Below are 57,671 nucleotides of genomic sequence, written 5' to 3' on the forward strand. Positions count from 1 at the left end.
CTCCACAGGTAGGATTCGAACCTACGACCGATCGGTTAACAGCCGATAGCTCTACCACTGAGCTACTGTGGAATAATGTAATAACTTTATTAGCGACGTTAAATATAATATAACATTTAAAACAAATTGTCAATACATTTTAAAATATTTTTTTAATTTGTTTCAGAGGACATGTTGTCCTTAAAAACGAAGCTAATATAACTTACCACATTTTTTAATATAAAGTCAATAGAATTCCGCAAAAAATATCAAAATTCTATAACTGCACCAGTTTTCCGTGACATTTTCCGCACCGATATCGCTTCAGATCAACCCTTCTCTTTCTTTGATAACGATGCGAACAATCCACACATTTATATGAATATTTGTACTCTTTTTTCATTGAAGGCAGCGGATTACAGAATCTCGGAGAACCTGTTTTTTTAAGAAGCTCTCTAAATTCTTTGTCACGATGTTGGAATCCTTTCCCCTCAATATGCAAATGATAATGACATAACTCATGCTTTATTATACCAATAAACTCATCATGATCTGATTCTGTCACATACTTTGGATTTAGTTCAATCTTTCTTTTCGCAGGCAGATATCTTCCACCTGTTGTCCGAAGTCTTTTGTTAAAAGTGACTTCATCGCGAAATGGTTTATGGAAAAATTCTTTAGATATACTATTAACAAGAGTAAATAGTTCTTCTTGATTTGGCAGTACCAATTTATCACACCTTACTCACTTTTTCATACTATAAGTAATAAATATTATCATTAAGAGGATATTCAAAAAGTAACCAAAAGATAAGCAGCGAATCTAGCGGAGCTTCAACTAAGAACCGACACGTCGTGTGTCGAACGTTGAAGTCACCACATCCTGTGGAAGCTCATTCGTTTGCGAGTCCGCTCCTCACGTATTAAAACCATACGTTCCGATGCTCCTCTTTGCCGACTTTTTGAACACGCACATTAAATAATGGAGGTTTTATTATGCCCACATGGCTAAAACGACAGCTAACGGGTGCTTTTTTGCACAAAAACAAACAGCAAATAAGAATACTCAATCAATGTTGGTTCTTTTACTGTAATGAATTGGAAGATTAGTGGCTTTCCGATTAATTGATACTCGAAAAGCCACTATCCATTATTCTTTCACCATCGTTAAAGCAATTCTTTGTTTTTGCTGATCAACCTGATCTACCCAGACTGTTACCACATCACCAACAGAAGTGATATCCATCGGATGTTTTACATATTGATTAGACATTTTTGAAATATGAACAAGACCATCTTGTTTCACACCAATATCGACAAAAACACCAAAATCGACTACATTCCGTACCGTTCCCTGCAGTTCCATTCCTTCCTGCAAATCTTCCATCGATAAGACACTTTTCTTTAATAATGGTTGAGGAAAGTCATCCCTTGGGTCACGATTCGGGCTTATTAATGCTTTTATTATATCCTCTAATGTCGGAACACCTAAATCCAGTTTCTCTGCCATCTGTTTGATGTCGACATGTTGAAGGGCCGTTTTTAATTGCTCTGTCCCTAGATCAGCTGTTGTGAAGCCTAACTCTTTTAATAAGCTTTTCACTGCATTATAACTCTCAGGGTGAATTGGTGTGCTGTCCAGTGGTTCTTTCCCCTCAGTCACCCGTAAAAAGCCAATACTCTGCTCATATGTTTTATTTCCAAGACGCGGGATTTCTTTTAATGTTCTTCTGCTAGGCAATTTTCCGAACTCATCTCTATATTTTACAATGTTATTAGCAACCGTCTTATTCAGCCCTGAGACATACTGTAATAGGGAGGCAGAAGCTGTATTTACATTGACACCAACTTGGTTAACAGCAGTCTCGACAACGAATGTTAGAGATTCATTTAGTTGTTTCTGGCTCACATCATGCTGGTATTGCCCTACCCCGATTGATTTAGGATCAATTTTCACAAGTTCTGCTAACGGATCCTGAACTCTCCTCGCGATAGATACAGCACTCCGCTCTTCTACCTGCAGCTCTGGAAACTCTTCTCTTGCCAGCTTTGATGCAGAATAAACACTTGCTCCCGCTTCATTTACGATAATATAAGCCAGATTCAGCTTATTCTTCTCAATCGTATTGGCAATAAATTGTTCCGTTTCTCTGGATGCCGTCCCATTCCCTATTGCGATCAATTCAATTGGGTAGTCTTTTAAGAATTTTAACACTTTTTGTTCCGAACCTGCTATATCATTTTTGGGTGCTGTCGGGTACATAACATCCACTTGTTTCATTTTCCCAGTGTCATCGATCACTGCCAGTTTACAACCTGTCCTGAAGGCTGGATCCACTCCAAGAACATATCTCCCCTTTAATGGTGGCTGCAGTAACAGATTTTTCAAATTTTTCGAGAAAATATCGATTGCCTGAGCCTCTGCCTTCTCTGTTAAGCTCGAACGAACTTCTCTTTCAACAGATGGCTGAATAAGTCTTTTGAAGCTGTCCTCTGCTGTTACCTGCAGGAATTCTCGCAAGTCTCCTTTCACACGATCGCCGATGACTTGTTTATTCAAATAGGTCAAGATATCATCTGCAGGAGCTTCTATGGCAACCTTCAATACACCTTCCTTCTCCCCCCGATTTAGGGCAAGGGTTCGGTGCGCAACAATAGAACGTACCGCTTCACTGTATTCATAATACATTTCATATACTTTCTTCTCATCCAGTTCTCCTTTTTTCAGAGAGGACTGGATCATTCCTTTTCGATGAACCTGTGAACGGATGGCTTCGCGATATGACGGCTCGTCCGCTATCCATTCGGCGATTATATCTTGGACACCTGCTAACACATCTTCTACTGTATGTAATTCATGTTCTTCCGATAGATAATCCTTGGTATGTGACAGTACAGTATCCTCTGTCTGTTTATATACTTGTTCTGCTAATGGTTCTAATCCTTTTTCCTTCGCAATTGTTGCTCTTGTGCGTCGTTTTTGTTTATACGGACGGTAAAGGTCTTCAACTTTCTGCAATTGTGCAGCTTGCTCTATCTCCTGTTTTAATGCAGCTGTAAGCTTCCCTTGCTCTTCTATTAAGCGAATAACCTCCACTTTCCGGTCTGCAAGTGTATTCATGTAATTCCAGGTTTCCTGGATTTCTTTGATCTGGACTTCATCTAATGAACCTGTCTGCTCTTTACGATATCTTGCAATAAATGGAACTGTATTACTTTCTTCTAATAACTCAATAACACTTTTCACTGATGATAATTTGATTTTCGTTTTATCAGCAACAGATTGTATCAAAAATTGTTTATCTGGCACAATTAGTCCTCCCTTTTCTTATCATCATTATTTTATCACAGTGCTAACCGTCTGTAACACCCTCGCGGGCCAAAGTCTCTCTTTATCAAGGCGTTAAGCATCTGTAATCGTAAAAGAAACCCCCTGATTAATCTCAGGAGGTTTCTTTGCTATACTTCATCGCAATTAATGTTGTATCATCATCCAGTTTTTTCTCATATAAATAAGCAAATGTATCTGTTATCTGCTGTACTTCTTTACTAAGGAAAAAAGAATTAGAAATATCCTTTGATGAGACACCATCAGAAAACATAATAAATTTCATGTCTTCTTCTATGGAACCTTCCAGTACTTTGAAAGGACGGTCAAATCCACTAAGATAACCAGGTTGCGGTATATTTCTCTTCTTTATGGAGTCTGACGAAACTGTCATTAAACCGATATTGCCAATAGATGAGTAATAGTACTTTTCACGAACTAGATCCATTTGGAGAATCCCTAATACTGCACCTCGTTTACCTAACAACTTTTGATTACATTTATGCAAAATAGCCCTGATGGACATTTCACTGCTTTCTTTTATTGTATCGATCACTATTTGAGAGGATTCCTTTGCATATTCTCCACTGCCTAGTCCGTCTGCTAACGCACAGATGAAAGTACCGTCTTGTTCCAGATAGAAATAACTATCTCCACAATAGTAATTACCGTTTTTCGCTTTTTGAAAGACTGATACTTCTACTTGCTGACTATTGGGCATTAGCGCATGGCCTCCATATTTTCTGCTTGCAGTGCTTCACGTAACTTCTTTAATGCATGTCGCTGAATGCGTGACACATGCATTTGAGATATTCCAATCAGCTCACCAGTTTCTTTCTGGCTTTTGTTTTCAAAATAAGTGTATTGCAGAATTTGCTGTTCTCTCTCATTTAGCATTGGGATAATTTTCTCAAGCAATAATTGCCGGTCAATATCTTCATAGCCCTTGTCCTGATTTCCTATAAGGTCAAGAATAGATACTTCACTGCCATCAGAATCCGCCTCTAGTTTACGGTCAACAGACAATGCATTATAGCTTTGGCTCATTTCCATTGTCTCGAGCACCTCTTCTTCAGAAACTTCCAGGTATTCTGCAATATCCTTCACTGTTGGCGATTTTTGATTTTCCGTTGTTAACACATCAATTGAATTTTTAATCTTCGGACCCAATTCTTTTATTCTTCTAGGTACATGAACACTCCATGTTTTGTCACGTATAAATCGTTTTATTTCACCAATAATCGTAGGAATAGCAAATGATTCAAATGATTTACCCATATCTGGATCATACCTTCTGATCGCAGCTAACAAACCGAGCATGCCTACTTGTTCAAGATCTTCATAGATCATACTATTTTTCGCGTATTTCCTTGCTAATGACTTAACAAGTTTCTCGTAGGCCAAGACGATTTTTTCTTGTATATCTTTATCATCAGGGTTTAATTGAAAATCTCTAATCCATTGGTAAATCTCATCCTCCCGATTATGGTGCGGTTGAGATTTGGTCGTCATTAATATCCACCTCATTTTCATGGAGGTATTTCGTCATTAATACAATTACTCCATAGTCGTTCTTGATTTCTACTTTATCCATCAAAGCTTCAATGAGGAAAAGCCCAAATCCGCCTTCTCTTAAATTTTCGACAGATTGCGTATTTTTATATGGGCCAATTTCTGATTTAATCTGCTTCAAATCAAAACTTTCCCCGCGATCTGCAACCATTACTTCTAAGCGGTCTTCATAAAGACCAAAACCTATCGTAACCTCTCCGCCTTCTTTTGCTTCATAAGCATGTGTCGTTGCATTGGACATTGCCTCAGATATCGCCACTTTTAAGTCCTCAATCTCTTCGAAGCTAAAGCCCATTCTGTTTGCGATTCCTGATGTACTTAACCTTACTACTCCTACATATTCGGCTTTTGCCGGTACTTTCATTTCGATGAAGTCAAAGGATTCCATTTTATTTCCCACCTCGTACAGTTGAATCGATATTTATAATATTTTCTAACCCTGTAATTTCAAATAAACGATGGACACGATCTTGCAAGGATACTAACTTAAGTTCACTTTCGTATTCTTTCGCAGCCTTCAATGCACTGATAAAGACACCTAATCCTGTACTGTCCATATAATTCACATGTTCCAAATCTACAATCACGGTAACGTTTGCTTTTTTAACTAATGGTAATAATGCTTCTTTCAGTTTTGGTGCTGTATATGCGTCAATCTCTCCTGCTAACTTCACTGATTGGGTTAGCCCTTGATCATTTACTTCAATATTGAGATTCATTGTGCTATACCTCCTAATCTATTCATTAACTCATTTTCACAGAGTAATAAGTATATTCAACTGTCCTATAAATATATGCCACTTAACACAATATACCCTTTTTCCATGACAGTAAACTCACTTTTTTAAGAAAATCAATGTAAAGTCATCTCTAAGTTGAAAGTCTTGTAATTTCTCAAAGTGTCTGTATACACGCTCAACTGCTTCTTGTGCAGGCAAGTGCATGTATTCCCTTATTACCTTCAGGACCTCGTCTGATTCAATGAATTGATCCCCAACTCGGCATTCTGTTACCCCATCTGTTAATAAGATCACGATGTCTTCCTGATCCATCTCTATTTCATATTGTTCATACGTTGAATCACTTGTAACACCTAATACCATTCCTTTAGTAGTAATCTCAAAAAATTCATCTGACTTGGCACAATAATAAAAACCAGGTTCATGGCCAGCAGAAGCGTATTGAAGTTTACTCGATTCCGCATCAAATAACCCATAGAACATTGTAATGAACATACTGGTATCTACATTTCTTTCCACAACTCTATTAAGATTCTCTAAAATGATGCTCGGATTTCTTTGCGTTTTTGGAAAACTGTCTAAAGAATATTTGATCATAGACATCGCAAGTGCTGCCGGAATGCCTTTACCAATCACATCTGCAACGGCAATTCCTAAATTGTTATTTTGATCTGTAACGAAATGGTAATAGTCACCATTCATGATATTGGCAGGTACACTAACAGCGCCAATATCCAACCCTTCAATTTTCGGTTTGTATGTTGATAACAATGTCTGCTGCATATTTGCCGCAATCGATATTTCTGATTCTAACTCCCCTTGCTTTTGTCTTAATGTCTGGAACTGCTGATAGGCTAGTCCATAGGAAATCATTGTTTCCAGCAGAAAATTAAGGGAAGCATCAATTTCTTTTGGCAGCTCTGGATAAAGATCCTTTAATGCCTGAATATGAATATTAATAATCTCTTCCGGCAGTATATTATTCTGCATCGACAACTTGCTAAATTGTTCTGCTTGATACAGGGAAGACTCGTCCTCCGTATTAATATAACGTTCCAGTACTTTCCGGTAATTTTCTAAATTAAATTGAAAGGGTTCCACTATTGCTACCTCCCAGCTAAGTCTTGTTCTACATTGCTAATATTCATTACAGTTTAATAGGAAGCAAAACTAATATACTACTTACGAACCCATTTGATTGCAGTGATGGTTGTTCCATTATTTTCTTCTGAGTCAATATCAAAATCATCCATTAACCTCTTCACACCAGGCAGACCTGCGCCCAGCCCCCCTGACGTAGAAAAACCGTCTTCCATCATTTTGCTGATATCTGAAATACCTGGCCCATTATCGCTTGCAATTATTTTCAAACCAACTCTGTTCAGGTCGCTAACAACTTCATAATAAATCTTGCCAGTCTCTGCATAAAGATATATATTTCTTGCTAATTCTGAAATTGCTGTAGCAATCCTTGCTTGGTCAACCGTTCCGAAGCCTAACTCTTTCGCCTTCTCGCGTCCCATTTGTCTCGCTCCAACGATATCCCATTCTTTTTTTATATGCACACAGGTTTGAGTAGTTGACATGTTCACTCCTCCAATTCCTGGCGAAGTTTAATCAATCCTTGTTCTAAATCAAGTGCTGTTGATACTTGCTGCATATGGATACCTAATTCAATTAAGGTCATCGCAACTGCTGGTTGAATGCCTGTTAAAACTACTTTTGCCCCCATTAAATCTGACATTGAAACAACGTCACCAAGCACCTTCGCAATGAAAGAATCAATAATATCTACAGAAGTTAAATCAATAACTACGCCTGTTGAACCACTCTTATGTATTTTGTTTAACAAATCCTCCTGGAATTCAATTGCCGATTGATCATCAAGATCAATTTGTATTGATACCAATAGATAATTATGCAATTTCAATATTGGTATTCTCATTCAGAGCACCTCCTTATTTTATCGAATCTAAAATCGCAGTAATTTCTTTCTCTTTCTCATGAGAAAGTTCTACAACTTCTCTGTTTGTTATTTTTAGTGCTGTATTGAACCCTTTTCGTAAAGAACTTTTGGTTGGGAATTTGCTGAGATCAATTCCTAAGTTAACAATTGTCTGAGCAATTTCCGGACGAATCCCTACAAGAATACATGTTGCACCAATTAAGCGCACAGCTTCAGCTGCCTGAATAATATGATGGGCAACCATTGTATCCACTACTGGTACACCTGTAATATCAATTAATACTACCTCAGAATTATGTTTGATTACACCTTCTAAAAGATTCTCCATAATTAACTTCGCACGCTCTGTATCAATTGTACCAATTAAAGGCATGATTGTAATATTATCCATCACAGGGATTAACGGGGCAGATAATTCTTGTAAAGCAAGCCTTTGAAGAGATACAGTGTTTTCCCAGCTGCCCGTATACTCATTGACCAGCTGATTAATAATCGGGCCTACCCAATCATCCACTACATTTAAGATACTGGCAAGACTTTCCGAATCGACTGTTTCAGATTGACTTAAAATAAAATCTATTGTTACCCGGCGGAATGTTTGCAGACCATCTGTAATATAACTTAACGGCCAGCCTAGATTGATTAGTCTTTCCGAAAAATCATTTAATGCTGTAGTATTTCGCTGGCGATTGATACTTGAAAATATAACATTCACAAATTCTCTGTTAGTCGTTTGATATAACTCCTCAGAGATCGTATTCGTATAGTCATCTTCTTTTTTTCTGGATATTTGCTCAATCCATTTCTTTGATATCTCATCACTATTCTCTACCACAATTTTACGTAAAGATTCTGGCATTTTTCTTCCTCCCGATAGATCTTCTATTTTATTCGTTATAATAATTTTACATGATAACGTAACATTTTACGATTAATTGTGTTTAAATTAGGAATTTTAATTTAGGAGAAAATGAAATTATGTAACAATTCCTGTCGTTCGCTCAGATATTTCCCTGTTTTGTTATTGTAAAAAAAACACCCTTGTCAGTGCTGGACAAGGGTGATTTTATTTGCTCTCCATAAACAAGCGATCCACTATAGCATTCTATAGCAAAATAAAGCATTAGAACTCAGTTAATCCTAAACTAATTTCTAATCCTTTATCGATCTTCTCCATCATCGCACTGTCTAAATGTGTTATTTTATCAGTAAGCCTTTGTTTATCTATCGTACGAATCTGTTCTAATAAAATAACGGAATTTCGTTCAAAACCATATTTTTTGGCATCAATCTCTACATGAGTCGGTAATTTAGCTTTTTGTATCTGCGCAGTTATCGCCGCAACTATAACAGTTGGACTAAAACGATTACCAATATCATTTTGAAGAACTAATACTGGCCTTACACCGCCCTGTTCAGAACCAACAACAGGAGAAAGGTCGGCGAAATATACATCGCCTCTTTTCACAATCAAAACCTACACCCCGCCGCTCACTAGGCGCTCAAGAGTTATTTCTGCCTCCTCTTCAGCTTGAAAAGCTTCTGACGCTATGTGTAGATTAATTTTTGCCATTTCCATATAGCCTCTTTGCATCGACTCTTGAATATGGCGCTTTTTCTTTTCACGCAGGTACGTTTTCGTTGCTTGACAAATAAAATCACTTAAATTGCTATCCTCATTCTTCATCAAGCCGTCCACCTCATTCAGCAGGTTTTTAGGTAATCTTACAGCAATTTCTTGTAAGTCTTCAGACAACACCATACACCTCCACCAACATTGACAAGCCTAAAATATTAATCCCCTAATATCATACCATTCCACGATCACATTGCAAAGAGATTTCAACAAATTTATTAACTTTTTTACACTAGATTCATTTTGTCACATTTTATCTAAATTCGATGAAGTAACACAAATTAGTAACTCCCGCTATGCATCCTGATAAGTTTCGCTAAAGATGTGTTCATAGACCAACCCTCATCAAAGTCTCACTTTATCACAGCGCTAAGTGGCTGTATGTTCAGTGAAGTTTCACTTTATCTGGATAAACGCGTGGTACCCTTGAACTTATCATACAGGCAATTTCATAATTTATTGTCTCTAATTTATCTGCAAGTTCATCCATTTCAATTGTTTCTTCTCCTTGCGTCCCGATCAATGTTACTTTGTCACCAACAGATGCGTTCTCTGGCAGGCGAACCATAAACTGATCCATACATATGCGCCCAATTATTTCACAACGTTCTCCATTTACGAGAACCTCTGCACCCTGTAATCCTCTCCTTATACCATCAGCATACCCTAACGGCACCGTTCCTATCCATTCCTCTTGTTTCGATACATAAGTTGCACCATAGCTTATGGTAGTGCCTTTCTTAACCTTCTTCACATGTATTAACCTGCTGTGCAGCGAAAAAGCAGGCTTCAAGTCAATTGGCCGTTCATTTTTTGCAACAGTTGAAGGGTATAAACCATACATACTGATACCATAGCGAACATAATCAAACATTTTTTCGGGAAATCGCATACTTGCCGCACTGTTTCCTGTATGGAGAATGACTTCTTCCTGCCAATTTTCTTTAAATACTTGCAGCAATTGATCAAAACAAGCAAGCTGGCTTTCAAAGTGTAATGTAGACTCTTCATCAGCAGTTGCAAAGTGTGTAAAAATACCCTCTAAATTAAATATATCGTTTTTAAGCAATGGTATTACTTCTAATAATTCTTCTTTACTTCTTATCCCTATTCTCCCCATGCCTGTATCCCATTTTAAATGAACATTCACTTCCCTGGTCAGGTTAAGAGAAATAACTTCTTCCAGCCATTCTTTTTGATAACATGTAACGGTTATTTCATACTGTGCCGCTACTTCCGCGTATTCAGGTCTAATCCACCCCATCACTAAAACCGGGGCTTCTATCCCCTGATCTCTGAGCAGGACCGCTTCATCCAATGTCGCAACTGCGAGACGCTTTGCACCAGCACAGATTGCCGCACGAGCAACCTCTGCATCTCCATGCCCGTAAGCATTTGCTTTTACAACTGCATAAATTTCTGTCGTTGATTTTAATCTTTGTTTTAATTGTTTTATATTATATATAATATTCGCCAGATGAACTTCTACCCATGAATCTCGATAAAATTTTTCCATAAAAGTGTGGTTCCTCTCATTTTATTGCTAATAGTGCGTGTTCAAAAAGCCAGCTTTTTGAACATCGTCTAATATTTTATTATACATCAAAAAAAATAAACAGTGGAAGAAGAAATTCACATACAATTGAGAAAAACCACGCATTCGCTTCGTCTTTTAGCGAGTGACGAAGATCTTCCTCTATTTCCTAACGCGAAAAAAGCAGACCTGCTAAGAGTCTGCTTTTTCATTATTTAGCCGCCTGGGCATGTACCGATGTTGCTACATCAATAAGTTCCTGTTTCGTTAATTGATCACTTGCTAAATAATAGTTTATTCCGTTATACTGCCATTCTAATGATGCTTCGGACATCGCACCAACTGTAAAGCCTAAGTCAGCAGGCTCTCCATTTACTAATTCCGGTGACTGGGTACTTGCAGGATAGGATGTTACCAGTTCCTGAATAAGGGTAAAATCTCTTTCGCCCTCATATGACAACATCACTCGTTTCCCATTTTCTGTATCCATTTGATCTTCTTCCACTAATTCAGCACCAAGTGAATTTGCCGGATAATAGATCGTTAATTCCTGTGGCAGCTCTTCTTGCGCCATAACCGGAACCCCCAGCACACTGCTTGTCATATTTTTCTCCATACTAAATGTATCTTCAGGCAATTCCGGATCAATTTCAAATGAGGCATAATCAACTTCCACTAATGTGTTTTTATCATGATCCATAACTTCTACTCTGACTGGTGTGAAATTCTTTTTGTCAAAGTATATTTTCTGATATGGCAGATTGCTGTTGCTTTCATAACTTGTTTTGGTTTCAAATACATAATAATTTTCCGTTTGAGTAAATACCGCTTCCCCATCATCTACCACATCTTTAATCAAAGATTGGAACAAATATGGCTGGCTGTTGTTAGCTGGCCATTCGCTTTGAAACTTAAAGCTTTTATTCAATGCAGGTGTTAAAACAAACACTCCCTCTTCATTTCGCAAAATGATTTGGCTGTTCCCTTCATCCTGCTCGTTTTTCAACAACACTCTGTAAAAATCCTTTTTCTTATGCGCTACTTCGATATGGTAAACCTGCTGTTCTTTCCCTGTTGATAATGTCATCACTGCTTGTGCCTGGTATCCATTCATCTTTTCCGCCATATCCTCTAACTTACCCACAACATCTTCTTTTGACTTTTCCCCACATGCTGCCAACAAAATAACAAAACACAAACCAATAACTATGCTTATATATTTTTTCATCGCGATAACTCTCCTTTGTCTCAAGTAAGAGGACAAAGGGAACAATTACACGTCAGATAATGTACGAAAAACATTGGATAGACCATCAATTACATCGGAAGCAAGCAAGTCAATTTCTGTATTCTCCCCTGATTTCACTCTCATCTCAGCTGAAAGCCCATGAATATAGCAGGCGTTACCTAAAGCAGCCATTGTAGACTGGTTCTGCATGATCATCGCTAACAGGATGCCTGATAGCACATCACCTGTTCCTCCTTTAGCTAATCCTGCATTTCCGGTATCATTCACGATTTGATCACCGTAAGGAGAAGTGATAATGGTAAACTTCCCTTTCAAAACGACGTACAGCTGATATTGATCGGCAAACTCTTTTGCAATCGAAAATGGTTTCCGTTTCATCTCGTCTATCGTATATCCTGTGAGCATGGCCATTTCGCCAAAATGCGGCGTAATTATGATGGGATGATTTCTTTCGGAAACTGTATTCAGTATTGGTTTTAAATGATGCAATCCATCAGCATCGATCACCATCGGCATATCTAATGCTTGAATTAATTTTTGAGAGAAATTTGCTGTTACCTCATCTCGGCCCATTCCCATACCAATTGCTAATCCATCAAATGCTTTGAAAAGATCAGTATGATTTTTTGTGATGACTCCATCACGATCTTCTAACACTTGATACATAGCCTCTGTACACTTACTGGCAATAATAGGGATGTTGTCCTCTACTGTAGCGATTGTTAACAGACCTGCACCTGACTTTAGTGCAGCACTTGCTGTTAATGTCACCGAACCAGGCATTGTCCGCTGCCCGCCAATTACAGCACCCTTTCCATGTGATCCTTTATGAGAATAGGTATCACGTTTAGGGAAAGTGGAGACAAATGCTTGTTTCCCCCATCTTTTAAGTGACGAATGGTTAGAATAGGCCTGTTCTGGTATACCAATCGGCACAACTTCCCACTCTCCATAGTATGGTGCACCCCATTCTGTAAAAAGGCTCTGTTTTGGTGATTCGACTACATAAGTGAAATCTGCTTTGACCGCAATATCTTTATCGATCCCTTCATTTGCTGGTAAGCCGCTGGGAATATCAACAGAGATTACTTTTTTGTCAGATTTGTTTAGCAGGTCAATAAATGGTCTGATCGATGAACGAATCTCTCCTTTCACCCCAATACCCAGTATCGCATCAACGACGAAATGATAGTTTGGCAGATCGTCCTGCAGCATTTCTGCATCAACATTATCTTCTATGAGTCCTTGCTGGTTGATAAATAATTGTTTATGATAGAGTGCATCTCCTGTTATCTTCTGATTTGAGGCCAGCTGATATACTTTTACACGAAAACCAGATTGCAATAAATACCTCGCAATAACGAATCCATCCCCGCCATTATTGCCGCTGCCAACTATAACAGCTGCAGCTTGACTGCCTGCCTCCTGCTTTATCAACCGCTCTGCAATGGCTCGTCCTGCATTTTCCATAAGGATCCTGCCATCTATGCCCCCATGTTCTATCGCATATCGATCAATTTCGTACATTTCCTCCGCGGTTACGATGTACATCTTGTTCCCTCCTACCCGCACTAAAATATTATGAGACAACCTCTCTCATTATGCCGAATCTCCTTCAATTATTACTTGAGCTACCGCATAAGAATCACTATGTGAAATGGAAACAAAAACGCTGTTCCCTTCTACGACACGGGATTGAACAACTGGAGCACCTCTGTTATCTCGTAAAATTTCAATATCCTGAAAACTCAATTTGCCAATCCCTGTACCTAATGCTTTGGAAAAAGCTTCTTTCGCCGCAAACCTTCCGGCAAAAAATTCCACCTTCCTTTTTGCTGATTCTAATTGGTTATATAATTTTTTTTCGTTTTCTGTTAAGATTCTGTCCAAAATTCTCGGTTGTTTTGCTATTATTTTCTCTGCACGTTCCAGCTCAATAATATCAATTCCAATCCCTTTTATCATCGCTATACCCTCATTTATTATGTTTTATTCAATGTGTTTCTTGCCAGAAACGACAGACTTTATTATCACTATATATTATAAATGATATTATGTTAATATAGAGCTATCTAAACTCGAAGAAGGAAGTGTTCTATGTTTACTCGAACAGAGAGTTTCAAAGATTTTCTCCGGTTCTATCCGGTTACTTCTGTAATAGTTGGCTTACAAATCGGCATATGGCTTATCAGTATTCTATTTGAACCGATTGGAGATTATATTTACTATTACGGGACTGGTATGCATTACTTTATTTTACAAGGTGAGTATTGGCGTCTTCTCACATCTATCTTCTTACATGCAGGTGTTGGACATATTTTCTTCAACTCATTTTCCCTTATTCTGTTTGCACCAGCGCTTGAGCAGATGCTGGGAAAAGTGAAATTTATTTTTTCTTATTTATTCGCAGGGGTTTTGGCCAATGTTTTAACATTATTTGCGATTACTCAACTAACCTTTAACCATGCAGGTGGATCTGGTGCTATTTACGGACTGTTCGGTCTTTACTTATTTATGGTGTTGTTTGAGAAGAAACTAATCGATCAAGGCAGTGCGAAATTAATTACTATTATTATCATCATTGGCCTTGTGATGACGTTCATTAATGCCAATATTAATATTGCCGGTCATTTATTCGGTTTTATCTCCGGTTTTGCACTAGGACCTGTTGTCTTGCGCAATGTGAAACCTTTCTCACCATACCGAAATGTAAGAAAACCGAGAGCAGATGGGGAGATTGGCTTTGATCCAAACCGCTGGAACAAGAAAAGATATCGCTACAAAAAATTCATCGCACCAGTTATTACTGTCATTTTTATTATTTTAGTAATTTTGGGAATAGTTTCATCATTTTTTTAGGAGGTTATCATGTTATCTGTATGGGCTTTTACTATAGCAGCAATTATTGCAGGAATTGGTATTCTGATTAATTTCAAAAGTCTGATCAACAAATTGATCCGGAGAATTGAGCAGAATGACTTTCACTTTCACGGTGTTCAAAAGGATCAGTCGAAATATTTTATTATGGTAGCCGTAATTGAGGCAATCCCAATCTTTCTGTTTGTTTTAGCATTTATCTCAATGGAGGATAGCACCGTCTCATTATCGGCAAAAATCATTCCACTGCTTATTATTATCGGCATTATCGCTCTATGTATTGCACAAGTGCTGTCCGCAAATCATGATATACCGAAAGATAAATTATCACAGCAAGAGAAAGGCTTAATCAGGACGACTACTTTTGTCGGCTTAGGAACAATTCTCGCCATTCCTATCGCTTCTTTGATACTGCTCTTCATTGTCTAGCATTAGAGACATAACAAAATAGATGAAGCAGGGTCCGCGGTGAAAGCGAGTATTTTCCCCAGCGGTGTTAGCATTATCTATATTAGTACATAGTGTGGGACTACTATGAGAGATCCTTTCCTGTTTTCCGAATGCAAATAATCCGGACGAATTCAATTATGAAATCGTCCGGATTATTGTATGGACAAACTGCTTTTGCCCTGTCTTCTATTTAACGTCCTTGTTTATTATTGTTTGAGCGTTTGTTCTGGAACTTGCGGTTGCGTCCTCCGCCTTTACGTCCGTTGAATCCGCCGCGTTTGTTGTCACCTCTGAAGTTTTTCTTTCCACCCTTGTTCTTGTTTGCTTGTTTCACACTCACAGGTTGAACAGAGCTTAATGTAACAGGTGTCAGACGACGTTCTTTTGTTAACATTTTTAATGCTGCAGAGACAATTGTTACAGAATCATACTCCTCTAATAATTCTGTTGCCGTTTCGCGGTAATCCGCTAAGTCTTTCTTTTCAATTGTTTTGATTAATTTCTGTACAGTTAATTGTTGCTGGCCGCGTTTTGCTTCATCAAAGCTAGGCGGAGTCATTCTCTTCATTTTACTCTTTGTCACTTTTTCAATTAAGTGTAAATGTGGTGTCTCTCTTGGTGTAATGAATGAAATTGCTTCACCCATTTTACCAGCACGTCCAGTACGTCCGATTCGGTGAACATAGCTCTCCGGATCTTGTGGAATATCGAAATTATAAACATGTGTAACACCAGAAATATCTAAACCGCGGGCAGCTACATCTGTCGCTACAAGAATTTCGATACGGCCGAATTTAAATTTGTTTAATACAGAACTACGTTTCCCCTGTGTTAAGTCACCATGAATCCCTTCCGCTCTGAAACCTCGGGCCTGAAGACCTTCTGTTAACTCATCCACACGCTTTTTCGTACGGCCGAAGATGATAGCAAGCTCTGGTACATGTACATCCAACAGGTTTGTTAATGTATCGAACTTTTGTTTTTCGTGAACTTCAATGAAATACTGATCGATATTTGATACCGTCATTTCTTTTGACTTCACTTTCACTTCTTCCGGATCTTTCATTAATGTTGCTGCAATATTGCGGATTTCTTTCGGCATTGTCGCAGAGAAAAGTAATGTTTGTCGCTCATCAGGAATGGCCTTCAAAATATCACGGATATCATCAATGAATCCCATGTTTAACATTTCGTCTGCTTCATCTAATACTGCGATTTTCACATCATCTACACGAATTGTACGACGACGTAAATGATCCAGTAAACGACCAGGCGTTGCCACTACGATATGCGGGCGGTCTTTTAATGCTCTGATTTGGCGTTCCATATGCTGTCCGCCATAAACAGGCAATGTTTTAACACCTTTGACTTTTCCTAGCTTGTGTAACTCTTCAGAAACCTGAATGGCTAATTCTCTAGTTGGTGCAACAACTAACCCTTGAATTTTACGTTCGTTAGAGTCTACTTGTTCAAGCATCGGAATTCCGAATGCAGCTGTTTTCCCCGTACCAGTCTGTGCTTGTCCAATAACATCTTTCCCTTGGATACCTAAAGGGATTGTTTGAGCCTGAATTGGAGTTGCCTCTTCAAAACCCATCTTCTCTAATGCTTTCATAATCGATGCTGAAATACCTAATTCATTAAAATTTGTCACTATTTCGCTCTACTCCTTTTTTTCTAAAAATCTCATCTATTATCATTTTTCTTCGTTATCATTAGTTTACCCATTTATTCCTTGATCCTATCGGAAAATCCTAAGGTTTTTAAGGAAGAAAATAAATTATCAAAATCATCCTAATTTATCAGTAATTACACTATCATAAAATTTTAATGTAATGGAAGATAGTATAAGCAAAACTAAGACTTGCCGACAAGCCAAGTTTACTAACAGAAGTTCTCACTAAGTGGCAGATATTGTGAAAGTATTGTGTATGTAACACAACAATATATGGGATGTTCCAATGAAAAAAGCCTTCCTCCACATTCATTTGGAAGAGGCTTATAAATGACCAATCAATGGATTATTATATCATATCACACTCTTCTGTTTTATTCTATATAAATTTTTCCTCTAATTCAAATATTAAAGTTGCATTTTTATTATGTGTTCAAAAAGGAGGATAAAATGGATCGAGAAGTTCAAGGCAGCGGATACCAAGCCATTGAAGAAATACGATGTGTCAATTTTACCGGACTTTTTGATACCTTTACTAGTTAACTTTTTTTAATTTTCTCTAAATACTGTATACTGAAAAGAAAACAGATCATGTTTGGCAGGTGAAAAAGTGAAAAGTAAACGATTCTATCCATATCTAGCTATTATCATCGGAGTTATCTCAGTATCAACCTCTGCAATTTTTGTGAAAATAGCAGGAGATGCACCTGCTGCAATAATTGCTAACTATCGCTTACTTTTTGCAGCAGTAATCATCCTTCCATTTGTTTTGGTAAACAAGCAGGAATTAAGACAGCTTCAGGTGCGTGAATGGACGATGACAATACTGGCAGGCATCAGTCTTGCCATTCATTTTATTGTTTGGTTTGAATCATTAAATTATACATCTGTGGCCAGTTCCGTCGTGTTGGTAACATTGCAGCCAATCTTCGCATTTATCGGAACATACTTATTTTTTAAAGAGAGATTTTCATCAGGAACAATCATCAGTATGCTCATCACTATTTTCGGCAGTATTATCATTGCCTGGGGAGATTTTCAGCTTGCTGGCAAAGCTCTTTATGGTGACATACTGGCATTAATCGGAGCATTGTTTATAACGATTTACTTCCTTTTAGGGCAACGTACACGCAACAAGATATCGATGACAGCCTACACCTGTATTGCCTATTTCAGTGGCAGTATCGTGCTTGTCGTTTACAACGTTATCGCTGGTAATTCTTTTGTTGCATACAGTGGTGATCAATGGCTTATTTTTGTCCTAATCGCTATTATTCCAACAATACTCGGGCTTAACTTGTTAAATTGGGCTTTGAAATGGGTCAGTGCTTCTGTTATTTCGATGGGGATTGTGTTTGAACCTATTGGTGCCGCCATCCTTGCTTATTTTATCCTTGGCGAACAGGTCTCCTCGTCACAATGGCTTGGTGGAATGATTATTATCTTCGGACTCTTGCTGTTTATTGCAAGCACAAGAAGAAAACGAAGAATGAAAGTAACAATAAAATAGTGTGAGACTTGGATCTTACAGACGATTAAAGCCTTAGCCATTTTCGGCTAAGGCTGTTTCGTCAGGTGATTCGATTAGAAATTGATATACAGCTTTAATGACAACATCTTTATCCTCCCCTAAGCAGATCAGATGCTTCGAATCATGAAAATAGATAATTTGGGCATCTACTGGAATCTCTTTATCCAAATAGTGGACAGCCTTATAGGGAACCATACCGTCCTGTATCCCCTGAGCAATAAAAACGGGACAGGTGATCTCTTTTAAATATGGTTTGGTGAATTTCATACACTTTAAAAATTCCATTGTGGCACGGACAGGGACAGATCCGTACTTTGTCATATAATGCTGATACAGAGGATCTGATTTCAACTTTCTTTTCAGCGCTTTTTGACCAAAATTCAAAATATCCATTGTCATTCGAGGAATACTTATGTATCTGCGGGATGTAGACAGGAGAACCAATTTCGCACACCCATACTTTGCTGCCAGATAAGCTGAAATCATTCCACCCATTGAGAAACCAATAATATAAATGGTTTCATGTCGCTCCTGCAGGTCCTTGTACGCTTTTTCACACGCATCAATCCAATCCTGATACGTGACTGCCGTTAAATCCAAGTCGCGACCAGATCCCAGACCATGACCTGGGAGGCTTGGTGTGACAATCTCCCATTCTGTTGCACTCTCTAAATGTTCTGCTAACGGCAATACTTCATACGGACCGCCAGTAAAGCCATGAAGTACAAGACATCCAGACATTTCATCTCCTCCCTCTCTTATCATACTTTACCCTGTACCATTCGTATTTACGCCACAGAAATATCCTTGCCGGTTGAGACAAGGATCGATAGAGAATTATTAAGCTTTGAATGATTTTACAATATTGCTTACATTTTTAAACAGTGGAGAAACTTGCTGATAAGTAGCAGCTAATTGATTAACTGTCTGAAACACTTTATCAAAATCCATTTCACCATCTTTTGTCTGAAAATAACTTACAATAGAATTAGCTTGCTTGCCAAATGGCGGCAGTGTTTGCTGGTTTTGCTGATAATAAGGTGGTGGCAGATTTGGTTTCTGATAATACTGAAATGGTGTCATTGGAACTTGATTCGGGTATGGCTGCTGCATTTCATGATAGGAATAAGGCTGCCTTGATTGGGCGTTCGCGCGATGCACATCAATCCCCTCCATTTCTTTACACATGTTTAGCTATTATAAGGCTATGCAAAGAAAGGAAAGATTGTGCTTGTTATAAGCCTAAAACCTGGTTTATTTGTTTTGTTTGAAAACCCTGCACCCATTTCCCGCGAACATTCATCACAGGAGTCATATATATATTTTCTTTTTGCATTTCTTCTAGATATTCTTTATTTTTTGACGTATTTTTTGAGATATGTTTTACATTTTTCTCTTCAAGGAAATCAAGTAAATCATCACATTCTTTACAATCTTCACTAACATAAACATGTACTTCATGATGCTTCATAACGGTCCCTCCTAGCGGTAATTATACCTACTAAGATATACCCAAATTCACCGAGTAGTAAACATTAATTTCTGTCTGATAATTTACTCGCATACAAGCCTAGCTTTTTCAGTAAGTCTATTGCAGCTTCTTTTTCTTCCTGAGTTAATCCGGCAGTAATTGCTTCAATCTGTTTCCAATGATCAGGGAAGATATCATTTAAAAGCTCTTCTCCTTCTTTCGTGATGGAAGCAAATGTGATTCTCCGGTCTTTTTCATATGGTGTTCTTTTGACATACCCTTTTTTTTCTAATTTATCGACAACATATGTAATACTTCCGCTTGCTAATAGTATTTTATCGCCAATTTTTTGCAACGGTTGTTCCCCTTGGTGATATAATAATTCCAATACACCAAAATCTGTCGTGTTAAGTCCATAGCTTCTAATATCATCTGCTACTTGATCAGATACGGCCCGGTAAGCTTTCGATAAAACAACAAATAACTTAAGCGAAGGGTCTTGTTTTTTCTTTGTGTATAATTCTCGATCGTCCATCCCTTTCATCCTCTCCACACACTCTCTATTCCCGTATTATAGAAAAACTATAATACGGCGTCAATCAAAGTTTTTACAAATTTTTTCTTTTTACATGAAAAATTTTGTAAATGAATAAAAATACTACATATAATGATGCAAAAGGAGTGACAAAACTCGCCATAATCGCTAAATAACTTAAAGGACCAATCAGCCAGTTCCCGATTGGTGTAGTATACCATTTATGATTAATCTTATGAATCGAGATATCTAACTGATGATTTAAGAGAATATAGGCTGTCACGGAAAAATGAATAAACTGTAACAGTGTCATTAGTTGCAACCCTTGATGGATCCATAACACTGCGCCAAGAATAATGCCAAGTACAGTTAATACTGGATAGATCCAGTAAAGATATGCCCGCTTCATCACATCCATATTCCAGGGCAGACTGTGAATCAGTTTATCCTTCAGACCTTTATGAAAGTAACTTGCTGACATTTTGCTAAATGCAAATATGGCTAAAACTATGGATAACCCTTGAAGTATATCATTTTGAAAGCTTAAAACAACTAAACAGAGTATGATAGTGACGACTGTCTGAACAAAATGTTGCTTTTCCTCCATTAAATTCTTCCGCCACAATTTTCTAAAAATCATTTTATCACGATGATATGGAAATGGTTTTCTCTCCTTTTCAGAACGGAAAAGCTGTTGTAATAATGGCTTCCTGACAGGTTTTATCTCCATTTCGCTCATGCGGTTGACAAAGAACATATTCCATACCTTTGTGTCATTTACATCAATCACACGCATCCAGTCTACCTTTGATAAACGTTTCCCCCAAAGCCATATATTACAAACAAGTAAAATTAAAATTACACTAACTAAAAAGTACCATTGACTGGTAAACTGTGTGAACAAAAGGCGCAAAACAGTAATACTAGTTAACCCGGCAATAGATATGAGGATTTTTTTCTTCCCATTTACTTGATATAAGCACCACTGCGGTAAAATTAATAAAAGCACTGCAACCATAATAATACAAGCCCACTTAATAAGGAACAAGGTGGATATTGGTGTAAGAATTAGTAAAGTAAAAAATAGTAATAAAAAGGAAATAAGCGCCTTTGCTATCGCTTCAATAAATGTATGGAACCATACATGCTGCTTAAGATAAGGTAATGTAGTCATCTTATATTCAGCACTCGTAAATAAGATGCCAGGCGAATGAAACGACAGAATAATAGTACGGATAAATAATCCAAGAATAACAATTGGCATAAATGGTTCTGCTGCAGCTTGCATCTTTTCAAACAATGGTTGAAATTGGATCAGCTGATCATAAATCATAAAAAAGGCCATAACGAGAAAGAAACTAAGGTAGATTGCAATCGTCTTGTCCAGCGCTACACCGAATGCCAGTTTATAGAGTTTCTGCTTCTTTGTCCTTCGGCTTTTGCGAATAAACCGAATGAGCTCCCACGTTCGTTTCATTCTGTCGACCTCCTGGTCAACTCCGCAAAATCCTTCATTATTCCTTTTTCCGTAATGACTCCTTTATGCAGCATAATATAACTGTCCGCAAATTCCCCTACCCTGTCGAGCTGGTGGGAAGTGAGCAGGATACTCGTTCCATTCTTCGCTTTGTCTATGATTAATTGCTGGAGATCAGCAGCAGCATGAACATCCAGTCCCATAAACGGCTCATCAATCAACATTAAGGCAACATCAGGCAATAACGCACAAATAGTCTGAACTTTTTGCCTCATTCCTTTGGACAATGATTCAGGATATTCGTTTAGCTTATCTTCAATTTCGAATAATCTGGTTAAATGTTCCACCCTTTGGTTCAATTGCTGCTCTGACAGACCATAGCTTTGACCGTATAATTGAAAATGCTGCATTGCTGTCAGCTCTGATAATAGAAATGGCTCCTCCGGTATGTAAGCAATCTGTTTTTTATATGTTAAAAATGAATCATCTTGATTAATTCCATTAATAGAGATGTTTCCCTGCTTTTTCTCTTGCCATCCCATTATCGTCTTCATAATGGTTGATTTACCAGCACCATTATGTCCTATCAGTGCCACAATGTTCCCTTGTTCCAAAGAGAAATCTATATCTTGTAAAATCGTGTTTTTCCCTATTTCCACACGCACTCCCTCAAACTTCAATGTCTCCATCATTTCCCCTCCTTCTTTTTATACGGAATAACCCGGTAAAAAGTTCCCATTGATTTAATTCAATACCGCTGCAGGTAAACTTGGGACAAACAAATCATAAGGAAGACCAAGGCGAATTTGTCGATTAAACAGAGATTAATCCCCTGGAAAACCAATAAAAAAAACGAGTATAAAATCTTTGTGCGCGATTTTATACTCGTTCGAAATTAGCTTAATTCCTGCTTTAGGAATTCCAGTACGTCATCTGGCGTTTTGGTGTAGGCACTGTGGCGGTGGGCAGTTTTTTCACCATTTTGGAAAATTAACAGACTCGGGATACCCATTACATCATATTTCTGTGCCAGACCTTCCACTTCGTCACTATTTACTTCATACCAATCATAGTTGTTGTATTGCTCCATGATCTCGCCAATAAACATATCCATTCGTTTACAATCTGGACACCAGTCAGCATAGAACTTAATAATAACAGGCTGATCTGATTGAATAATCTGATTAAATTGATCTATTGTTTTGATTGCTTTGATTGCTTCCATTTGTCTACCCCTTTATATTATTATGATCAAAATCTAACACGCTTCTCTGGACTTAGCAATTTATTTGTTTTATTTGTATTCTACTTTACCAAGTAAGTATGCAAACAATAATCCACCGGCAAATGTAAGAATACTGACAACTGTCTCCATCACATCAACTGGCCAGCCAGGAAAAATAACAAAAACAGATCCAATTACCATGCCAATAACAAAGGCATAAGTAACGTATGGGAAATTTTCCAGAAAATAATGAATCAGCTTACTCATTATTAGAATACCTAGTAATATCCCGATGCCGACTACTAAAATAACAACAATATTTAAATTCTTAATAGAACTGATGATCGTTGTATAAGAGCCAATTACTAAAAGCAGAAAAGAGCCGCTGATCCCTGGTAAAATCATTGCCGCACTTGCTATGAATCCTGAACCGAATAACCATAAATAAGTAGCAGAGGTGAATTCCGTTACAGGTTCTGGTTCACCTGTTTGAAAAAAAACCATAGAACCAACAATTGCGATCCCAATCAAAATAAACACATAATGATTGACCTTGAAATTTTTCTTTGCATTCGATTGATTGAACAAGAATGGCAGCACACCGATAATTAATCCCAGAAATGCAAATTGAGTTGGTCTGGGATAATGCTCAAATAACCATTCAATCAAACCAGCCAGAATAAAAATGGCTGATAACACACCAATTCCTAATGGGATTAAAAACAGTAAATGCTTTTTAAAATCTTTGCTGAACAGTCCATTTATTGCCTCTATTAATCTGTCATATATACCTAGTACAACCGCTATTGTTCCGCCACTCACACCTGGTACAACGTCACTTGCTCCCATCAGTAAGCCGCGATAGATATTTTTCCATTCCATAAAGTAACATTCTCCTCTATTTTTTTATTATTTCTAACTCTGGTAACCATTGCTTCATGTGATTGTCTATTTCGATAAAGTGTTCGTCACTATCAGGTAATTGTTTGTCTGTCACTTCACTTAGCGGCATTATGGAAAAATTGGTCATTCTTCCATCTTCCAGATCATAATCAACAAAGGTTGGGAGAAAGGATGGGCTATGCACCTGAATGGTCTCCTTACCTTGATGAATCTCTTTTTCTACCGCAAATTGAAAGATCCCGCCAATTCTGCGATACAGCTTATCTTGTCCTGATAAGAAGTTTCCTAACGAATAGGCAACTAATGTGCGATCACCATTCTCCCCTTCCACCCATTCCATTGGCTGCAGGACATGTGGATGATGTCCAATCACAACATCAACACCCAGATCTGCAGCAAATTGCGCTAATTGTTTTTGTGTCTGATTTGGATATCTTTCATATTCCTCACCAAAATGATAACTTACTACCGTTACATCTGCTTTTTTCTGCGCTATTTCTATATCTTTCTTTATTTGGTTCCGATCAATTAGGTTGACTAAATAATCCTTGCCTTCAGGTACCGCAATTCCATTCGTTCCATAAGTATAACTTAAAAACGCAACAGAAATCTGTTCCTCTGTTTCAATCACACGTATTCTCTCTTGATCATTCTTATTTTTAAAACTGCCCGTATATTCCATCCCGATTTTTTCGTAATACTGGATGCTATTATTTATAGCAATTTCGCCACGATCCAATGTATGATTGTTCGCCATTGTAACAAGATCTACCCCTATTTCCTGGAGATTGGCTGCTAATTCGAAAGGGCTGTTAAATCTCGGATAACTTGATAAACCTATATCCGTTCCTCCTGTTATGGTTTCCTGATTCGCTATTGTTATGGCTGGCTCCTTTAAATATTTTTGCACATTTTCAAACATTGGCAGAAAATTATATCCAGCCTCGGTTTTTGCTGTGTTGTAGACTCGGTCATGAATCAGCAAGTCCCCTATCGCTGCAATCTGGATTGTCTTCGTCTCTGGCCTTAGTGACTTTGTAAATGTGTGATCTGTTTCTTTCTCTGCCAGCACAAACGACTTTTTATCATGTTCCATTCCCCTTAAATTCTCGCTAGAACAACCAATAATAAATATTAACAATAAGCAACTAATCAACTGTAGGAGACGCACCGTTGTCCTGCCCTTCTCTATTTAATTTGCAAAAACCTATTTTATTTTATCATAACTGCATTATTTTTTTTCAAAAAAGATGAAGTAGTTTTCTTATTTATATCGTCATTAGTAATAGAGAGAAATGATGAGGAGGAAGAAAATGATTGAAGTAAAAGGATTAAATCAGACTTTTATGCTTGGCAAAAAGCACAATCAGACAAAATTACAAGTACTAAAAGATGTCTCGTTCACTGTAGAGAAGGGAGATATCATGGCAATCACCGGACGAAGTGGTTCAGGAAAATCGACATTATTAAACTTAATTGGCGGGTTTATGAAGCCATCAGGCGGGCAGATTTTCATTAATAACCAGAATGTGAGTGAGTTCAATGAAGGGGAATTTTCTGATTTTCGCTTACAGCATATTGGCTTTATCTTTCAAAACTTTCAGCTGATCACCAGTATGACAGCATATGAGAATGTTGAACTTCCGCTTGTCCTCAAAGGGGTTCCCGAAACACAAAGAAATGAACTGGTAATAAACACGTTGGCAAAAGTAGGGTTAGCCGATTATCAAAACCATTATCCTAGTGAACTATCTGGCGGACAGCAGCAGAGGGTGAGTATTGCCCGCGCATTAATTATTGAACCACCCATTATTTTAGCTGATGAACCAACTGGAAGCTTAGACAGTGAAACAGAACAGGATGTCTTAGCATTTATTCAACAGCTTAATCGTGATTATGGGATTACATTTTTAATTATCACACATGATGAAGAAGTCGCTCAAATCGGAAATAAACAAATCCATTTACATGATGGGAAAATAGTGAAAGAGGAGCTTGCACGATGACATGGAAAGATAAATGGCGTTTTGTCCGGAAGAATATGAAAAAGAGTAAGTCAAGAATATTTATGACAGTGCTGGCAACTGCAATGGGCGTTACTTTTCTCATTGTATTAGCATCCGTTGGCTTTGGTCTGCATGATTCTATTATTAAAGAGCAGCTGCAGGACCGTGCAGTCACACAGATGGAAATTGCAGGATTAGAAACAGAGGGAGCCTTTCAGCTAATTACTGATAAACAAATAGAAGAACTGGAAAATATCGAAGGAATGAGAGCAGTAACCAGAAGAGTTGAATTACAGCAAACACCATCCTTTCAGATAGAAGACTACGAAGGAAGTGGATCAACCGTTGTGGCACATTTTCCTTCTGAAATAGAGGCAGGACTGGAACTATCAGAAGGGAAATTACCCGAAAATGATCATCAGGTAATTGTGGGACATCACTTTGCTCAGAATCTTCACCAAGCCAATGTGGAGCCAGATGAATTATATAATGAGAATGGCGAAATAAAGGATGAATACCAATATAGTGAATCAATTGTAGGAAAAGAAATCGAAATGATGATCACCCAAATGGTGGATGGAGAAGAACAGCAGCATTCTATTTCGTTAACTGTTTCCGGTGTGGCGGAAGCCCCGGCAAGAGACTGGATGATAGACACTACTGTCTTTATATCAGAAGCTGTATTAGCAGAAGTAGAAGAGTTTACCGGAACACCACGAGGAGCACGGAATGACCCGGATTATCCTCTTCCGGAAGAAGAGACTCTAGGCTATCATCAAGTAATTGGTTATGCTGATAGTTTAGAAGAAGTTGAGACAATCAGCGATATGCTAAAAGAAAAGAACTATTACGTCTATTCTGTTGCGGACGAACTTAGCCAGATTAATGTTATTTTCACGATTGCTAAAGCCGGCTTGATTTTTATTGGAACGATTGCGATCATTATTGCTTCGATCGGTATATATAATACGATGACAATGGCTGTTACAGAAAGAACTCAGGATATCGGTATCATGAAAGCAATAGGAGCACACCCGAAAAAGATAAAACAAATCTTCTTAATTGAAAGCAGTTATATCGGGGTGCTTGGGGCCATTATCGGGACAGCTGTTGCCTATGCGATCAGCATTTTAGTAAATGCGGGCATTCCACTGATTATCAGCGGCGCAATGGGCGAAGAGCTGCCTGAAGGCTTTCAGTTCTCTGCCATCCCATGGTCACTTGTTGCCATTTCCACTGCTATCTGTTTAATTGTTACGATTCTTTCTGGTTTAAAACCAGCGAGACGTGCTACACAAGTAGATGTATTAAAAGCAATGCGACGGGAAATCTAAACTGATTAAATAATTTTACAAGTATAGGAGAGACAGCCTTCCTATACTTGTTTTGCTATTTGCCGTACAATATGTTTCTCTAATGAATCAAGCGGGTGACCAATTTCTTTCTTTGATAGACGAGCTGCCTCCACCATTGATAACTGGGCAACAGAGATAATTGTATCGTTATCGCAGGTATCAAGATAATCCATAATTACTTGATTATAGGCATCTTTTCTACCACTCATAATTAATTCAAAGCTGTTCTCTATTACACTTACCTCTACATTTATTGTTTTTTTCTTCTTATCTGCGTATTGATGAAGCCGGGCCATTGTACCTGAAACAGTCGCAGGATTAGTGAATAAAAGCAGTTGCTCGTGATCGTGCTTACAAATCTGTTCAAAAAAAGGCTCATCTATTTTGATAACAGGTATGTTTGTTTGAAACGGAATTTCATCCAGCAGGGCGATATAATTAGTACATGTAATGAATATCGCATCAACCTGGCAAGACAAAATCCAGTTCAATTGTTCTTTTACTTTTATTGCTAGTTCGTATTTCGGCTTCCAATTGATGTGATAGATTAAGCCGGGATCAACAAAGTGAACCAGTTCTGCTTCAAGTGCTGTCAGTGTTTCTTCTATGTATTCAATATTGGAGTAATGTGCATGGAGACATCCGATTTTGATCATATCAAACCTTCTTTCTATGGACTCTGCCTTACAATTCTTTCGATAACCTTAACATATCCACACACTGAATCCCATTTTCGAAGATTTCTTCCTTATAATTTTTCAGGAAAAAGTCTCGATCAATTCCTGTAATGCGAAAACCCGCCTTTTGATAAAAAGCAAGCTGCATGATACTTGAATTTCCTGTTCCCACTTCGATCGTCTTATATCCTGCCTTTTCAGCACGCTCTATCGCATCACTAATTAGTTTTTTCCCGATGCCTTTTCCTTGCATTGCTTCCGAAACGGCAATGTTAACTAGTTCCACCGCTTGTGGTCTTGTTGGCAATAAGACATAGGCACCGACAACTTGGTCTGCCTCTTCTGTAATATAGCAATCTCCTCTTTGGAGATAATCCAATACATGTTCTCTTGATGGATCTGCCAGCAGCAGCAGTTCCAGTGGCTTAACTTCATTGGCTCCTAGTTTTCTGATGATCATGTTAATTGCTCCCTTACTTTTTCGTTCCTTGGTCCTCGTCTTCCGCTCTTATTTCCTGCTCTTCATGAAACTCAACTTCTGTTTGACCTGTAATGTCATCAAACGGGGTATAGAATGGAGTCACATTCTTTTTTTGGATAAATACTTTGTAAAACCCTGCCAGCACTAATATGATAATGGCTAGAGAAATTCCAAGCGTTAAATAAAGCATAAAACCCCTCCACTTATTTTACATCGATTTCATATTTCTGCCGAATAGAAGCTGGAGCCATTTTGACAATCTGCTGCAGGATAATGGTAGCGAGCATAATATCATCAAAAATACCGAAGAAAAGCAAGAAATCCGGGATCACATCAAAAGGAAAAGCAGCATATGCAACAATCAGCAAAATGGAGGCTAATTTTTTTGTTAATGCTACATCTTTCGATAAGAAGAACTCCTTAAAAAATGGGATCGATTTACGAAATTTAAAGATAAATTTAAAACGGCGCCAAAAACGCATGAATTATTCCTCATTTCTTCTTTCATTCTTGTACTTAATCATACCCTTTGAGATATTAGAAAAGCGCAAAGCGTCCGTTCTGCCCCGACAAGCTTAAGCGAAACTGCGACGTGGCGATCTCTGCCACATAGCAGGATCGCTTAAGACCTCGAGGGGCAGGCGCTTGGAGCTAGACATCTCCGTTTATACTTTCTTACATTATAAGAAAAAACCAGCGAAGGTTACTCTCTCCGCTGGTTTGTATGAAAGGCTATATTAGCTTGGTTTCTTTTTCGCTGCTTTTTCCCGTTCGTTTTTGTTCAGGATTTTCTTACGAAGACGAATTGCTTCTGGTGTTACTTCACAATATTCATCTTCATTTAAATATTGGATTGCTTCTTCTAATGACATTTTACGTGTCTTACGGATAGTAGATGTTTGATCTTTATTGGCAGATCGAACGTTTGTTAAATGTTTTTCTTTCGTAATATTCACTGTTAAGTCATTTTCACGATTGTGCTCACCAACAATCATCCCTGCATAAACATCTGTACCTGGATCAACAAAAATGATCCCACGGTCTTCCAGGTTCATAATTCCATAAGTGGAAGCTTTCCCGTTTTCCAATGAAACGAGGACACCTTCACGTCTGCCGCCGACCTGGCCTTTTACAAATGGGGCATACTCTTCAAATGTATGGTTAATAATTCCATACCCTCTTGTCTGTGTCATGAATTCTGTTGCATATCCGATTAATCCACGAGAAGGGACTTTGAATTCCATTCTAACTTGTCCATTTCCGTGATTCACCATGTCGATCATTTCACCTTTACGTGCACCAAGTGATTCCATAACAGGACCTGTATAATCTTCAGGAACATCGATTTGCACACGCTCAACAGGTTCACATTTCACGCCATCGATTTCCTTAATGATTACTTCGGGTTTGGATAATTGTATTTCATATCCTTCACGACGCATGTTTTCCACAAGGATAGAAAGGTGTAATTCCCCGCGCCCTGAAACGATCCAGGCATCAGGAGAACCAGTTGATTCCACACGCAAACTTACATCAGTTTCTAATTGGGATAACAGACGCTCTTCAATCTTACGGGAAGTGATATGCTTACCTTCTCGTCCGGCAAATGGGCTGTTGTTCACAACAAAAGTCATTTGAAGTGTTGGTTCATCAATTCTTAAAATCGGCAAGGCTTCCTGATGCTCTGTCGGACAAACCGTTTCTCCAACGTTAATGTCCTCCATACCCGCAACCGCGATAATATCACCAGCTTTTGCCTCTTGAATTTCCACACGTTTTAGACCGATAAAACCAAATAGTTTAGACACACGGAAGTTTTTCACAGAACCGTCTGTTTTCATTAAAGAAACTTGCTGACCTACTTTAATGGATCCACGGAAAACTCGTCCAATTCCGATACGTCCTAAATAGTCATTATAGTCTAATAATGTGATCTGGAATTGAAGCGGTTCTGCCGTATTGTCAACAGGCGCCGGAATATTATCGATAATTGTTTCGAAAATCGGTTCCATTGTTTCTTCCTGTGTATCCGGCTCATAGCTTGATGTTCCATTTAATGCAGAAGCATAAACAACAGGGAATTCTAACTGATCGTCATCTGCACCTAATTCAATAAATAAATCAAGCACCTCATCGATTACTTCTCCTGGTCGTGCATTCGGGCGGTCAATTTTGTTTAAAACAACGACAGGATTTAATTTCTGTTCTAATGCTTTTTTCAGTACAAATCGTGTCTGAGGCATACAGCCTTCATATGCATCAACAACTAAAAGCACCCCATCCACCATTTTCATAATACGTTCAACTTCTCCACCAAAGTCAGCGTGCCCTGGTGTATCAAGAATGTTGATATGTTTATCTTTATAATCAATCGCTGTATTCTTCGCTAAAATCGTAATACCGCGTTCTTTCTCAATATCATTTGAATCCATCGCTCGTTCATCAACCTGTTCATTGTCACGGAATGTTCCTGATTGATGAAGTAACTGGTCAACTAATGTCGTTTTACCATGGTCAACGTGGGCAATAATCGCAATATTGCGGATATCTTCTCTCAATTGCGTCATGTTTATATTCTCTCCTTAATTAAAGACGTTCATTTTAACAACTTATTAATTATATCACAAATGCACACTAATAATATAGCTATTTCTCATTTTTAACAAACTGTAAACAAAAAACCGCTCCGCCTTCCGGGTGATTCTCTGCCTTAATTGTCCCTCCAGAATGTTCCACAATGGCCCGGGCAATCGCCAGACCCAGTCCTGTCTCCCCGCTGTCACCTTTGACAAATCGATGAAAAAGCTTCTGTAATAGTTCTTCTTCTATTCCATTCCCGTTATCTCTAACTTCTATTCTAATTTGTTTATTCTTTTCATAGACAGAGATTTCCACTTTTGATCTGGTATGTCGAATGGCATTAGTGACAATATTCATTACAGCTTGAAGCATTTTCTCATAATCAAAAGTCAAGGTATGGTTTTCTAACGTTTTTAACTCCACTTCCACACCTTTCTCATTCGCAATCGGGATTGCTCTTGCCATCACTTGATCCATAAAATCTTGTAGTGCAATTTTCTCTTCATTATATATATTGGCCTGACTGTCTAACTTGGCTAATAAAATAATTTCATTAATGATCTTTTTCAATCGGTTGATTTCTTCCACCATTACACTCAGTCCGCGTTCTGCATCTTCCCCTTCAAAGATACCGTCACGAATTCCCTCGGCATATCCCTGGATTGTCATTAATGGTGTTTTCAACTCATGACTGGCATTTTGGAAAAAGTGACGCTGTGACTGAATGAAGCTGTTTAGTTCATTCGCCATTTCGATCACACTTTGTTCTACTTCTTTTATTTCTCCGGTTGCTTTAATCTCTTCCATTTCATCAAACTTCCGCCGCTCAATTTTCTTCAACTGGTGGCGCAGTTTCGTAAGTGGTGTAACCAGTTTTGTTGTCAGATAATGACTGATTAATACCGCCACAATGATCCCGATAAAGAAAATAAGCATCAATCTTCCAATAAGACTTTGCCTTACTTCATGCAAATCATCCAGTGGTGTCAGAAGCACGAGATACTGATGGGAAAATGTTGAATAAATAGGAAGAATGGATACTACAAACCTTTCATTACCTGCCTGCCACAATGGTTGACTTGTATCATTCAGATCATAGCGATCAACCCATGTTTCTAATGTATTCATACCAACAGATGTAAATATTATTTGATCAGAGCTTTCATCATATGCAAAAACTTGTAAATTATATTCATTTAGCATACTTAAAAGCCGTTGAGCATTGTGCGTACTGTTTAAATTTTCCGATAAAATAAAATTAACAATGAGTTCCCCTTTATCTTCTAACTGGCGTTGTTCATCTTTGATAAGCATCTGCAGCATTTGAGAATATATCGTAATACCCGCTATTGTCATGATGATAACAAGCAGTGTTGTAAAGGCGATCGTTAGCTGGTACTGAAGTTTCATGCTTCTGCCTCATCAATATGCAGCCTGTATCCATATCCCCAAACCGTTTCTACAGGGAGTCCGTCCAGTTTTTTCCTTAACCGTTTGACAAGGTCGTCAACCGCACGGTCACTGCCGAAATAATCATCGCCCCATACAATGTTAAGTAATTCCTCTCGCGAAAAAGCGCGGTTAGGCTGCTTCGCAAATATCTCAAGCATATCGAATTCTTTTGTCGTAACATCAATTTCTTCATTTTTCCAATAAACCTGCCTTGCCGCCTGATCCATCTTTAACATATCAATTTCCAATACTGTTTGATTTGGATTAGGCGAGGCCGGCTTTACTTCCGATCGCTTAAAAAGCCGTTTGACCCTGGCAACCAGTTCTCTTGGACTGAATGGTTTGGTTAAATAGTCATCACTGCCTAATTCCAATCCCAGAATTTTATCTACTTCCTCATCCTTTGCCGAAATGATAATAATCGGGACTTCACTTTCCTGTCTGATTTTCTTGCATAATTCATAACCATCCATCCCCGGCAGCATGATATCTAAAATCCACATATCGGGTTGTTCATTCTGTGCTTTTTCCCAGGCATCTTCTGCCCGTTCCGTCAGTGTTACTTGATACCCTTCCTTCTTTAAGTATGCTTGTACAATATTGCGAATGTTCGGATCATCTTCTACCAGGTATATATGCTGATTCATCTGCAAAAGTCCACCTTCCCTTGTTTCATTTATCTTCATTTTCGCACAACTCGCAAAAAAAATTAAGCAGAGTGTGAGAAGAATGCAATCTTACACAATTTTTCTACAATTATTTCATTATTATTCCATTTGAACTGTTTACAATAAGGGTATAGTAAAAATAAATACACACGAAAGGATGGACTTAAATATGAACGAAGAAAACGAAAGACAATCATATACGAATACGAATGAGCCAACTGACCATAAGAAGAAAGACCGAAATGTCGGAGGTATGCTGCTAAGCGGTATAGCCGGAGGTTTAACAGTTGCGCTGTTCAGTGGCGGAATCTTCTTATCTGTATTAAATGACGATGGTCAAACAGAAACAGCCAGTACAGAACCAGTTACTGAAGAAACACCCACAACAGAAACTCAATCAGATGATACAGTCACTGCAACCAATGTGGTTAACAATGGCGAAGAAGTAAATTCTCTCTCTGAGGCAATCAACAATGTATCAGATGCAGTTGTCGGGATATCTAACATGCAACAAGTAAACCTTTGGGAAGAATCAGAAGCATCCGGAACTGGATCTGGTGTCGTTTATAAAAAAGAAGGCGACTATGCTTATGTTGTAACAAATAATCATGTGGTAGAGGGAGCCCAAGAGTTAGAAGTTGTTTTAACAAATGGCGAGCATGTGCAGGCACAAGTGTTAGGGACAGATGCTTTAACAGACTTAGCTGTATTACGTATTGCAAGTGATAAAGTGACAACAGTTGCTGATTTAGGATCATCTGACAGTTTATCAGTTGGGGACACAGCCATCGCGATTGGGAACCCGTTAGGCACAGAATTTGCCGGTTCTGTGACAAGAGGAATTATCAGCGGTCTGGATCGTGCAGTGGATGTAGACTTAAATACTGATGGAATGCCTGATTGGACAACACAAGTTATTCAAACAGACGCAGCGATCAACCCAGGTAACAGTGGTGGTGCCTTAATCAATTCAAAAGGCGAAGTAATTGGGATTAATTAAATGAAAATTGCTTTAGAAGCTGTAGAAGGTATTGGATTTGCGATACCGATTGATGATGCAAAACCAATTATTGAACAACTGGAAGCAGGAGAAGAAGTACAACGACCATTTATTGGTATTAGTGCCGTAGATCTTGATACAGTGCCAGCAAGACATAAACAAGAAACACTAAGATTAGATGAAACCGTTCAGAAGGGTATTGTAATTGCAGATGTAGAAGCTGGTTCTCCAGCGGAAAGCGCAGGTCTTAAGCGTTATGATGTTGTGACAAAAATAAATGATCAAGAAATGACATCAATGCTTGACCTTAAAACGTATTTATACCGCGAAACGAATATTGGAGATGAAGTTGATGTGACTTTCTACCGTGATGGCGAGGAACAAACGACAACATTAACACTTAGTGAGCAGAGCGGTCAATAAAATCTCTATAGAGCTCTACTTGTCAATCTTATTTGATAAGCAGAGCTCTTTTTATTTTCATACCTGGGGTCATGTGAAGTGAGGTTGATGTTTAAAGTGCTTTTATTCTTTAGTGCCTCTCTCATTGCGGCTTAGTTTGATGTTTAAATCGCTTTTATTCTTCATTCACTCTCTTTTTGCGGCTGTGTTTGATGTTTATATCACTTTTATTCTTCAGTCCCGCTCTCATTTTGGCTGCTTTTGATGTTTAAACGCGCTTTACTTTAACTCCCACGAAAGATGATATTTATTCAACAAAAAATAAGGACGGTTCCATAAGTACAAGAGCTATGGAACCGTCCTTATTTATAATCAGCAGGGGGCTCATCAGTTACCCCCTGGTGGTTTGACTTGCATGATCTTTACAGTACCTTGTTGTTGGTATTGTCAGCAGTCGCTCTTCTTCAATTTCCCTGCCGCATACCACACACAAATGATAAGTTCCGTCATCAAGTGCTTCTAAAGCCCTGTTAATATCTTCTAATTCCTGTTCTTCGAAAGTTTCCAATGTGAAATCCCGTTCACGTTCATATAATTCTGTCCCTAAATCAGCGGGATGGTTATTAAAAGAAGTTAACTCTCCAGCTTCTTCAGTCAGAGCCTCTGTTGATTCTTCTGTATTTTGGACAATATCATCTCTTCTTGCTTCTAGCATATCTCTGCATCGTTCAATTGTTGTTTGGTCCATTTTGTCTTCCTCCTTTATCGTTTCTATTCCCATATAGACAAAATTAAAACAAAATGACACCCTGATATATTTTTGCTAAAGTAATAGAAAAAGGAGTGTTTGTCTTATGTCAAAAACAATTGGTTTTATCGGGACAGGTGTAATGGGACGAAGCATGGCACAAAATTTAATGAACCACGGACACGAAGTTCATGTTTACACAAGGTCAAAGGAAAAAGCGGCTGATGTTATCAAGAATGGCGCGATTTGGCAAGACACTGTTGCCGATCTGGCGGGCAAAGCTGAAATTATTATCACTATTGTTGGTTACCCAAGTGATGTCGAGCAGGTTTATTTCGGTCAGGAAGGAATTATCGAGAATGCTCAACCAAACAGTTATCTCATTGATATGACAACCTCCGACCCTTTACTTGCAGAGAAAATTCATCAACATGCAAAAGAGAAGCAACTCCATGCATTAGATGCCCCTGTTTCAGGTGGCGACATTGGTGCAAAAAACGGGAAACTCTCGATTATGGTTGGTGGAACGAAGGATGCCTATCAAGCAGTCCTTCCGATTTTAGAATGTATGGGTGAAAATATTGTTCATCAAGGTCCTGCCGGTGCGGGACAGCACACTAAAATGGCGAACCAAATAACGATCGCCTCTAATATGATCGGTGTTTCTGAAGCCATTATGTATGCCAGAAAAGCAGGTCTGGATCCTGCTCAGGTGCTTAAAAGCATCTCTTCTGGTGCGGCCGGAAGCTGGTCGCTCAGTAACTTAGCACCAAGAATGATGGAACAAGACTATGCACCCGGCTTTTATATCAAACATTTTATTAAGGATATGAAGATTGCGCTCCAATCCGCTAAAAATATGGGATTAAGCACACCCGGACTGGAAATTTCGTTAAAGTTATATGAAGAATTAGCGGAAAAAGGGGAAGAAGACAGCGGTACACAGGCACTGATCAAATGGTTTGAGCAAAATTAAGTGGTGAAGAGCATCCATCTTTGTGATAGATGCTCTTGTTAACTTTCTGCTGATAAGATATTGTCTAATGTTATGGTGATTCGTTCAGCGCCTTCGTTCTCTACCCTGATTGTCTGGCTATAGCGATCAATCCGGATAATAGATACATGATCTGTTTTATATTGACGTTGTTGATAATAAGTGATAGTCACCTTTTTACGCTGGGCATAAGCTTCTACAAGAATGCGCGCATTTTCCTCCAGCTGCTGATCATCAATTTCTTTCTTCTCTTCTATGTGATCTTCCTGCCACATTTCTCTTAATATCTTCACATGCTCTGGCAACATGAGTGATGCCCATTTAATGCTTCCTCTATCGTTATGCATAATGTCCACCTATCTTTCTACTTCTTTCCAGCGTAATTCCCTGGTCAGTATAACTGCTTGCCCTTAAGATTGCGGTCGATCCATATTTATCACGAATAGCATCCATTACATAACCAATATTGGTCTGGCGCTGGTCTTCAAATAAAGATAACTGGATACCGACATCTCTGCTTAAATTCGTCAACGAGACAGTTGCACGTCTTATTTCACTGTAACCATCATAAAACGTATCAAATAATTGCATACAAATCTGATGCATCGCCATTGTTATATTCGTCGGAGCATCAATCGACATTGAACGGCTGAATCCCCCTCCCACCTCTTGCGCATAACCAATGGAGAGGTGAATCGTCCGGCCATACATATGATCTTTTCGCGCCCGTCGGCATGCTTCTTCACATAATTCCAACAATACTGTTCGAATTTCTGATCCTTTATAGTTTCTTAACAATGTAATCCCATGGCCATAACCCTTCTGTTCTGCTTTGGTAAAATCCCCTTCTACCGGACTTAAGTCAATTCCCCACGCATGCCAGTATAACTGCTCTCCAATTACTCCAAACCGCTTTTTCAATTGTTCTAATGGATGGGTCGCGAGCTGCCCTAATGAGAATATCCCCATTCGGTTTAAATGTTTTCGCAAACGGCTGCCGATCCCCCAGATTTTCCCTATTTCAACAGGCCATAATAACCTTTCAATATCTTCATACCGGCATTCTGCAATTCCATTCGCCGCTTTTTTGGCATGAATATCCATTACAACCTTTGCTAAAAATTTGTTTTCGCCAATACCAATGGCACTGGGAATGCCAAACTGGTCTAAAATCCTTTGCTGGATCATTTCCGCAGCATCCGCCGCAGATCCATATAACTTTTCTGTACCATCAAGTGTTACCCATAATTCATCAACGGAATATACGTGAATCGCCTCTTTTGGCACAATTGTCTTCATCATTTTCGTGATTGCCAGGCTGACTTTTAAATACATCCCCATCCTTGCCGGAGCAATAATAATATTCGGGTCATTCGGTAATTCAAAAAATCTGCTGACATTGCTTACACGATACGTTTTTTTTAATGCTGGCGAGGCTGCTAAAACGATGCTCCCCGACCTGTTCGGATCTCCCACAACAGCAAGCATCGTCTTCATCGGATCCATCCCTCTATCTACACACTCGACACTTGCATAAAAAGACCGCATATCAATACAAAGGACATTGTGTCTAGGATACGTTGAATAATCCAATGTCACTCCTCCTCTAAATAAGAACACTTGTTCTAATTATACCACGGAACTCATGTTTGTATACGTGTAAAATTATCCCATATCTTCTATAGGAGGAAGAGCAGGCACACCGCGGCTGTTGGGTAAAATAAATGCCTTGAGGTTTTCCTTTTCTTCTTCTGAAGGCATTTAAAGCTGGTCTGAATACCTTCAACTCTCTTCCTCCTTCCTCTCATGGCATTTAGAGCACGTCTGAATACCTTCAACTCTCTTCCTCCTTCCACTCATGGCATTTAAAACTCGTCTGAATACCTTCAGCTCCCTTTCTCCTTCCACTCATGGCATTTAGAGCACGTCTAAATACCTTCAACTCTCTTCCTCCTTCCTCTCATGGCATTTAATACTCGTCTGAATACCTTCAGCTCCCTTCCTCCTTCCTCTCATGGCATTTAAACAAGTCCATTACCTTGAGCACGAGCTTCGTTTTCTAACCCGCCAAAGTAAAATGTCAACATATTGACACTTTCTTACAGGGTCCTCTTCAAAATAGATTGAGAACTGACAAGAAACGTGATAAAATATCTTCTTGCAAGAATATAAAAGAGGTTGTTCAAAAAGTCCGGTAAAAATGACACATCGTATTTCTTCGTTGGCTTGGTTCTCCGCTGCTCACGTATGAAAAGCATACGTCCGCTGCTCAAACCTGCGCCGCATTGAACTACTCGGTCCTTTTCATCCTCCTTTTTGAACACGCAGTAAAAGAATAAAACCAACCTAAAACATTTATATCTTGCAAATATGAATTGATAGGTGGTAGAAAAATGGAAAACCAAGAAAAGTATCAAGTATTGTTGTATTATAAGTTCGTGACAATTGAAGATCCGGAAACATTTGCTCAGGAGCACTTAGCATTCTGTAAAGACCTAGAGCTAAAAGGCCGTATTCTGATAGCAGAAGAAGGTATTAATGGTACTGTTTCTGGAACAGTGGAACAAACAAACAAGTATATGGAAGCAATGCACAATGATCCGAAATTCAGTGACATGGTATTCAAGATCGATGAAGCAGAAGGACATGCATTCAAGAAAATGCACTGCCGTCATCGCCCGGAACTGGTAACCCTTCGTTTAGGTGAGGAAGACGTAGATCCGCGCGAAAAGAACGCAGACTTCTTAACACCGAAAGAATTTTATGAAGCAATGAAAGAAGAAAATACCGTAATTTTAGATACGAGAAATGACTATGAATATGAATTAGGCCATTTTCGCGGGGCAATTAACCCTGATATTGAGACTTTCCGTGACCTTCCTGAGTGGATTGAAGATCACCGCGAAGAATTAGAAGGCAAAAAAGTATTAATGTATTGTACTGGCGGAATCCGCTGCGAGAAATTCGGCGGATGGATGAAAGAAAAGGGATTTGATGATGTCGGTCAGCTTCACGGCGGAATTGTCACATATGGGAAAGATCCTGAAGTACAGGGCGAATTATGGGACGGACAACTGTACGTGTTCGATGAGCGTATTACAGTACCTGTTAACCGAAAAGAGCATGTGATTGTTGGAAAAGATTATTTCGATGGACAGCCATGCGAACGTTATATAAATTGTGCTAACCCGGAATGTAACAGACAAATGTTAGCATCTGAAGAAAATGAACATAAATACATGCGCGGATGTTCACCTGAATGTCGTGTACACCCTCGCAGCTTATATATAAAAGAGCATGAGTTAACAGAAGAAGAAGTTCAAGCACGTCTTGACCGTATTGCAGAAGAAGACGGTGTGACTCACGCATAATTGGAAAGGCATGCCATTATGGCGTGCCTTTTTGTTATGAGCATAATACGATCAATTGCTGTAAGATTATGCTAACATCTTGATTAAAAGGAGGAATGACTATGTCAGTCTTTGATATCTCAGTTGAAACAGTAAACGGAAGCGAAAAAAAGGTAAATGACTATAAAGCGAAAGCTATCATTGTTGTTAATACTGCGAGCAAGTGCGGCTTTACCCCTCAATTCGACGGACTGCAGGAATTATATAATAAATATAAAGAGGATGGATTGGAGATTTTAGGTTTTCCAAGCAGCCAATTTATGAACCAGGAACCAGGTTCAAGTGAAGAGGCAGAGGAATTTTGCCGGCTAAACTACGGGGTAAGTTTCCCGATGTTTGCCAAAATCGATGTACGCGGAAAAAATGCCCATCCGCTCTTTAAGCATTTAACCAAAGCTGCCCCCGGCATTATCTCTGATCAAGTAAAATGGAACTTCACAAAATTCCTCATTGACGGGGAAGGCAATGTAATCAAACGTTACGCTCCAAAGACAGAACCAAAAGATATAGAAGATGATATAAAAGAACTAATTTATAAATAGCAACTAACTTGACGGAGTTTTTTATACTTCGTCATTTTTCATGCCATTGTCTCCCTCTCCTTCACAATCTAACCCTGTTAATCCATTCTCATTTGTTAACCAATGAAATATACTGTCAGATAATCTCCCAATAAACATGACGTTTTATCTACCTATATAGTAATATCGACTCACGTTATAATTCTATTTAGTAATAAATACAGCATAGACTTCATAATTCACTATTTCGAAGGGATGATCTTTATGGAAACGTTGCAATTGCACTTGGACTTTGTATGGTTAATACTTGCCTCCATATTAGTCTTTTTTATGCAGGCCGGTTTTACCGCCTTAGAAGCAGGCCTTGTCAGAGCAAAAAATTCGATCAATGTCGCAATTAAAAATGTCAGTGATTTATTAATTGCATCCGTAGTCTTTGCATTGTTTGGATTCGGCATTATGTTCGGAGATTCAGCATCTGGCTGGTTTGGAACAGATTTATATTTCTTTCAAGGATTAGATACAGACCCATGGAACTGGGCTTTTTTATTTTTTCAAATTGTATTTGCAGGTACTGCTGCTACCATTGTATCTGGTGCCATAGCAGAAGGCGTGAAGTTTGGTGTTTATTTAATCGGAACATTCTTTATTGTCCTCATCATTTACCCTGTATTCGGTCATTGGGCATGGGGAAGTTTGCTAAATCCTGACCAGGCTGGCTGGTTAGAGCAATTGGGCTTTGTCGATTTTGCAGGTTCCACTGTCGTTCATTCCATTGGCGGCTGGGTGGCATTAGCAGCAGCGATCGTTGTCGGTCCACGAGTAGGAAAGTATGTTGACGGAAAAGTCCATTCAATGAAACCATCTAATGTTGTCCTGGCGGCACTTGGTGTATTTATTTTATGGCTGGGATGGTTCGGTTTTAATGCCGGTTCTACTGCGACTGGTGATACATCCATTGCCCAGATTGCATTAAATACACATTTAGCTGCAGCTGCCGGGGGATTATTCGCCATGATTACTAGCTGGATACTGTTTCAACAACCAAAAGCAGAGGATATATTAAATGGAGTTCTGGCTGGATTAGTTTCTGTAACAGCAGGTGCTGCCGTATTAACACCATTAATGGCACTAGTAGTTGGAGCAATAGGCGGGATTATAGTTGTATTCTCTCTTATTTTTATCGACAAGGTATGGAAGATTGATGACGCAATTGGCGCTATTTCCGTTCACGGCGTGTGCGGGGCATGGGGTACTTTAGCTGTCGGATTATTTGGCACAATGGCTTTATTACCCAACGAAACAAGAATGGAACAGATTCTAGTGCAAGGACTTGGTGCAGCTGTGGCATTTGTATGGGGGTTTGTCCTTGGATGGATTGTTTATAAAACGCTTGGATTATTTATGACCATTCGCCCCAAAAAAGAAGAAGAGATTCAAGGTCTTAATGTCAGTGAACATGGAGCATCGATCGCTATGGTTGATACAATTCAGTCCATGCAGGATATCGCGAATGCAGCAGGTGACTTAACCAAAACAATGAAAGTAGAGCCAGGTGAAGATACTTATGAATTAAATCATGCTTTTAATAAATTATTAAGTCAACTGAACACATTGATAAATAAAGTAAAAAAAGCGTCCTATTATGTTGAATACTCTTCTGTAGATTTAATCAATGTAACAACAGATCTTAAAGAAAAAAGTAAAGAACAAGTAGAAACAATCGAAACGACCCATCAAGTGTTTTTGAAAACTGATAAGAAGCTGGAAGAAGAATTAGAGCGAGAAAATGAAGTGATCGCAAGCAACCATTCAGCAATTCTTTTCTTCTGTCGAGCATGTCGGCGAAAAGGTGGAAACATTAACAGAAGAAATGCAAAACATCCGAACAATTATGGATGAAATAACCCAAACCAATGGTGAAGTAAACAAAACGATTGATCATTATCAAAAACAAACAGCTCAAGTACAGCAGTTTTCGGATAGAAGTGATACAGTTATGCAAGCAATTCATGACATTGCAGAACAAATCAATCTGTTAGCATTAAATGCGGAAATTGAAGCAGCACATGCCGGAGAGTTTGGGAAGGGATTCGCTGTTGTTGCTGCAGAAGTACGGAAATTAGCAAAGCAGTCTAAACAATCTTCATTAGAGATTAAAGAAATCATGGAAGGTACTGTTCATACGATACAAAAAGAACAAACAGGATTTACGAGATTGTCATCCAAGTTACAAAAACTCTCCAATCAATTGCTCTTTATGCCAGATAAATTTCATCAGATGGATGATGAAGTGAATGACATTCATGCTATTATGAATGATTTTTCGGTGAATCTGCAATTAATGAGCAAGGATACATCTGAAATGCTTGAAAGCAAACATGAGCAAAAAATTAATTTCCAGCATATGAGTGAAAAAATAGAAAAGATATTTGAACAAATGAAAGAAAGTGATGTATCGATTGAAGATATGACTGAGAAAATCAGACATATGAAAGAGGAAAGCATGACACTATCACAAACAGTCAAAAAGTTTAAAACAACCTGATATTAGTAGAAAAACTTGCTTTGAGTATAAGAAAAGAGCTGTAAAAACGCCATACACGTTTCACAGCTCTTTTTCCTTTTAGCCAATTTCTTTTAACAGATTCGCCATTTCAATCGCAGAAACAGCCGCTTCTGCTCCTTTATTCCCTGCTTTCGTACCAGCTCGTTCAATTGCCTGCTCAATGGTATCTGTTGTTAAGACACCGAAAATCACCGGAATGCCTGCATCCATTGATACACTTGCCACACCTTTTGATACTTCATTGCTCACATAATCAAAGTGCGGAGTAGAACCTCTGATCACTGTCCCTAAAGTTACCACTGCATCATATTTTCCTGATGCCGCCATTTTCTTCGCAACCAGTGGGATTTCAAATGCTCCAGGTACCCAGGCAACATCTACATCATTTTCCACTACGCCATGGCGACGGAACGCATCTTCCGCACCGCTCAGTAATTTACCTGTAATAAACTCATTAAATCTCCCAACAACAATCCCTACTTTTAACCCTGTACCTACTAAATTCCCTTCGAATGTTTTACCCATGTTAAATTCCTCCTCCATTTTGGTTGTGTTTTACATGTAATAAATGATCTAGTTTTTCCACTTTTGTTTGTAAGTATTTTTAATTGTTTTTATTGGAGGGAATTTCGATTTCTTTTCTTCCAACCAATTCCAGTCCGTACTCTTTCATGCTGGATAATTTACGCGGATTATTTGTCAGCAAATCAATTTTGCCAACACCTAAATCTCTTAAGATCTGCACACTAATCGCATAATCTCTTAAGTCGTCAGGAAAACCGAGCTGATGGTTCGCTTCCACCGTATCATAGCCTTCTTCTTGCAGTTTATATGCTTTCATTTTATTAATAAGGCCAATTCCTCTGCCTTCCTGACGCATATAGACAAGAACACCTTTTCCTTCTTTTTCAATTTCGCGCAATGCTTTTTCGAGTTGCGGTCCGCAGTCACAACGCTCGGAACCAAACGCATCACCAGTCAGGCATTCCGAATGTACCCGTACAAGTGTAGGTTCTTCTGGCGTTATCTCCCCTTTATATAAGGCAACATGCTCTTGGCCTGTATATTTTTCCGTATAGGCAACCAGTTTAAAGTCACCATAAGCTGTTGGCAGATTAATTTCCGTTTCCTTGACGATCAGCTGGTCATATCGCTTCCGATATTGAACTAGTTCACTGATCGAGATCATCGGCATCTGATGGGTTTCCGCAATCTTCTCTAAATCAGGTCTGCGCGCCATTGATCCATCTTCCTTCATAATTTCACAAATGATCGAGACTGGTTTCGCACCAGCTAAACGAGCTAAGTCGACTGCTGCCTCTGTATGACCTGTTCTTTCCAAAACGCCAGCATCTCTTCCAACTAGAGGGAATATATGCCCTGGCCGTTTAAAATCAAAAGCAGTTGTTTCATCATCCACTAATTTCTCGATCGTTAATGATCTTTCCTGAGCGCTTATTCCTGTATGGGTTGTATGATAATCGATACTGACTGTAAAATTTGTGCCATGATCATCCGTATTTCTCGCAACCATTGCCCCAAGCTGAAAGCGATCGGCATACTTTTGTGACATTGGCACACATATAAGGCCTCGCCCTTCTTTTGCCATAAAATTAATAACCTCTGGAGTGACCTTGTCTGCTAATGCCAAAAAGTCTCCCTCATTTTCACGATCTTCATCATCTACCACAATAATGATCTCACCATTTTTCAATGCTTCAATTGCTTCTTCCACCGTATGTTTCATCACAGTACCTCCTTAAAAGCCGTACTGCTTTAATTTGTCTTCTGTTAATCCTGTTGGTATGTTATCAGAAGTTTGCAGTAGTCTTTCCATATATTTTGCTAACATATCATATTCTACATTGACAATATCTCCGCGACCCTTTTCCCCTAAAATAGTTGCCGCCTGTGTTTCGGGAATCAATGAAATGGTGAAGCCTTGCTCATCAACTCCAAAAACAGTCAGAGAAGTACCATCAACACTAATCGAGCCTTTCATTGTAATATACCTTGTTTCCGGTACAGTAATAGCATAGTATTTCGCATTATCTTCCAACCAGGTTCTTGCAATGGTTCCTACAGCATCAATATGGCCTGAGACAAAATGCCCGCCAAATCTGCCATTAGCATGCATAGCCCGTTCCAGATTAACAATCGATTGTGTTTTTAACCGGGACAAAGAAGAACCTCGAAATGTTTCTGGAATCACATCTACGGTGAACCAATCAGCAGCAAAGTCTGTTACGGTCAGACAGACACCATTAACAGAAATACTGTCCCCAATCGACACATCTTCTGTCACCTTTTTCCCTGATATCTTCAGCTGCAATGCTTGATTTGACTGGTTAATTGATTCAATTTTGCCTTTTTCCTCAACAATCCCTGTGAACATTAAGACTCCTCCTTCCGTTTCGCAATAACTTTCAGATCTGGACCAATTTGTTCATAAGAAGTAAATTCCAGCTCCTCTGCCTCTTTCATTAGTAAAGGAGAGTTGCCGCCAACAACGGAACGTGCATCTTGTCCTCCTAATAATTTGGGCGCAATATACCAATGGCATTCATCGAAAATTTTCGCTTGAAGAAATGCCTTGTGAATCGTGCCGCCGCCTTCTACATAAAGAGACTGAATCTCATGCTCTGCCAGGATTTGCATTAAGTCAGGCAGGACAATTTCGTCAGTGATCATTTGCAAAACTTTTACATTAGGATAATTCTGCTCAAATTCCGCTTTATTTGCATGAGCACCGCAGACCACCCACGTTGATGCTTCGTCATTAAAAACAGCATAAGAACCTTCCAATGACAAATGTGTATCTAATATGATACGTACAGGATTTTTTCCGCCTTGAGGCAGTCGGGTTGTTAAACTGGGATTATCATATTCCACTGTCTTCCTGCCAACCAAGATCGCATCATGACGGTGTCTTTCTTTATGTGCATCCATGCGTGCTTCGGTTGAGGTGATCCATTTACTGTCACCAGTAACCGTTGCTGTCTTGCCATCAAGTGTCATTGCTGCTTTCAAAGTGACAAAAGGACGCCTTGTTTTCATATAATGGAAAAAGTGTTGATTTATTTTCAAAGCCCGTTCTTCCTGAATACCTGTTTCTACTGGGATACCTGCAGCTTCGATAATCGCTATCCCTTTCCCCGCTACTTTTGGGTTAGGGTCAAGACAAGCAATAAATACTCTTTTGATCCCTTTTTCAACAATTAACTCTGCACATGGCGGGGTCTTGCCATAATGAGCACAAGGCTCTAAAGTAACATAGATATCAGCACCCTCTGCCCTATCACCTGCTTGTGCAATGGCATGCACTTCTGCGTGCGGCCCGCCAGCCTGCAGATGTGTTCCGACTCCAAGCAATACCCCATCTTTGACCACAACAGCACCAACGGAAGGGTTAGGGCTTGTTTGTCCAATGGTAGCTTCTGCAAGGCTTAACGCAAGATCCATCCACTCTTCTTTTGTTCTCACATGCATCAACACCTTTAATCAATAAAATCACAAAAAACCCTAGGATAATATACCTAGGGCTAAAATTTATATTCATAGTAAAGAACTTGGTTTTAAGAATGCAATTTTTCATCGAGGAATAAAAGCACAAAGAAACAAATGTGCTCTCATCATTTTCCCACAGAAAATAAGACACTTCTCCACCATTTTCCTTTTCCCATCCAGACTTTCACTGTCGGCTTTGGATTCACACCAAATCCACCTTCACATTTTCACAAATGATCCGGGTCACGGACTTAAAAGCAGATTTGCTTTCTCACCGTCGGTCGGGAATTGCACCCTGCCCCAAAGGAATCATGTACGTATTTAATTGTTTTTAGTATATAGAAAAATCGTTAAGATTGCAAAGAAAGAGTTTCTTATTTATCCTTTCTCCCTAAAATAGCATAAGCACCGCTGAACATGGCAGATATCAATGCCGCGATCGGGAAAATGATCCAGTTAATATGCCATAAGTGATAAATGAAACCACTTATCAGGAAAATAATGACGGCTAATGGCCAGATAATTGAAGCTACAGCATCATTCATACGCTCTTCATTATGGTCTTGATTAGTCCAGCCATTTGCTTTCTTAGTTTTTAATAACCTGTTGTAGGCATCATATACACTGCCAAAATAGACAAACAAATATACCGCAATCGAAACAAGGATTAACATAATAACGACACTAAAAATAGCAAAATTTTCTCCAAATGTCAGCAAAGTAAATAACACAACTGGTGATAAGATAATTAAAACAACGCCAATAATTAATGTCAGCATAAAAGTTGGCTGAAAAGCCCTTTTCTCATCTTCGATCCTTTCTCTAACTTGATAGGATAAATCAAAATTGCCTTTCGAACCAATATGCTTAAATTTATCTAATTTCAACCCGCCATAGATAAATAAACCAACTGCTGTCGCTACAAAAACTAACAGAATACTTATACCTGCTAAAACCCCAATTTCTTCACTGATTTTAAGAAGGCCGCTTTCCATCAGTCCAATAATCAGAACAAGTACTGCACTACCTAAGATACATAAAACTGCACCCACTCCTATCCATTTACTTGCTGTTCTTGTTGAGTGGAGATAGTTGTCGACCTCTGATTCTGTTAATACTTGCTTCGCTTCCTCATCTTTTATTTCCGACAACCCAAACTCCTCAATTATCTCATCAATGTTACCGAATTCCGAAATGACAATTCCGATTGCTTCATTTTCCGATTTACCTGCCTGTTTTAATTCATAGTATTTATCTTCCATGTTATTAAAAAGCTCATCTTTTAACTCTCTCATTTGCCTTGTATTTGGCAATGAAGCAAACATGTTATCTAAGTAACTAATAATGGTATCCATTACAGAAATTCCTCCTTAATAAATCGATTGATAACTTCTTTTGTCAGTTTCCACTCTTGGCACTTCTCTTGATAGTACTGCAAACCCAAACCGGTAATCTTATAATATGTCCGTTTTTTTCCATGAGTTTGCTTTTGATGAAAAGATTCAATATAACCGTTTTTCATTAACCGGTTGAAAGCAGAGTAAAGGGTTGTCTCCTTGATCACATACTTTTCATCTGATAATTCTTTAATTTTCTTTGAGATTTCATAGCCATATGATTCTTTCTCTAATAATAAATATAGAATAATGGTGTCATTGTACCCTCTAATCACATCACTGCTGATCAAAAGCTGATCCCCCCTTTCTTTTCAACCAACTATTGATTTTACTATGTCTGTCGTACTTCATCTGTCGTAGTAATTTTATTTTACCACAATTACTACGACAGGTGAAGTAAAATATTACAAAACAAACCAAAAAGGGTAAATGGCCTAAAAAAAAAGCCGTCTAAGGAAACCTATTTCCTTAGACGACAGTCCTTGTATCTAATCCACTGACCCTCTTACTGTTAAATACTGATAAAAAATCTGAGCTGCCTGAGCACGAGTTACTTCCTGTTCTGGCTTGAATTCATCGCTGGTTGTTGACATGATATTTAAATAATGTACAATCGCAACATATCCTGCTTGTTCCTCTGATGAAATATCTTGATAAGGGTGCTGGAACATATCAGCATAACCTGCTATTTGATCATACTCCAGTGCATGGACAAGTAATTGAGCTAATTCCATTCTTGTTACAAGCTCATTCGGTTTAAAATTCTCATCTTCCTGATCTAGGAATCCTTTGCGAATCGCTTCTTCTACATAGGAGAAATATTCGTTTGTTGCAGTAACATCATCGAAGCTTCCTTCAGAATTGGCATATTTGGCACCCATATCATAATAGTATAACGGATCAGGATTATTAGCTAACATGAGCATTTTTACCATCTCACCTCTTGTGATTGGCTGTTCCGGGTGAATATTTCCGTTTTCGTCAATTGGAATTGCCCCGTAAGCGATCATAAGCTTCAATGCTTCTTCTTCCAGCAGTCCTTCAATATCATTTGCTTCCGGATTTACTGTCACAATTTCATCCGTCAGGCGCGAATGCCAATTTCCGGTTTTCGCATTCAAATATACAGCCTGATCAAACACATGCAAATTATCGAGGAAATAAACTTTGCGATAAGTTTCCTTATTTTCTTGAGAATCATCTGCTATCATTTCCCATCCCAGGTCGATTTCATACCTTTCCAAAAAGCGCTCAAAAGCAGTCTCTTTTGAAATCACGTCATCAAATGAAGGGAATGTCACATTATTTTGCCAGCTTTGATAATAATCAACTAATTTTCCGTCAATCGCTGAAATACTGACATTTATCGAGTCACCACGCACCGGAATTCCATTCTCTTTGCGTTGGAAAGTGAACAGATGATGTTTGCTTCTCCCATTATTGTTATTATATTCTGTCGCATTATAGTATATATTGTCAGCTTTTTCAGGTGCAAACTGTTTGATGATTTCTATCGCTTTGGCTTTTGCCTCTTCGTAACCGACAACAGCCTCATCAGCTTCCAGATCTCCATATAATTGCGGATCATTCACAAAATAGTGATAAACCTCTCCTGTCGTTGCATTTAAACTTATGCTGACAGAATATGTGTCATAATTTTCCTGTCCCTCTGTCGTTTCAGTAAATGTTAAATCCCATGTTGCCGGTTGATGGTCATCTTGGTAGTACTGAATATTATCTATAACCATTTCTTCTGGAATGCCGGCAATCTCTCTCGCTAATGTCTCTGCTTCCTGTTCTGTCATGATGCTTTGAATCATACGTTTTGGCTGAAGCGGTTCACTTACAACAGCTTCCTGGTCAATTTCTTCTCCATGCTCCTCTGTTTCACCCTGTCTATTGATCCATTCCCCTGTCGTTGCATCCAAGTATGGATAATTATCGTTTAATGCATATTCCAGAATCATTTCACCTGATCCATCATTTGCCGGTCGGTAAAATCTATCCAATGAGTTGTATTGTAGTTCAACAGGCAATTTTTCCTGAAATAAAGAAAGCGCCTCGTCTGTTGTATAATTGACCGCATTTGATTCAAGTTCAATATGGTGGTCCCAGCTGCTGTTAAAAGATACTAATTCATTACTTCCATTTATATTAATCTGTACTTGATTGTTAGAAAGCGGAACACCGTCAATTACTCTGTTATATTGGTAGGTGTGAACAACTTGGTCTGTCAGTGCTGGCTTTTGTGGCTTAGTAGAAGGATCGAGCTTGATTTCTCCCTTAATATCTGAAAAATATTGATTAATGATTTCGTCTGCTTTTTCCTTTCCTTCCTCCCATGTCACTTCAGGAGGGTAGGAAGGCGGCTCTTCTCCCTCTACATTCCTGTCATAACTCGTTTCTAATACCTTGCCGTTCGTCGCATTAATGGTAATATGATAGAATTCCCAATTTTCCCCTTCATTCTCTTCATAGTGGATATTCCAGACAGGGATATTATCACGGTACCAATTCTGCTCATAATAGTACTGAGCATTTGCTAACTCTTCCCCAAAGAAAGCTTCTGCAATTTGCAGGGCCTCTTGTTGTCCGATTGCCTGGTTTTTCTCTTCCACCTGTTCTTCGACTGCTTTTTCACTTGTTATCTCAGCATATGTAGTAATAGGTGACAATGGTGTAAGAACGGATAAACTGATTCCAGCAGTAAATAAAGCGATTACTTTTTTATTCATTATTTTTCCTCCTCTTACATTATTTTAACTCTACCTATATGTCGATTGTACCATAAGAAAAGTTACAACAAACTATTATTTTCAAAATAAAGGAAGAATTTGATCAGGAGTGATTAGAGTTGCGAAAAATTGTGGGTAATAAAAAAGCCTGCACCAGTCAAGAGTGCAAGCTTCATATTAATCTATATCAAAGTAAATTGTCTCTATATAGACACTTTTCCATGAATTCGTTGTTTTGTCCTTCCCAATGTTTGTAACTAGTACCATGCCTTTTTCAGCAAATGGGACAGAATTCTCATTTAATAAAATGGTCTGTTTTTTCTGGTCATCTAAATTAATCGTTACAACGGAATCTTTTTTAATCTCAGTCACTTTGTACTGGCCTTTCTTTAACTCGGTAACTTCCAGGCCGTAATTTGACAGTTTCTCTAAGAGAACCTGATTATTCAGGCTTTCTTCAGGAATTTCGAAAAGCATTTCTGCATCCCATATTTGCGCGATTTTTATCAATATTGGTTCATACTTTTTGGCAAGTTGATTGATTTCATCTTCCAGCATAACTTTTTTCTGATCCTGCAGCCATTTCCCTAATGCTTTGACTGTTGTAATAATTGTTTTAATATAAGATTTCGTAATATAGGTGTACATTCTCACAATATCTTTTGCAAGTAAACTCTCCCAGAAATGGAGATCGCACTGTTCCCAGCTTGTAATCGCACGAATCTCCAGTACATCAATTATATCTTTAATGGCATTACGATATTTCCGCTCGGTCGCTTTCGCTTTACCGTCGGTTTTCTCTTGGTAGAAAGTAAGTAAATCCTTTGCATAGAAAGAATAAATCATTCTATCTCTAATCCCTAAGATGTCGTATTCAGATGCTTCACCTTCTATATTTGTCCTCTCATTCTGGTTTGGAATGGTTGTCAGGATGAATTTAGAAGCTCTCTCCTCACCACCTGTTACAAATGGAGAAATCGGTAAACCAACTTCTTTTCTAGGTGTATTAAAGTCAGGAGAAATACCTGCATCAGTGAAGTGTTCATTCACTACTTTCGTTACTTCATATTCCATTTTTCTGAACCAGTTTTCTGCAACCTCTTTCTCACCATTCTGAACTAGCTCTCTTAATGATTGGCCATACTCCGGGATAGTTTCATCCGGTTTAATGACTGCCATTGTTTGAGCGTAAATACTAAAATATTCAGGAACATTTTTACTTGGATTGGCGACATATTGCTGGATATCCAGTTCACTATAAGTAGTAATCTTTTTTTGTTTATTTTCAATTAACTCAATTGATCCTTCAAGTGACTCAACTTTCTTTATAAATCGTTCGTTTATATCGGGATCATAGGTTGTGAATGTAAGAATATCTTCCACTAATTCTAGTGTTCCATTCACTTTAGCCAATAATACTTCACCATCTATTTGGTTATCTTTATAAATACTTGTATCACTCAGCCAGATATATCTTTTCTTGTTGGCGTTAACCGCTTCTAATGCTAAGTCATGATCATTGCTGATATAATTTTCTACCGTACTTCTATCAAGCAATTTATAACGATATTCATATAATGTTATGGCATTATCAGCATTATTTGTTTTCTCATCATTGGAATAAAAGGCAGCAAGTACTTCTGGATAATAATCTGTCATCACCTGCTCGTTATTCAGACCTGTTTCTTTCATCTTCTCGTCTATCAGCTGTTTGGCATTCTGCAGAGCTTTCGGACTGACGAATGTTCTCACACCGTTCAAATAATACAACTCATTAACAGGTTCTAATAAACCGATTGTGCTTGTCCATGGCAAAACATGTGGTATATTATCTTTAGACTTTGGCAATTGGTAGGTTTGTTTTGAAAAACAATCCATTGCAGTGACCATTTCATTATCCCGCTTTATCATCTGCAATAACTGCGGCTTCATACTAACCCATCGTTGAGCCATTTCTTTCTCTTCGCTTGTTAAACGATTCTCCTCATCTTTTAAGAACCATTCAATTCCGCGAAGACCGTTATCATAACGATAGAAGAAGTGTAACCAGAACAGAAAGAAACCTTTGCTGTTTTTCTCAAAGATATTATTGGTTCTTCTATTGAATTCTGCTTCCAATGGAGCATAAATATTTAACGTTAAATAAGAAACTAAGAATGCATTTAACTTTCCTGCTAATGTTTCTTTCAGTTTATAAAATTTTTCCTCCTTAGATATTTTCAGTTCAACAATTTGATCCTTCTTCATACAACATTTCTTGTATTTCTTGCCACTGCCACAGGGACATGGATCATTTCTACCAACTGTCACTATATATTCTCCCTTTCCTATAGAAAATAACAAATAATCTCTAACATTAACTTAACGTGCACGAAGTTTTATTTTACCATAAAGTGAGACTTTGATCAGAGGGGGTTTTACCCTCTGATCACTAGCGAAACTTATCAGGATGCTTAGCGTCTGTTTATCCCCAGTAACTTCCTTGTGTTACTTAAAACTAAGCGGGGATATTACAGACGGTTAGCGCTGTGATAAAGTGAGACTTTGATCAGAGGGGTTTTTACCCTCTGATCACTAGCGAAACTTATCAGGATGCTTAGCGTCTGTGATAGTAGAATACCCATATTATGAGCTTTTTGTCAGAAATTATTTGTAGAATAGCATTAATATTGAGAATCGATCACCTCTAAAAATCAATAATAGCATAATTTAATCCAATCAAAAAACAAAAACAGTCATTAAAGTTGCTAAATGACGGTTTTTGTTAATTAATCTGTTTCTTTTTTAGAAAATGTTAATCCTCGCCCAGAATTCTCACTTCACGTTCCAGGTCTACACCAAATCTCTCTTTGACAGCTTTCTGAACCATTTCTATTACAGCAATATAATCCGTAGCAGTTGCATTTGTTTTATTTATAATAAAACCAGCATGTTTTTTCGATACTTCCGCTCCTCCTACACCTTTGCCCTGCAATTCACTGTCCTGAATCAGTTTCCCTGCAAAATAACCCGGCGGACGCTTAAATACACTGCCGCATGATGGATATTCTAATGGTTGTTTCGACTCTCGTTTAAACGTTAAGTCATCCATCTCTGCTTTAATTGCGTGATAGTCTTCTTCCTGGAGACGGAAAGTTGCTTCTAACACAATATACCCTTTTTCAGCAATATTACTTGTTCGATAGGCCAAGTCAAAATCTTTCGCTTCCACTCTCTGTACATCGCCTTCCATGTTTACAACTAAAGCATGATCCAGACAGTCTTTAATTTCACCGCCATAAGCGCCCGCATTCATATATAATGCGCCGCCTACTGTACCGGGAATTCCACAGGCAAATTCTAATCCAGTCAAATGCTCTTCTAAGGCAAAACGGGATGCATCAATAATTCTGGCACCACTCTCTGCTATAACGCTGTTCCCGTCTCTTTTTATTGCATTGAATTTCTTTAAACTTAAGACAATTCCCCGAATCCCGCCATCTCTGACGATCACATTCGAACCGTTCCCTAATAATGTGAAGGGGACATTGTTATTTTTTGCATAGCGTATAACTTGCTGTACTTCCTCTATTGTAGCTGGTGTCACAAAAAAATCGGCTTTGCCACCGAGTTTAGTATACGTGTGATTTTTTAGTAATTCATCTACGAGAACATGATCACTATTGATTATTTGTTGTAATTCTTGCTCAATAAGTTGTTTATTCATTCGCAATCAATCCTTTACGATTCTATTGTGCATGAATGCTACACAATTAATCTTTATTATAGCAATAATGAAATATGAACTGCAACACACGAAAAAAGAAGAATTTATCCATGGAAGGCATAAGTGCTAGGTCCACTCAATAATGCGAGTACAAATCGTCTTCTTTACTAAAGCACTGCGGACTGCTAACTTTTCCAAGTTAAGGAGGATTATGAACTAGTGTATGGCAACAATTCAGGAGATTGGTTCTTAAAACGAAGATTATGATTAATGAAGAAGATCACAATTTGATTTTCTATACGTTATCCGGATTCATAATGCTGTCCTGATTATTTGTTTTCTAAAAACAGGATTTATCTTTTCTCTAATTAATCTCAGGTTCCTGCTTTGGAAGAGAGACTTTCAACGAAATAAATGATCGTGCCCAAACTTACCTTAAGTGACGCTGCCTTTACACGGTAATATTCGTTCCACTCATTATTCTAGAAAACCATGAAAAGCTGGGGGAAAATGCGAGACTCCTATGGGAAAAGCGCGAGCTGAAAATCCACTTGGTAAAGTGACCTTCTTTACCAAGTTAGCAGACCGACGTGCCCATGGTAAAGAAGACACTACTCAAGTGCAATTTGCTTGAGTAGATGTCGCCCTTATGCCTGTGGTGAAAGCGAGTATTTTTCCCCAGCGGTAAGCTAGCACTATCTATTTTAGTACATAAGTGAATGACAAACTTGTGTATTTATTGTTCGTTACTTAGATTAACTACCTTTGTTACGCCTCAACCTCTTTCCCCTTACCCCATCAATGCAACCATCAATGCTTTTTGTGCATGAAGTCTGTTCTCTGCTTCCTGGAATACAACAGACTGTGGTCCATCTATAATTTCCGATGTTACTTCTTCCCCTCTATGTGCTGGCAAGCAGTGCATGAAGATTGCATCATCTTTCGCATAAGAAAACAGTTCAGTATTCACCTGGTATGTCGCTGCAAATGCTGTTTCACGTGCCTTTTGCTCTGCTTCCTGCCCCATACTTGCCCAAACATCAGAATAAATGACATCCGCATCTTTCACTGCTTCAATCGGATCTTCTGTTACAAGTACCTCTGTTCCTTCAGCAAATGATTGTGCAAGTTCCTGAATCTCCTGCTTAGGCTGGTAGTCTTTTGGTGCAGCAATTGCCACATCCAATCCCATTTTCGCACATCCAATCATTAAAGAATGAGCCATATTATTGCCATCACCAATATAAGCAAGCTTTAATCCTTCTAATTTTCCTTTTGTTTCTTTGATTGTCTGCAAGTCTGCTAATACTTGGCATGGATGATAATCATCAGTTAAACCATTAATCACGGGAATTGATGCATTTTCCGCTAAATCTTCCACATCTTTTTGCGAAAAAGTACGGATCATAATCCCATCCAAATAGCCTGATAATACTTTTGCCGTATCCGAGATTGGCTCTCCTCGCCCAATTTGAATATCATTTGAGCTTAAAAACAATCCGGTCCCGCCAAGCTGATAGATTCCAGCTTCAAAGGATACACGCGTCCGGGTAGAAGATTTTTCAAAGATCATTCCAAGGGTTTTCCCTTTTAATGGTTCATAAATTTCGCCATTTTTTCTTTTTTGCTTGATTTGGGCAGCCAATTCTAAAATATATGCAATCTCTGCTTTGGAATAGTCTGCTAAGGTTAGTAAGTCTTTGCCTTTTAATTTCTCTTTAAAACTCACGCTTCGGCACGCTCCTTTACATTCTCTATATTCTGGTCCTGTCGGTATGTCTGGATCGATGCAGGCAAGTCTAACTCTTGCTTCGTTGCCTGAAGGTATGCAGTTAGTGTGTCATTTGATGTAAAGCATAATGTGTCAGATTTCAAACCAGCTTCTCTTAAAGAAACGTGCTCATCTTTTTCTCCCGTACGATTTGTATCAGCAATAAAGACATACTGCTCATTCATACAATTCTCTTCTGCTTCTTCCACGCTAATAACATCCTTCGTTTGAATGCCAGCATTGATTAACAGGTCACTTGTTCTTGGATCTGCTACAATTTCTGCTTCTGTCGCTTTTAGAACTTCTGTAAGTTCATCATCCAATTTCGTTAAAGATAAGAAAATGACATCATTTGCCGTTACAGCTTTTAAACTATTTTCTTTCCAGCCGAACGCTTTCGCCATTGCTTGCTCGACTGTTGTACCAATTCCGATTGCTTCACCCGTTGACTTCATCTCAGGTCCGAGAATCGGATCGACACCTGGCAGCTTGTTTGTTGAAAATACAGGCATTTTCACAGCATAATATGGAACTTCTTTATGCAAGCCAAGCTTCCATTCCTGATCCTTTAATGATTCACCCATTTGCACTCTTGTTGCAAGGTCAACCATCTGGACACCCGTTACTTTGCTGGCAATCGGAACCGTTCGTGAGGCACGCGGATTTACTTCTAATACATAGACAGTTTCGCGGTCTTCACTTAATACAAACTGTATATTCATAATTCCTTTTACATTTAATGCTTTCGAGATAAGCTTTGCATATGTTTCAATCATCTGCTTATGTGTTTCTGTTAAATTCGGTGCAGGGAAGATGGCAACACTGTCCCCTGAGTGAATACCTGCTTTTTCCACGTGTTCAAATATACCAGGGATCAAAATATCTTCTCCGTCACAGATCACATCAATTTCGACTTCATAACCTTCAATATAGCGATCAATCAATAATGGGAAGATACGGCTGTCATGAGCTTTCTCCTGCAGATCAGCTAAATATTCAACAAGCTGTTTTTCATTGTGCAAAATAACCATCCCTTGGCCGCCAATAACATAAGATGGACGTAATAAGATTGGATAACCAATTTTTTCTGCCACTGCTTTGGCATCATCTACTGCCATTACAGTATCTCCAGGAATATGCGGAATGTTCAGTTTTTGCAACAGCTGATAAAACAAATCTCGATCTTCTACTGCTTCAATTGATTCTAATGCCGTTCCAGCAATGGTTACTCCTGCCTTTTGCAGGCCATCTGCTAAATTGATGGCTGTCTGCCCGCCAAATTGTACAAGTACACCCTGAGCTTTTTCTTTCTCCACAATATGAAGCACATCTTCTACTGTCAGCGGTTCAAAGTATAAATGATCGGCCGTGTTGAAATCTGTACTGACTGTTTCGGGATTGTTGTTGATAACAACTGCATCGATTCCCTGTCCTTGCAAGGATTTCGCTGCATGTACCGAGCAGTAATCAAACTCTACCCCCTGGCCAATACGGATCGGACCGGAACCTAATACAACCATCCGCTTGTTGCCAGTTAAGGCTTC

The 57,671-nt window shown here is 38.6% G+C and carries 59 protein-coding genes, 1 tRNA gene, 1 pseudogene and 1 riboswitch (1 of these 62 running past the window's edge); of the genes and pseudogenes, 13 read left to right on the forward strand and 48 right to left on the reverse strand.

The window, feature by feature from the left end; translation table 11 throughout:
• Positions 1-72, reverse strand: a tRNA-Asn gene (locus F9U64_RS06880).
• Between the two features lie 184 nt (positions 73-256).
• Complete coding sequence (locus F9U64_RS06885) at positions 257-709, reverse strand: SprT family protein (RefSeq protein WP_153402280.1); 453 nt, start codon at positions 707-709, stop codon at positions 257-259.
• 266 nt (positions 710-975) lie between these two features.
• On the opposite strand from F9U64_RS06885, the gene cmpA reads away from it, so the two are divergent.
• Positions 976-1,089 carry a cortex morphogenetic protein CmpA gene (gene cmpA, locus F9U64_RS06890; protein WP_153402281.1) on the forward strand — a complete coding sequence of 38 codons (114 nt, stop codon included), beginning with the start codon at positions 976-978 and terminating at the stop codon, positions 1,087-1,089.
• A 40-nt stretch (positions 1,090-1,129) separates the two neighbouring features.
• On the opposite strand, the gene F9U64_RS06895 is transcribed toward cmpA, so the two are convergent.
• From F9U64_RS06895 to acpS, 15 genes are all read right to left on the reverse strand, one after another.
• A complete protein-coding gene (locus tag F9U64_RS06895; RefSeq protein ID WP_323125827.1) occupies positions 1,130-3,289 on the reverse strand; it encodes a Tex family protein in 2,160 nt (719 codons plus the stop codon).
• A gap of 133 nt (positions 3,290-3,422) precedes the next feature.
• Positions 3,423-4,028: a SpoIIE family protein phosphatase gene (locus F9U64_RS06900; protein WP_153402283.1), complete on the reverse strand. Its 606-nt coding sequence runs from the start codon at positions 4,026-4,028 to the stop codon at positions 3,423-3,425.
• On the reverse strand, positions 4,028-4,819 hold the full coding sequence (gene sigB, locus F9U64_RS06905; protein ID WP_153402284.1) for an RNA polymerase sigma factor SigB: 792 nt from the start codon (positions 4,817-4,819) through the stop codon (positions 4,028-4,030). Before sigB ends, F9U64_RS06900 begins: the two co-directional genes overlap by 1 nt.
• Entirely contained in the window at positions 4,791-5,267 is a 477-nt protein-coding gene (rsbW, locus tag F9U64_RS06910; RefSeq protein WP_153402285.1) for an anti-sigma B factor RsbW, read from the reverse strand. Before rsbW ends, sigB begins: the two co-directional genes overlap by 29 nt.
• Position 5,268: 1 nt before the next feature.
• Positions 5,269-5,598 carry an STAS domain-containing protein gene (locus tag F9U64_RS06915; RefSeq protein ID WP_153402286.1) on the reverse strand — a complete coding sequence of 110 codons (330 nt, stop codon included), beginning with the start codon at positions 5,596-5,598 and terminating at the stop codon, positions 5,269-5,271.
• A 117-nt stretch (positions 5,599-5,715) separates the two neighbouring features.
• On the reverse strand, positions 5,716-6,720 hold the full coding sequence (locus F9U64_RS06920; protein ID WP_153402287.1) for a PP2C family protein-serine/threonine phosphatase: 1,005 nt from the start codon (positions 6,718-6,720) through the stop codon (positions 5,716-5,718).
• A 77-nt stretch (positions 6,721-6,797) separates the two neighbouring features.
• Entirely contained in the window at positions 6,798-7,205 is a 408-nt protein-coding gene (locus F9U64_RS06925; protein WP_153402288.1) for an anti-sigma regulatory factor, read from the reverse strand.
• Between the two features lie 2 nt (positions 7,206-7,207).
• Positions 7,208-7,564 (reverse strand): STAS domain-containing protein, encoded by a 357-nt coding sequence (locus F9U64_RS06930; protein ID WP_153402289.1) that lies wholly within the window; start codon positions 7,562-7,564, stop codon positions 7,208-7,210.
• A 13-nt stretch (positions 7,565-7,577) separates the two neighbouring features.
• A complete protein-coding gene (locus tag F9U64_RS06935; protein ID WP_153402290.1) occupies positions 7,578-8,444 on the reverse strand; it encodes an RsbT co-antagonist protein RsbRA in 867 nt (288 codons plus the stop codon).
• Between the two features lie 264 nt (positions 8,445-8,708).
• Positions 8,709-9,059, reverse strand: a complete 351-nt coding sequence (locus tag F9U64_RS06940) for a type II toxin-antitoxin system PemK/MazF family toxin (RefSeq protein WP_089739880.1) — start codon at positions 9,057-9,059, stop codon at positions 8,709-8,711.
• 3 nt (positions 9,060-9,062) lie between these two features.
• On the reverse strand, positions 9,063-9,347 hold the full coding sequence (locus tag F9U64_RS06945; RefSeq protein WP_153402291.1) for a CopG family ribbon-helix-helix protein: 285 nt from the start codon (positions 9,345-9,347) through the stop codon (positions 9,063-9,065).
• 259 nt (positions 9,348-9,606) lie between these two features.
• Positions 9,607-10,737, reverse strand: coding sequence for an alanine racemase (gene alr, locus F9U64_RS06950; RefSeq protein ID WP_153402292.1), 1,131 nt, complete (start codon positions 10,735-10,737; stop codon positions 9,607-9,609).
• A 229-nt stretch (positions 10,738-10,966) separates the two neighbouring features.
• Positions 10,967-11,983: a LolA family protein gene (locus F9U64_RS06955; RefSeq protein WP_153402293.1), complete on the reverse strand. Its 1,017-nt coding sequence runs from the start codon at positions 11,981-11,983 to the stop codon at positions 10,967-10,969.
• Positions 11,984-12,028: 45 nt separating this feature from the next.
• A complete protein-coding gene (locus tag F9U64_RS06960) occupies positions 12,029-13,555 on the reverse strand; it encodes an NAD(P)H-hydrate dehydratase (protein ID WP_153402294.1) in 1,527 nt (508 codons plus the stop codon).
• A 48-nt stretch (positions 13,556-13,603) separates the two neighbouring features.
• Complete coding sequence (gene acpS / locus F9U64_RS06965) at positions 13,604-13,969, reverse strand: holo-ACP synthase (RefSeq protein WP_153402295.1); 366 nt, start codon at positions 13,967-13,969, stop codon at positions 13,604-13,606.
• A 132-nt stretch (positions 13,970-14,101) separates the two neighbouring features.
• On the opposite strand from acpS, the gene F9U64_RS06970 reads away from it, so the two are divergent.
• Together F9U64_RS06970 and F9U64_RS06975 are read left to right on the forward strand one after the other, a co-directional pair.
• A complete protein-coding gene (locus F9U64_RS06970; protein WP_153402296.1) occupies positions 14,102-14,863 on the forward strand; it encodes a rhomboid family intramembrane serine protease in 762 nt (253 codons plus the stop codon).
• Positions 14,864-14,872: 9 nt separating this feature from the next.
• Positions 14,873-15,310, forward strand: a complete 438-nt coding sequence (locus tag F9U64_RS06975) for a hypothetical protein (RefSeq protein ID WP_153402297.1) — start codon at positions 14,873-14,875, stop codon at positions 15,308-15,310.
• A gap of 211 nt (positions 15,311-15,521) precedes the next feature.
• On the opposite strand, the gene F9U64_RS06980 is transcribed toward F9U64_RS06975, so the two are convergent.
• Positions 15,522-16,985, reverse strand: a complete 1,464-nt coding sequence (locus tag F9U64_RS06980; RefSeq protein ID WP_153402298.1) for a degradosome RNA helicase CshA — start codon at positions 16,983-16,985, stop codon at positions 15,522-15,524.
• 631 nt (positions 16,986-17,616) lie between these two features.
• On the opposite strand from F9U64_RS06980, the gene F9U64_RS06985 reads away from it, so the two are divergent.
• Positions 17,617-18,516 (forward strand): DMT family transporter, encoded by a 900-nt coding sequence (locus F9U64_RS06985; protein ID WP_153402299.1) that lies wholly within the window; start codon positions 17,617-17,619, stop codon positions 18,514-18,516.
• A 33-nt stretch (positions 18,517-18,549) separates the two neighbouring features.
• Here F9U64_RS06985 and F9U64_RS06990 read toward each other — a convergent pair whose 3' ends face one another.
• The 9 genes from F9U64_RS06990 to F9U64_RS07030 all read right to left on the reverse strand — a co-directional run bounded on the left by F9U64_RS06990 (position 18,550) and on the right by F9U64_RS07030 (position 25,244).
• A complete protein-coding gene (locus F9U64_RS06990; protein ID WP_153402300.1) occupies positions 18,550-19,278 on the reverse strand; it encodes an alpha/beta hydrolase in 729 nt (242 codons plus the stop codon).
• A 99-nt stretch (positions 19,279-19,377) separates the two neighbouring features.
• Positions 19,378-19,698 carry a YppG family protein gene (locus F9U64_RS06995; protein WP_194287302.1) on the reverse strand — a complete coding sequence of 107 codons (321 nt, stop codon included), beginning with the start codon at positions 19,696-19,698 and terminating at the stop codon, positions 19,378-19,380.
• A gap of 73 nt (positions 19,699-19,771) precedes the next feature.
• On the reverse strand, positions 19,772-20,008 hold the full coding sequence (locus F9U64_RS07000; RefSeq protein ID WP_153402302.1) for a glutaredoxin family protein: 237 nt from the start codon (positions 20,006-20,008) through the stop codon (positions 19,772-19,774).
• A 64-nt stretch (positions 20,009-20,072) separates the two neighbouring features.
• Positions 20,073-20,543: a MarR family winged helix-turn-helix transcriptional regulator gene (locus tag F9U64_RS07005; protein WP_153402303.1), complete on the reverse strand. Its 471-nt coding sequence runs from the start codon at positions 20,541-20,543 to the stop codon at positions 20,073-20,075.
• Between the two features lie 73 nt (positions 20,544-20,616).
• The gene (locus tag F9U64_RS07010) at positions 20,617-22,020 is read right to left on the reverse strand and encodes a hypothetical protein (protein WP_153402304.1); all 1,404 of its coding nucleotides are present in this window, start codon (positions 22,018-22,020) and stop codon (positions 20,617-20,619) included.
• The gene (locus tag F9U64_RS07015; protein ID WP_153402305.1) at positions 22,017-22,709 is read right to left on the reverse strand and encodes an ABC transporter ATP-binding protein; all 693 of its coding nucleotides are present in this window, start codon (positions 22,707-22,709) and stop codon (positions 22,017-22,019) included. The genes F9U64_RS07010 and F9U64_RS07015 overlap by 4 nt, the downstream gene beginning before the upstream one ends.
• A gap of 206 nt (positions 22,710-22,915) precedes the next feature.
• Positions 22,916-23,236, reverse strand: coding sequence for a thioredoxin family protein (locus F9U64_RS07020; RefSeq protein ID WP_153402524.1), 321 nt, complete (start codon positions 23,234-23,236; stop codon positions 22,916-22,918).
• Between the two features lie 78 nt (positions 23,237-23,314).
• Positions 23,315-24,127, reverse strand: coding sequence for a DUF368 domain-containing protein (locus F9U64_RS07025; RefSeq protein ID WP_153402306.1), 813 nt, complete (start codon positions 24,125-24,127; stop codon positions 23,315-23,317).
• A gap of 16 nt (positions 24,128-24,143) precedes the next feature.
• Positions 24,144-25,244, reverse strand: a complete 1,101-nt coding sequence (locus F9U64_RS07030) for a CapA family protein (protein WP_153402307.1) — start codon at positions 25,242-25,244, stop codon at positions 24,144-24,146.
• A 217-nt stretch (positions 25,245-25,461) separates the two neighbouring features.
• Between F9U64_RS07030 and F9U64_RS07035 the strand changes: the two genes are divergently transcribed.
• On the forward strand, positions 25,462-26,154 hold the full coding sequence (locus tag F9U64_RS07035; RefSeq protein WP_153402308.1) for an ABC transporter ATP-binding protein: 693 nt from the start codon (positions 25,462-25,464) through the stop codon (positions 26,152-26,154).
• A complete protein-coding gene (locus F9U64_RS07040; protein WP_153402309.1) occupies positions 26,151-27,488 on the forward strand; it encodes an ABC transporter permease in 1,338 nt (445 codons plus the stop codon). Before F9U64_RS07035 ends, F9U64_RS07040 begins: the two co-directional genes overlap by 4 nt.
• Before the next feature lie 41 nt (positions 27,489-27,529).
• Here F9U64_RS07040 and F9U64_RS07045 read toward each other — a convergent pair whose 3' ends face one another.
• The 7 genes from F9U64_RS07045 to F9U64_RS07075 form a co-directional block, all read right to left on the reverse strand.
• On the reverse strand, positions 27,530-28,165 hold the full coding sequence (locus F9U64_RS07045) for a hypothetical protein (protein ID WP_153402310.1): 636 nt from the start codon (positions 28,163-28,165) through the stop codon (positions 27,530-27,532).
• A 28-nt stretch (positions 28,166-28,193) separates the two neighbouring features.
• A complete protein-coding gene (locus tag F9U64_RS07050; RefSeq protein WP_153402311.1) occupies positions 28,194-28,646 on the reverse strand; it encodes a GNAT family N-acetyltransferase in 453 nt (150 codons plus the stop codon).
• Between the two features lie 13 nt (positions 28,647-28,659).
• Complete coding sequence (locus tag F9U64_RS07055; protein ID WP_153402312.1) at positions 28,660-28,857, reverse strand: DUF3951 domain-containing protein; 198 nt, start codon at positions 28,855-28,857, stop codon at positions 28,660-28,662.
• Positions 28,858-28,870: 13 nt separating this feature from the next.
• Positions 28,871-29,149 carry a YkvA family protein gene (locus F9U64_RS07060; protein WP_153402313.1) on the reverse strand — a complete coding sequence of 93 codons (279 nt, stop codon included), beginning with the start codon at positions 29,147-29,149 and terminating at the stop codon, positions 28,871-28,873.
• 255 nt (positions 29,150-29,404) lie between these two features.
• The gene (gene typA, locus F9U64_RS07065) at positions 29,405-31,234 is read right to left on the reverse strand and encodes a translational GTPase TypA (RefSeq protein ID WP_153402314.1); all 1,830 of its coding nucleotides are present in this window, start codon (positions 31,232-31,234) and stop codon (positions 29,405-29,407) included.
• A 79-nt stretch (positions 31,235-31,313) separates the two neighbouring features.
• Positions 31,314-32,657 (reverse strand): sensor histidine kinase, encoded by a 1,344-nt coding sequence (locus F9U64_RS07070; protein WP_153402315.1) that lies wholly within the window; start codon positions 32,655-32,657, stop codon positions 31,314-31,316.
• Positions 32,654-33,346 (reverse strand): response regulator transcription factor, encoded by a 693-nt coding sequence (locus F9U64_RS07075; RefSeq protein WP_153402316.1) that lies wholly within the window; start codon positions 33,344-33,346, stop codon positions 32,654-32,656. The genes F9U64_RS07070 and F9U64_RS07075 overlap by 4 nt, the downstream gene beginning before the upstream one ends.
• Before the next feature lie 190 nt (positions 33,347-33,536).
• On the opposite strand from F9U64_RS07075, the gene F9U64_RS07080 reads away from it, so the two are divergent.
• Positions 33,537-34,367: a S1C family serine protease gene (locus F9U64_RS07080; protein WP_228275611.1), complete on the forward strand. Its 831-nt coding sequence runs from the start codon at positions 33,537-33,539 to the stop codon at positions 34,365-34,367.
• Entirely contained in the window at positions 34,368-34,790 is a 423-nt protein-coding gene (locus F9U64_RS22875; protein ID WP_228275612.1) for a S1C family serine protease, read from the forward strand.
• Positions 34,791-35,160: 370 nt separating this feature from the next.
• Here F9U64_RS22875 and F9U64_RS07085 read toward each other — a convergent pair whose 3' ends face one another.
• Positions 35,161-35,517, reverse strand: a complete 357-nt coding sequence (locus F9U64_RS07085) for a TraR/DksA C4-type zinc finger protein (RefSeq protein WP_153402317.1) — start codon at positions 35,515-35,517, stop codon at positions 35,161-35,163.
• Between the two features lie 106 nt (positions 35,518-35,623).
• Between F9U64_RS07085 and F9U64_RS07090 the strand changes: the two genes are divergently transcribed.
• The gene (locus tag F9U64_RS07090; RefSeq protein ID WP_153402318.1) at positions 35,624-36,493 is read left to right on the forward strand and encodes an NAD(P)-dependent oxidoreductase; all 870 of its coding nucleotides are present in this window, start codon (positions 35,624-35,626) and stop codon (positions 36,491-36,493) included.
• Between the two features lie 38 nt (positions 36,494-36,531).
• Here the strand turns inward: F9U64_RS07090 and F9U64_RS07095 are convergent, their stop codons facing one another.
• Together F9U64_RS07095 and F9U64_RS07100 are read right to left on the reverse strand one after the other, a co-directional pair.
• On the reverse strand, positions 36,532-36,858 hold the full coding sequence (locus F9U64_RS07095; RefSeq protein WP_153402319.1) for a YolD-like family protein: 327 nt from the start codon (positions 36,856-36,858) through the stop codon (positions 36,532-36,534).
• Entirely contained in the window at positions 36,851-38,104 is a 1,254-nt protein-coding gene (locus tag F9U64_RS07100) for a Y-family DNA polymerase (RefSeq protein WP_153402320.1), read from the reverse strand. Before F9U64_RS07100 ends, F9U64_RS07095 begins: the two co-directional genes overlap by 8 nt.
• 800 nt (positions 38,105-38,904) lie before the next feature.
• Between F9U64_RS07100 and trhO the strand changes: the two genes are divergently transcribed.
• From trhO to F9U64_RS07120, 4 genes are all read left to right on the forward strand, one after another.
• The gene (gene trhO, locus F9U64_RS07105; protein WP_153402321.1) at positions 38,905-39,882 is read left to right on the forward strand and encodes an oxygen-dependent tRNA uridine(34) hydroxylase TrhO; all 978 of its coding nucleotides are present in this window, start codon (positions 38,905-38,907) and stop codon (positions 39,880-39,882) included.
• Between the two features lie 101 nt (positions 39,883-39,983).
• Complete coding sequence (locus F9U64_RS07110) at positions 39,984-40,463, forward strand: glutathione peroxidase (protein WP_153402322.1); 480 nt, start codon at positions 39,984-39,986, stop codon at positions 40,461-40,463.
• Between the two features lie 243 nt (positions 40,464-40,706).
• Positions 40,707-42,344 carry an ammonium transporter gene (locus tag F9U64_RS07115; RefSeq protein ID WP_228275613.1) on the forward strand — a complete coding sequence of 546 codons (1,638 nt, stop codon included), beginning with the start codon at positions 40,707-40,709 and terminating at the stop codon, positions 42,342-42,344.
• Entirely contained in the window at positions 42,295-42,990 is a 696-nt protein-coding gene (locus tag F9U64_RS07120; RefSeq protein ID WP_153402324.1) for a methyl-accepting chemotaxis protein, read from the forward strand. Before F9U64_RS07115 ends, F9U64_RS07120 begins: the two co-directional genes overlap by 50 nt.
• Before the next feature lie 78 nt (positions 42,991-43,068).
• Here F9U64_RS07120 and ribH read toward each other — a convergent pair whose 3' ends face one another.
• From ribH to carB, 11 genes and pseudogenes are all read right to left on the reverse strand, one after another.
• Positions 43,069-43,536 carry a 6,7-dimethyl-8-ribityllumazine synthase gene (ribH, locus tag F9U64_RS07125; RefSeq protein ID WP_153402325.1) on the reverse strand — a complete coding sequence of 156 codons (468 nt, stop codon included), beginning with the start codon at positions 43,534-43,536 and terminating at the stop codon, positions 43,069-43,071.
• Positions 43,537-43,615: 79 nt separating this feature from the next.
• The gene (locus F9U64_RS07130; RefSeq protein WP_153402326.1) at positions 43,616-44,758 is read right to left on the reverse strand and encodes a bifunctional 3,4-dihydroxy-2-butanone-4-phosphate synthase/GTP cyclohydrolase II; all 1,143 of its coding nucleotides are present in this window, start codon (positions 44,756-44,758) and stop codon (positions 43,616-43,618) included.
• 12 nt (positions 44,759-44,770) lie between these two features.
• Positions 44,771-45,406: a riboflavin synthase gene (gene ribE / locus F9U64_RS07135; protein ID WP_153402327.1), complete on the reverse strand. Its 636-nt coding sequence runs from the start codon at positions 45,404-45,406 to the stop codon at positions 44,771-44,773.
• Positions 45,406-46,494, reverse strand: coding sequence for a bifunctional diaminohydroxyphosphoribosylaminopyrimidine deaminase/5-amino-6-(5-phosphoribosylamino)uracil reductase RibD (ribD, locus tag F9U64_RS07140; protein ID WP_266095244.1), 1,089 nt, complete (start codon positions 46,492-46,494; stop codon positions 45,406-45,408). The genes ribE and ribD overlap by 1 nt, the downstream gene beginning before the upstream one ends.
• A 184-nt stretch (positions 46,495-46,678) precedes the next feature.
• A riboswitch (FMN riboswitch) is annotated at positions 46,679-46,830 on the reverse strand.
• 62 nt (positions 46,831-46,892) lie between these two features.
• The gene (locus tag F9U64_RS07145) at positions 46,893-47,873 is read right to left on the reverse strand and encodes a permease prefix domain 1-containing protein (RefSeq protein WP_153402329.1); all 981 of its coding nucleotides are present in this window, start codon (positions 47,871-47,873) and stop codon (positions 46,893-46,895) included.
• On the reverse strand, positions 47,873-48,205 hold the full coding sequence (locus F9U64_RS07150; protein WP_153402330.1) for a PadR family transcriptional regulator: 333 nt from the start codon (positions 48,203-48,205) through the stop codon (positions 47,873-47,875). Before F9U64_RS07150 ends, F9U64_RS07145 begins: the two co-directional genes overlap by 1 nt.
• Positions 48,206-48,403: 198 nt before the next feature.
• On the reverse strand, positions 48,404-50,650 hold the full coding sequence (locus F9U64_RS07155; protein ID WP_153402331.1) for a YcdB/YcdC domain-containing protein: 2,247 nt from the start codon (positions 50,648-50,650) through the stop codon (positions 48,404-48,406).
• Positions 50,651-50,827: 177 nt separating this feature from the next.
• Positions 50,828-52,960 (reverse strand): YecA family protein, encoded by a 2,133-nt coding sequence (locus F9U64_RS07160; RefSeq protein WP_153402332.1) that lies wholly within the window; start codon positions 52,958-52,960, stop codon positions 50,828-50,830.
• A 484-nt stretch (positions 52,961-53,444) separates the two neighbouring features.
• On the reverse strand, positions 53,445-54,356 hold the full coding sequence (gene murB, locus F9U64_RS07165; RefSeq protein ID WP_194287303.1) for a UDP-N-acetylmuramate dehydrogenase: 912 nt from the start codon (positions 54,354-54,356) through the stop codon (positions 53,445-53,447).
• A 790-nt stretch (positions 54,357-55,146) separates the two neighbouring features.
• Positions 55,147-56,085: an ornithine carbamoyltransferase gene (gene argF / locus F9U64_RS07170; protein ID WP_153402334.1), complete on the reverse strand. Its 939-nt coding sequence runs from the start codon at positions 56,083-56,085 to the stop codon at positions 55,147-55,149.
• Positions 56,082-57,671: pseudogene (carB, locus tag F9U64_RS07175) on the reverse strand (carbamoyl-phosphate synthase (glutamine-hydrolyzing) large subunit); it runs 1,607 nt beyond the window's last position. The gene argF and the pseudogene carB overlap by 4 nt, the downstream one beginning before the upstream one ends.

It is taken from the genome of Gracilibacillus oryzae, from assembly GCF_009498735.1.
Classification (GTDB): Bacteria; Bacillota; Bacilli; order Bacillales; family Amphibacillaceae; genus Gracilibacillus; species Gracilibacillus oryzae.

What these genes read in the sequence shown, in the direction of transcription:
- cmpA (WP_153402281.1), top strand. Translation starts at nt 976, where the DNA reads ATGCCCACATGGCTAAAACGACAGCTAACGGGTGCTTTTTTGCACAAA.
- F9U64_RS06900 (WP_153402283.1), bottom strand. Translation starts at nt 4,028, where the DNA reads ATGCCCAATAGTCAGCAAGTAGAAGTATCAGTCTTTCAAAAAGCGAAA.
- sigB (WP_153402284.1), bottom strand. Translation starts at nt 4,819, where the DNA reads ATGACGACCAAATCTCAACCGCACCATAATCGGGAGGATGAGATTTAC.
- rsbW (WP_153402285.1), bottom strand. Translation starts at nt 5,267, where the DNA reads ATGGAATCCTTTGACTTCATCGAAATGAAAGTACCGGCAAAAGCCGAA.
- F9U64_RS06915 (WP_153402286.1), bottom strand. Translation starts at nt 5,598, where the DNA reads ATGAATCTCAATATTGAAGTAAATGATCAAGGGCTAACCCAATCAGTG.
- F9U64_RS06925 (WP_153402288.1), bottom strand. Translation starts at nt 7,205, where the DNA reads ATGTCAACTACTCAAACCTGTGTGCATATAAAAAAAGAATGGGATATC.
- F9U64_RS06930 (WP_153402289.1), bottom strand. Translation starts at nt 7,564, where the DNA reads ATGAGAATACCAATATTGAAATTGCATAATTATCTATTGGTATCAATA.
- F9U64_RS06935 (WP_153402290.1), bottom strand. Translation starts at nt 8,444, where the DNA reads ATGCCAGAATCTTTACGTAAAATTGTGGTAGAGAATAGTGATGAGATA.
- F9U64_RS06945 (WP_153402291.1), bottom strand. Translation starts at nt 9,347, where the DNA reads ATGGTGTTGTCTGAAGACTTACAAGAAATTGCTGTAAGATTACCTAAA.
- alr (WP_153402292.1), bottom strand. Translation starts at nt 10,737, where the DNA reads ATGGAAAAATTTTATCGAGATTCATGGGTAGAAGTTCATCTGGCGAAT.
- F9U64_RS06955 (WP_153402293.1), bottom strand. Translation starts at nt 11,983, where the DNA reads ATGAAAAAATATATAAGCATAGTTATTGGTTTGTGTTTTGTTATTTTG.
- F9U64_RS06960 (WP_153402294.1), bottom strand. Translation starts at nt 13,555, where the DNA reads ATGTACATCGTAACCGCGGAGGAAATGTACGAAATTGATCGATATGCG.
- acpS (WP_153402295.1), bottom strand. Translation starts at nt 13,969, where the DNA reads ATGATAAAAGGGATTGGAATTGATATTATTGAGCTGGAACGTGCAGAG.
- F9U64_RS06970 (WP_153402296.1), top strand. Translation starts at nt 14,102, where the DNA reads ATGTTTACTCGAACAGAGAGTTTCAAAGATTTTCTCCGGTTCTATCCG.
- F9U64_RS06975 (WP_153402297.1), top strand. Translation starts at nt 14,873, where the DNA reads ATGTTATCTGTATGGGCTTTTACTATAGCAGCAATTATTGCAGGAATT.
- F9U64_RS06990 (WP_153402300.1), bottom strand. Translation starts at nt 19,278, where the DNA reads ATGTCTGGATGTCTTGTACTTCATGGCTTTACTGGCGGTCCGTATGAA.
- F9U64_RS07000 (WP_153402302.1), bottom strand. Translation starts at nt 20,008, where the DNA reads ATGAAGCATCATGAAGTACATGTTTATGTTAGTGAAGATTGTAAAGAA.
- F9U64_RS07005 (WP_153402303.1), bottom strand. Translation starts at nt 20,543, where the DNA reads ATGGACGATCGAGAATTATACACAAAGAAAAAACAAGACCCTTCGCTT.
- F9U64_RS07010 (WP_153402304.1), bottom strand. Translation starts at nt 22,020, where the DNA reads ATGAAACGAACGTGGGAGCTCATTCGGTTTATTCGCAAAAGCCGAAGG.
- F9U64_RS07015 (WP_153402305.1), bottom strand. Translation starts at nt 22,709, where the DNA reads ATGGAGACATTGAAGTTTGAGGGAGTGCGTGTGGAAATAGGGAAAAAC.
- F9U64_RS07025 (WP_153402306.1), bottom strand. Translation starts at nt 24,127, where the DNA reads ATGGAATGGAAAAATATCTATCGCGGCTTACTGATGGGAGCAAGTGAC.
- F9U64_RS07030 (WP_153402307.1), bottom strand. Translation starts at nt 25,244, where the DNA reads ATGGAACATGATAAAAAGTCGTTTGTGCTGGCAGAGAAAGAAACAGAT.
- F9U64_RS07035 (WP_153402308.1), top strand. Translation starts at nt 25,462, where the DNA reads ATGATTGAAGTAAAAGGATTAAATCAGACTTTTATGCTTGGCAAAAAG.
- F9U64_RS07040 (WP_153402309.1), top strand. Translation starts at nt 26,151, where the DNA reads ATGACATGGAAAGATAAATGGCGTTTTGTCCGGAAGAATATGAAAAAG.
- F9U64_RS07045 (WP_153402310.1), bottom strand. Translation starts at nt 28,165, where the DNA reads ATGATCAAAATCGGATGTCTCCATGCACATTACTCCAATATTGAATAC.
- F9U64_RS07050 (WP_153402311.1), bottom strand. Translation starts at nt 28,646, where the DNA reads ATGATCATCAGAAAACTAGGAGCCAATGAAGTTAAGCCACTGGAACTG.
- F9U64_RS07055 (WP_153402312.1), bottom strand. Translation starts at nt 28,857, where the DNA reads ATGCTTTATTTAACGCTTGGAATTTCTCTAGCCATTATCATATTAGTG.
- F9U64_RS07060 (WP_153402313.1), bottom strand. Translation starts at nt 29,149, where the DNA reads ATGCGTTTTTGGCGCCGTTTTAAATTTATCTTTAAATTTCGTAAATCG.
- typA (WP_153402314.1), bottom strand. Translation starts at nt 31,234, where the DNA reads ATGACGCAATTGAGAGAAGATATCCGCAATATTGCGATTATTGCCCAC.
- F9U64_RS07070 (WP_153402315.1), bottom strand. Translation starts at nt 32,657, where the DNA reads ATGAAACTTCAGTACCAGCTAACGATCGCCTTTACAACACTGCTTGTT.
- F9U64_RS07075 (WP_153402316.1), bottom strand. Translation starts at nt 33,346, where the DNA reads ATGAATCAGCATATATACCTGGTAGAAGATGATCCGAACATTCGCAAT.
- F9U64_RS07080 (WP_228275611.1), top strand. Translation starts at nt 33,537, where the DNA reads ATGAACGAAGAAAACGAAAGACAATCATATACGAATACGAATGAGCCA.
- F9U64_RS22875 (WP_228275612.1), top strand. Translation starts at nt 34,368, where the DNA reads ATGAAAATTGCTTTAGAAGCTGTAGAAGGTATTGGATTTGCGATACCG.
- F9U64_RS07085 (WP_153402317.1), bottom strand. Translation starts at nt 35,517, where the DNA reads ATGGACCAAACAACAATTGAACGATGCAGAGATATGCTAGAAGCAAGA.
- F9U64_RS07090 (WP_153402318.1), top strand. Translation starts at nt 35,624, where the DNA reads ATGTCAAAAACAATTGGTTTTATCGGGACAGGTGTAATGGGACGAAGC.
- F9U64_RS07095 (WP_153402319.1), bottom strand. Translation starts at nt 36,858, where the DNA reads ATGCATAACGATAGAGGAAGCATTAAATGGGCATCACTCATGTTGCCA.
- trhO (WP_153402321.1), top strand. Translation starts at nt 38,905, where the DNA reads ATGGAAAACCAAGAAAAGTATCAAGTATTGTTGTATTATAAGTTCGTG.
- F9U64_RS07110 (WP_153402322.1), top strand. Translation starts at nt 39,984, where the DNA reads ATGTCAGTCTTTGATATCTCAGTTGAAACAGTAAACGGAAGCGAAAAA.
- F9U64_RS07115 (WP_228275613.1), top strand. Translation starts at nt 40,707, where the DNA reads ATGGAAACGTTGCAATTGCACTTGGACTTTGTATGGTTAATACTTGCC.
- ribH (WP_153402325.1), bottom strand. Translation starts at nt 43,536, where the DNA reads ATGGGTAAAACATTCGAAGGGAATTTAGTAGGTACAGGGTTAAAAGTA.
- F9U64_RS07130 (WP_153402326.1), bottom strand. Translation starts at nt 44,758, where the DNA reads ATGAAACATACGGTGGAAGAAGCAATTGAAGCATTGAAAAATGGTGAG.
- ribE (WP_153402327.1), bottom strand. Translation starts at nt 45,406, where the DNA reads ATGTTCACAGGGATTGTTGAGGAAAAAGGCAAAATTGAATCAATTAAC.
- F9U64_RS07145 (WP_153402329.1), bottom strand. Translation starts at nt 47,873, where the DNA reads ATGGATACCATTATTAGTTACTTAGATAACATGTTTGCTTCATTGCCA.
- F9U64_RS07155 (WP_153402331.1), bottom strand. Translation starts at nt 50,650, where the DNA reads ATGAATAAAAAAGTAATCGCTTTATTTACTGCTGGAATCAGTTTATCC.
- murB (WP_194287303.1), bottom strand. Translation starts at nt 54,356, where the DNA reads ATGAATAAACAACTTATTGAGCAAGAATTACAACAAATAATCAATAGT.